Origin of the sequence: Paracidovorax cattleyae (assembly GCF_900104515.1) — a bacterium.
Lineage (GTDB): Bacteria > Pseudomonadota > Gammaproteobacteria > Burkholderiales > Burkholderiaceae_C > Paracidovorax > Paracidovorax cattleyae.
In genome coordinates this window covers 109713-165809 of the sequence record NZ_FNJL01000011.1, presented here as the reverse complement: position 1 = coordinate 165809, position 56097 = coordinate 109713, and the positions used below count along the sequence as shown (strand labels likewise).

Below are 56097 nucleotides of genomic sequence, written 5' to 3'. Positions count from 1 at the left end.
AGGGTGATATGGCGCATACGAAAGATGCAGTTACATATTGGAATAAAGAAGGTCGATATTACGGAGCGAGATCACCCGAGGTTAGAGCGTTTATGAACGATCCTAAAAATTATGTTTTGGATCACTACTCTTTGAACAGGTCTGCTGGCGCGAAGTTACCTGAAAATTATTTGAATCCTTTGAAATAGAGGAGTTTTTATGGACGTTCAGCCCCTTCCTCCTGAAGTGCTGGAAAAGCTGGTTCAAAATGGGAAGATATACAGGGAAGCCAAAGCTGCGGGGGACTATGCTTTGGCTGAAGCGCAGCTCCTAGCGAGCTGGGATGCTTTTCCGGAGCCCAAGCATTCTTGGGATTCTTCCGAAAGTGTAACAAAAACTATCGCAGGCTATTACATAGAGAGGAAAAATTTTTCCGCTGCGGAAACGTGGGTGAAAGAACTTTTCAAATGTGATCCTCTGCCGAGCGATCCCAAACCTTACCTTCTGCTTGGAAAGATATATTACGAATCCGGCAGGCACGAGCTGGCAGCGCAGAATCTTATCAAGGCATATGAGATGGGTGGTAGGAGAGGTTATGCAAGTGAAGATCCGAAATACTTGAAGTTCGCACTGGACCAAATCAAAAAGGCGAGTAAATGATGGCGAGCGACAATCTTGAGGAAGATGGCGGCCTGGAGTTGCCTGACGACATCTACGAGAAGGTGACTGCGCTGTCGGAAAAGGCCAATGACGCATTGGAGAGCGACAGGCCTTCGGCTGCGATCGAGCCGCTGCAGCAGGCCCTCGACCTGTTGCCCGCACCACAGTATGAGTGGGAGGCGTGGACTTGGCTGAACGGCTCGCTGGGCGAGGCGTATTTCAACCTCTCCGATTTCAGGATGGCGCGCATCTCGTTTCTTGACGCCATGAGTGGACCAGGCGGTCAGGGGAACCCTTACCTCTTGCTACGGGTGGGCCAGTCGGCCCTCGAACTGGGGGAGACGACGCAAGCCAAGCAGATGCTGGCACAAGCCCATATGCAGGAGGGCGATGAGTTGTTTTCGGATGAGGATCCAAAGTACCTGGCGTTTTTGCGCTCGAATCGCTGATCGGCCTGATCTTTACGGGAGTTGCTGTATGCCCATCCGATTCGATCCTCTGCCCGACATGCTGCTGCGCAATCTTGGCCGCTACAGTCGCCAGGAACCGCTGCAGAAGGCGTTGATGTCGTTGCAGCCGCCAGTCAGGGATCTTCGCCGAAGCCATGATGCCGACCCATATCCCGTCAGCGTGGATTGCCTGGGGCTGGATCTCATGTTGCAGTGCATGGACCCTACCCTACCCGACCATGAGCAGCTGTGGGGTCTGCACGCCCTGACCTTTCATACTCCCTTGTCCCGGCCAGTCGCGCCATGGAAAGGCGATTGGCCCAAAGGACTCGACGTAGCAACGGCTACCTCGCGGGATGTCGTGGCACTGCTGGCGGAGGAAGGCGATGAAGCACTACTCGCATTGCCGGAGATGGCCTGCTTCCTGGTGCCTGGATTCGACGGTCAGGCCTGGGTAGTGCAGTGCGCTTTCGGCGGCCGGGGCAAGACACTGCAGACCATGAGCCTGGTGCGCTCCGGGGACTGGGTGGGGGCGTCCTGGCTTCCCGGGTTCAAGCCGGCCGAGGCCAGCATCGCAGCCTGATTGCATCGTGGACGCAATGCATACACGTCCAATCGCCACGCCCACTTGTGCAGGAGTGCCAGGTTCCTCGGGACCAGAGAGACCCGAAAAGATCTACGGGCTGACCCCAAGGTACGAAGGCGGAAGGTTGCTACGGTGGTCGGTGTCGATCGCCCGCCGCGGCGAGCGTTTCCACCAGGAGTTCCGAGTTGCCACCTATGGCGACCCGGAGAAAGCCAAGGCCGCGGCGATCGCCTATCGAGACGCCATCCTGAAGAAGATTCCTGCGATGAGCCGGAGCGAGTTCGGAACGATCATCCGGAGCAACAACAAGTCCGGTATCCCGGGCGTGTCGCGCCGCGAGGAAAATGGCTTTGCACGGTGGTGTGCGATGGTGTCTCTGCCGGATGGAACCACGCGCAGGCGAACCTTCGCGGTAGTCAAGTATGGCGAGGAAAAGGCCCGCCAAAAGGCCGTGGAAGCACGGCTCGAATTGCTCAAGTTGCTCGACGGCTGGTTCGTGCACCACCCGGATGCCATGCCGCCCGGCCCGGCGCCAACCGCTGTTGTCGAGCCCACCATGCCTAAGCGAGAGAAGACGCCCGCGGGTGAAAGCAGGCGTCAGCCCTCGGCAGATAAGCGGGTGTACCGCACCCAGATCAAGTGGAGCCTGCGCAGCGGCGCGCAGGTCTGCCGCGACTACTGGGTTGCAGAGTGCGCGTTAGCCACTGGAGGCACCCGACGCAAACAGTTTTCCGTGAACGAACATGGGGAAGACGATGCCAGGCGCCGTGCGTTTGAGCAGCGCGGCGCCTGGTTGGCGCAGCCTCCAGAGCCAGCGCGCAGATGCGCTCAGCAGCGGAGCGCTGGTGCTGATGCCGCTAAACCGCAGCCTGGGATCTGACGCTTGGGCAGCATGCACCAAAACCATCCATGGAGCCGACCGCCTGGGCGCGGGCGATGAACCGGGCCAGCGCTTCTGACGGCACTTTGTCGGGGCGCAACAGATAGGTGGTGAGCAAGGGGGCCGGAGCCGCCAACGGACGCATCACCACCCCAGCCCGGCTGGGCGCAATGTAGGACGCTCCAGCCAGCCCCAGCGCCAATCCCGCAGACACCAAGGCGATCATCAGGTCGAACGAGGCGACGCGCTCCGCTACCAGCGGCTCCACACCCGTTCGCTGAAGGATGCGCTCCACCTGCATTGCCTGGCCTTCGTATGCCTTGGGGTCGCACAGCACGAGTGGATAGCGCATCACCTCTTCGAGCGCCAGATGCTTGTGCGCCAGAAGCGGATGCCGCGATGGCACAGCCACTGCCAGCTCCTCGGCCCAGACGGCCTCGGCCAGGAGGCCATCGCCAACGTCGGCAGACTGCGCGAACCCGATGTCGTACAAGTCGTCTCGCAGTCCAGCGATCTGCTCGGACAGCGTGACCTCGTACAGCTTGATGTCGGTCTCCGGCTCCTCTTCACGGCACCGGGCCAGTAGCGTGGGGAGTCCGGAAGGCGTGACGCCGTCCGACAGCGCGATGCGCAGCTGGCCATTGAACCCGCTGGCCGCGGCCTTTGCGCCATCGCAAGCCTGGTGGAGCGCAGCGAAGATCCGTGGCACGCGCTCCTTGAAGAGCATGCCGGCACGCGTCAGTCGCGTGCTGCGGGTAGTCCGCACGAACAATGGTGTTCCCAGGTCCGCCTCCAGCTCCTTGATGGTGCGGGAGAGCGGCGATTGCTCAATGTGCAGGCGCTCAGCCGCACGCGAAAAGTGAAGTTCTTCGGCTACCACTTGGAAGCACCGAAGATGGCGTAGTTCCATATTGTTTTTCCTTGTTGAACTCCAATCCATCGGTCTTGTCTCCTGCTCATTCCCTCATCGGCTACCTCATTGCATATGGCCTCCTGCTGTTGACGATCTTTCATTCATGTATCCCTACCGCACGAGTGTGAGGCGCATCGAGTTTTGGTGGCGCTATCCCGCAGGCATTTGGCTTCCGTTCAACTTCGCGATCTGGTCAATCTTGGGACACGCCCACGAGTCGCTTGATCGATACCGTTCTGAAAATTTCAGGCGCAAACGTTTTCGTCAGCGTGGTCCTCGCAATCCAATGCTTTTCGAGGCGACCTCAGTGCAGCGTCCCAGCCGTCATCGGTAAGGCCCTTCGGGAGAACCGAGCCAGCGCCTGCAGGCTTCAGGGCCGAGAGACAGGTCGTACCTACTGCAGAGCATGCCCCTGGGAGGGGGCCGATCGTAGAGGGACGGTAGACGCTTCGCTTCCCTACCGAGGGATGGAATTTGTTTCTGCGCATCTCACTTTATGGAGCCAATAAACGCTTCACGGGACAAATGAAATCCCAACCGCCCGCGTCCGCGCAGCAGTCGAATGGATAGGTGCGTCGATGGTTAACAGGAACCATAGCCCTTGCGGCTTTTTATCACCCGATCGACGGCCCGCGCTGCCGCCCCACATCCCACGTCACCGATGCACCGCGCACCGTCGCGGAAAGCTGCTTCCCCAGCCGCGGCTCGATGACGGACCGCCATGGAACCAGGCTGAAGCCCATGCCATCGTCCAGCATCGCGTAGCGCCCACTGGCGAGCATGACGGAGCGCCGGTAGATGCCGGCCACGCGCTGTCCGTCAGCCACCGGACGATGCGCCAGGCCGGTGTCGGCCGCGATGTCCTTCGCGGCCTGCGCGAGTTCCCGGCCGCGCAGCGTGCCCAGCAGATTGCGCGCCAGGAGGATGCGTTGCCCACGCTGCTCCGCCAGCCCCTGTTCCAGCAGGAAGTCGGCGCGCTGCCGCATGGCCAGCTTGGCGTCCGCACCAAAGCCCAGGTCCCCTACTCCGGCGCCACCGCCGATCAATTGCTGGTCCAGCCAAGTCGCCCCGATGACCCGGATCTGGCGCTCGATGGGCAGGTGCGATTTCAGCTCCACGGCGACACCCCCCAGCCTCTGGGCGTCGTGTCGGCGGCCACGCTCGGCCAGGTCGTCCGGCACCTTCCACAGCCCCTCCGACACGCGCTCCACGATGCCTGCCCGGCGCAGCGCTTCCAGCCGGCGGATATGGGCTGCGACGACCTCCCGCGGGTCGCGGTCGGGCGCGGCGCGGCCCTGCTTGATCGCGAGGTGATGGTCTGCGCGATACAGGCCATCGGTGGCCAGCGCGGCGATGTTCCGGTCGGCCATGCGCACCTCCGTGGTACCGCGCACTTCCACGACTGCGCCCACCGGGTAGTTCGCCAGTTCATCGCGCCGGCTCAACGCGACGTAGTGCGCCTTGCCGTCGGCACCATCGACCACCAGATAGCCACGGTCGTGCAGTTCGTCGGCGAGCCCCTTCGCGGCAACGCGACCGACGACGATGCGGCCATCACCACCCGGCTCGAATATCGCCAGTTCGCGCGAGGCACCGGACATGGCTCGCTGCATGGTGCGGATGATGTCGCCCCGTTCACCCAGGGTCCGCAAGGTCTTCTCCGCGTCCGCGTGGATGGTCCATGTTCCGGGCTGCACCTCATCCGCCAGCCCCAGTCGCTGCAGTCGCTGCAGCCGGCCGATGAGCACCAGGCGTTGGCGTTGCAGCTCCGGCCTGTTGAAGCGTTCGATCTGCACCTGGCCACCCTCCCCCAACTCGCGCTGCAGGGTGCGGTCCAGGCTGGTCCAGCGCTCCTGCTCCACCTCGCGCCCCAAGGTCTGCTGGATCTCCAGTTCGGTGCGCGGTCCAAGCCATTCCGTCGCCAGCTCGGCGGCACGGTGGCGGAAGCCATGGGCGATGTAGTCGCTGGCGATCACGAGGTCCTTGCCGGTGTCGTCCCGGCCCCGTACGACGATGTGGGTGTGGGGGTTGTCGGTGTTCCAGTGGTTGACCGCGACCCAATCGAGCCCCGTGCCCAGGTCGGCCTCCATGCGGCCCATGAGGTGCCGCGTATAGGTTCGCAGGTCTTCCAGTTCCGATGCGTCCTCCGGCGAGAGAATGAAGCGGAAATGGTGTCGGTCGTCGGCGCAGCGCTGCTTGAAGGCGTCCAGGTCCGCAGTGTCTGTCTGCGGCCCGTAGGCCTGCCCGGGCTCGCCATCACGGCCCACGCCGTCACGCTCGATGTAACGCAGATGTTTGGCGAGCGACCGGGGGCTGGCCTGGCGCTGGTTGACCAGCAAGGTCTTGATGGTCACGCGTCGCGACATGGGCGTCAGGTTCGCGCCCGCGAAGCGTGCCGCCGTATGGCCGCGGCCGAGGCGAGAGCCTGGCCGCTGGCCGGCGCGCGCGCCGCTGCCGCCAGCCCCGGGGCGTCGCATTGGCGGCTTGCCGCCACTGGCCTTGCCAGCTTGCTTCAGCACCTTGGAAATGAAGCTTTGGCTCTGCCCCTTGCCTCGGTTTTTCGGGGCGCTGGGGCGCACCCGGAAGTCGTCGTCGCGGCCCTGGGTCATGACTGCCCCTCGGGCAAGCTGCAGTGCGCCAGAGCGCGAGAAGCACGCGGACATCCCTGGAGCGGCGAAACTCCAGCACCCCACGCGGCACGGGGGCGAAGCCGCCGCGTGCCGCGCCAACCCCACGTGCAGACTGGCTTTCGACGCGGCCCGGTGCCGCGTCCTTTTGTCTTGCCTTCCGCCTTCGCCTTCTGCTTCCGCTTCAGGCACCGGCAGCCCGACGGCGCAGTGTTGCGCGCGGCCAGACGGCCAGCGAACTCGACGACGGACGCGCTGGGGACCGCAGGCCGGGCGCGTTCGAGGCAAGCACACTGCACAGTGGGCGGCTGCACCGGATGTTTCGCGAAGCGCGGTGCGGATGCGCACGCGCTGCACGCGCGACGACACGGCAGCGACCAGCGCGACGCCATGCGCGATGGCACGGTGAGATGCACGGCAACGTGCAGCGAATCGGGCGCCCTCATGGGCGTGTCTCCAGCCAGACCGGACGCGCAACGCCGACCACGGCGGATGCGCTGACCGGGCCGAAATAGCGGCTGTCGAACGAGGCTGGATTGGTCGCACTGAGCAAGAACAGTTCACCCTGTGCGAGCTGGCGGCACTCCGGCCAGGACAGCAGCGGCCGGCCCATCCGGTCCACTGTCAACGTGCGCGCCACCGGCACACCGTCGATCAGGACATGCCCCGCCACGATGCAGACATGCTGCGGCGCCACGGCGCCGACGCGCTTGAGCAGCGGGATGTGCGCCGGCAGGTAGCCGCGCTGCGACGCAAGCGCGGCGACGCCGACCGGCAAGCGAACCAGCACAGTGCTGCCCACCGACACCCGGGTCGGCGACCGCGATCCAGCGGACGCCATGGGATCGATGCGGTACCAGCCTACCGGCACGCTGTCGGACGGGTTGTAGATAAGCCGCGGATCGGGATGCGCGAAGGAGGCCCAGGCGAGCGCCGCGAGGCCGGCGGCCGACAGAGCCGCGAGCATGGCGCGAGCGCGCCGCCGTGGACGACGTGCGCGCGGCGGCAGCGCCTGCTGCGCAATGCCGGCCACGGGCGCTGCTTCGGAATCGGATGTGATCATGGTCGGGTATCCGTGGAGTTTTCTGGGAATTCACGTTCCAACAGGCCGCGCAGCAGTTCCGCCACGGTCACGCCCCGTGTGAACGCGGACACCTTGATGCGCGCTCGCATGGCGGGCGTGATGTCGAGCGTCAGGCGCGCGGTGTAGAGGTCACCCTTGGTGAGCGCATCGGCGTCGCCCTGGCGAATCCATGCCTCGGCATGCGGATTCGCGGGCGGGCGCGCGCCGATGCCGACGCGCTTGGCGCGAGATGCGGGCTTTGCGGTCATGTCGTCCACCGCAACAGTTCGTCCACCAGTGCGGCGATTTCTCGGGCCGCAGCGCTGTCCGGTGCCGTCTCCCGGACGAGCCGGCCAGCGGCCGCGCTGTCGGCAAAGACGATGCGCTGGCGCACCTCCGCGTGCAGCGCGTGCAGTGGCTGCTCCGCGAGCGCGCTACGTGCCTCCCGACCGATGACGGTGGTGCTCACGCGCCGGTTCAGTGCGAAGGCCGCGCGCAGCGCAGGCCGAAACACCTGCGCCTCGCGGATCAGCGCCACCATCTCGGCGCTGGCCCAGAGGTCATACGGGCTGGGCTGCACGGGGATCAAGGCGCGGTCGGCCGCCAGCAGCGCCGAGCGCGCCAGCGCGGCGATGCGCGGCGGCCCGTCGATCACGACGTGGTCGGCGCGGCGCGCCAGCTCCGGCGCCTCCTGGTGCAAAGTCTCGCGCGCCAAGCCGACCGCGCTGAACAGCCGTGGCAGCCCCTGTTGCGCACGACGCTGCGTCCAGTCCAGCGCCGATCCCTGTGGATCGGCGTCCAGCAGGATGACGTGCCCACCACGCATCGCCAGCTCGCCCGCGATGTGGGTGGCGAGCGTGGTTTTGCCGACGCCGCCTTTCTGGTTGAGCAGCGCGAAGATCATGGCGCGGCCCTCCCGATCGCGGAGAACTGCGCGTGCCGGTTGGTGGTTATCCACCGAATCGCGGCGCTTCTACCACCAATGTTAGAAATAGGGTTAGGTACGTTAAGGGGCTCCCAAACCCGCGCTGGCATTGGCTCTGCGGCCGATTTTGTTGCCCGATAGCACGAGTAATCGTTGCCCGATAGCACGATGCCCGAGTTGCCTGATAGCACGAGGCCGTCCACAGGAATTACCGCGGTTATCCCCGTGCCGTCGGCAGCACGGGCCGGAACGAGAGCAAGGGCGACCGAGTGCCATCGGCAGGCAGGATGCATAGCCGATATCCCGGCAACGCTTGCCGGGCAACCAAGACGCGCAAATCCGCAGCGAAGTCGTAGTAGCGCGCCACGCTGCCCGATTTGCGATAGAGGTGCTGGAAGTCGAACTGCCAGCCTCCAGGCTGCCGCCCGCCGTGCTTGCGCACGAGGCGGTACAGCCAGCGCTCGATGCCCCCCGTGAGCCGGAAATACCCCGGGTCGATGGTCAACACCAGCGCCGAATCCACCACGCCGGAGAAGAACCAGTCCGGCAGGATCAGTTCGATGCCCTGCGGCAAGCCACGGGCATCGGCCAGCTCCTTCCACTCGTTGATCCACGAGAAACGATGCAACCGGCGCCCCGTAGTCTCGCGGATGGACGTGGCCACCGTCGTGGACTGCAGCCGGTCCAGCGCCGCCTTGAGCCGCTGGTAGTCGCGCAGCGACGTGCCGCGGCCGATAAAGCGCAGGATCTCGTACGGCGTGGCGTGCATCAGCCGCGACGGCCGCAGGCCGGCATCGCGCGCCTGCACGATCTGCGAGGCCGCCCAGATCAGGATGTCGGCATCCCAGATTGTCGCGATGCCGTGCTCGTGCGTGCCCTCCACGCGGATCTTCACGTTCCCGGCCTGGAAGTCGATCGGCGCCGTGCGCCGCGACTTCGCGAGCGAGAAGAATGGGTAAGCCATCAGGTCCTGGCTGTCGCGCGGCGCCATGTCGCCAGGCAAGGCGCGGAACAGATCCAGCTGTTCCCGCTCCCGCGATTCCGGCTCGCACGGCGCGGCAGCCCGCCGTGTGGCCCCGGTCACCGCGCACGGCTGTCCGCCGAGTGACGCTCGGCGTATTCGGGATCGGACGTCGCCTCGAAGCTGCGCGCATCCGCCCAGGCATCGAGGTCAGTGACCGCGTACATCACGCGCCGGCCGAACTTGCGGAACTTCGGGCCGCCGCCGATCACGCGCAGCTTTTCGAGCGTTCGCGGGGACAGGCGCAGGTGCGTCGCGGCTTCGTCGTTGGTGAGGTAGCGCGGTGGGTGCGCGGCGGTGGTAGCAGCCTGCGGCGCAGCGCCGGGGGCGGCCTCGGGCCGCAAGGTTGTGGGTCGCATCATGGTGTTCTCCATCGATTCACAGCCCCGACCGCGGAAGCAGGTCGGGTGGGAGCAGTCTCTGGAGGACAGCGCGGCAGTGCATGTCCGTTTCGGTCCGAATCGCTCCGCGTCGGGACTGAAAGCCCACTCAGACGCTTGCCGTCTGCGCTGAGACCGGCGAGCGAAGTAATACGCGTGCGGGTGCCATTGGCGCACGGCAACGGCATGCATGCGTGCTTTCGTGGATATCCACGGAAGCGGCTCCGTGCATGCTTGCACAAGCACGATTGCGCTTTTGCGGATGGCATCGAACGAGCAATTGCACAGATGCGGATTTACGGATTTGTGCTTCCGCGGAGATGCGCTTCTCCGCTTCTGCGCTTCTGTGGCTCTGCGCCTTGCCCCGGCCGCGGCCGGGGCAATCCGGCCCCGCCGACGGGCGGGGCTCGGTGGCCGCCGTCAGGACGCCTGAGGCTTGCTGCGTGACCAGAACAGCTCATGCTTGCCGTCCTCGCCTTCGACCAGGCGGGCGTAGATCGGCGCCGGGAACGAAGGATCGTCCAGGGTCACGGACAGGTAGTCCCGGCCGGCTTCGCTGGTCTTCTTCCATGCCGCGCCAATGTCGTGTCCGGAGACCTGGAGGCGGAAGTCAGGGGCCTTCTCGTTGTCGGCCTTGTCGTTGGGGACCAGCCGGGCCTTCGCGTTGAGCGTGAGGGTGCGCAGCGTGCCGGTGTAGCCGTCGTTCTGGGTGGTGAAGGTGCCGATGTTTGCCATGGTGATTTCTCCTTTCGGGGTGACCCAAGGTCGCGCCAGTGCGTCCTTGTTGTGATCCGCCCGGCGGGGGATGGGCTGACCGCACCGCGCAGCGGTCGCAACGCAGTGGAGAGCCTGGAAGCGAAAAGAATTTGCTGCGCGAGGAAGCCGCGCAGCGGCGGGGAAATTGTTTTCGCTGGAAGGTTGCGGGGATGAAGCCCAAGGCGCAGCCGCGCCCACGCCAGGATTCACGACAAACAAGGACGTACTGGTGCCGGCCCTCCCCGAAAGGTGGCATGGCGGACTCGGTGCCTGCGCACGACGGCTGCACCGGCACGCTGAGCCTCCAACACCCGCGAGGCCATCCCAACGGCAAGGTTGGCAACGAGCATGCGCCCCGCCGCGTACAGCGGCGCAGCGCATGGCAGCTACAGGAAGAAGACCGGCGAAGCCGGCTGGCAGCGGGACACGTTCATGAGCAGTCCTTCATCGCGTCCTGGCATTGAACCGCCGCCGTCGAGGTCGGCAAGCACGAGCGGTTCCGGTCGCGCAGCACGCCATCGCGCGGCATCCGCCGCACACCCCAGGCATGGCGCTGCATGACATGGCAGTCGCGCATCGCGCGGCTGGCATTGCCAGTTGCCATGCATTGAAGGCAACCGCAGCGCCGCAGGTGCGGAGGCATGCGTGGTTGACGCCGAGGCCTGACGCCACCGGCGGCACGGCCTCGGCCAGAAGATTCGCAGCCGCACAGGCTGCTCGAAAGCTGCATTCAACACAGGGCGCGGCCACTGCAGCGCCCGGATTTTTCTCCGCGCCCAGCCCGGAACGGGCTGGGCGCGGCCGATTGCGGCTATTCCTTCGTTTCGATGATCCACGACTCTGCACGCGGCAGAACGCGGCCGGTGATGGGGTGCGTATCGGTCAGGTCCGCCTGGGCCGACCAGCCCGAGGGTGGGCGGTAGCCGCGCACGTCGTCAGCGCCGTCCAACGGCGGGCGCACGGTCCCGGGTGCGTAGATCGCCGCTATGCGCTGGCGGCGGGTGATGTTGCGAGACATGAGATTGCTCCTGCAACGAAACGCCCCGGCCGCGGCCGGGGCACTGTTCCGATTGCGGATCAGGCGGCCATCGCTTGCGTAGCCTCAATCTCCCCGTCTCCGGCATCGTCCGGAGCGTCTTGCGCCGGGTCTTCGGGCTGCACACCCTCCTGCTGCTGCGGGTCGTCCGAACGGAAAATCGTCGGCATCCAGCCCGTGCCATCGGCCAGCCGCTCGGCCTCGCTGGCAACGTCGGCCTTTTTCAGCTTCGCCAGCCGGCTGACGTGTTCCGGTGCGAACTCGGTCACTGCATGCAGGATCGCGGCCTTGGGGATGTGCCGGAAGTAGCCCTCCGCCGTGGGGCGCCACCATGCGGCCATGTCGAGGCCCACCGCCTCGGCCAGCACCGCGCCCGAGTGGCGATGCGCGGCGCGCAACGTCACGACGTCCACGGTGGCCCCCACGCACACCGCCAGCAGCTTGACCAATTCGTCCTGCTCCATCGCCAGCAATGCGGCGAACAGTTCGGCGCTGTCCTCGGGCAGCTTCGCAGCCCAGCCGCACTGCAGTTCGCGCAGCGCCGTGGCCGCTGGCGATTCGGGCAAGTCGGAGGCCACACGCTCCAGCCGATCTTGCGCGGTGGCGGACACGCCCAATGGAAGATCGCGGCGGAAGTGGCCGTCCTGCAAGATGGACTGCACCATGCCATGCACCAGCGCGGCCAGGGCCACTTGCGGATGCCGGGCCACCTCGATTTGGAGTGCCGCCGTGCGGTACGCGCTCAGGCGCTGCGCCAGCCGATCGGACAAGAGGGCGACTTGGGGTGCGCCCTCGGTGTCCTCGCTGTCGTCGTTGCTCGCATCGCCATCGGCAAAGCCTTGCCGCAGCCGCTCCAGCGTCCGCAGTGCCTTGGCCTCGGCTTCGCGCATCAGCCCGCGATGGACGACCGCCTCCCCGTTGCGGTCGATGGTGACGACGGCACCCGCCACGGCAAGCACGTTTGGGGCGTAGCACAGCAAGCCGTCCTCCAGCACCTGCCGGTGGCGGCGCAGATGCTCGCTCTCCTCATGCAAGGCTTCCAAAGCTTCCTCGTCGTCGGCGTCCATCGCGGCCTCGATGGCCTCGTCGATTTCCTGCATCCCGGCCTGCACCTTCTCGATGCGCTGGGCTTCGCGCTTGGTTGGGGTGCGGTGCTCTCGCGGCGCGCGCTGGAAGGCGTGCAGGTCGGCATGGGTCGCGGTCGGCACGGCTTCCACCCAGGCCCAGCCCTCGGCCTTCACCTCGGAGGCAATCCCAGCCAGCTTCTCGTGCGCCAGCCGCTCCAGCAGCGCGGCGTCGCTGAGGTACACGCCCGTATCCGCTTCCGCGAACAGGTCGCGGCGCACACCGCCGCCCGCGGCCTCGTAGGCACCCAAACCCACGAATCGCACCAGCGGATTCCGGTAGGCGTCGATCTCTCGTTCGGTGAGGCGTTCGCGCAGCATTGCCGGCTGGCGCTGCCACGTCGGTGCATCGTAGAACGCGGCCTCCTGCGCAGCGTAGTCATCGGTGATGGCAAGGGCCATCAACTGGTCCAGGTTCACGGCGTCCGCACGGTAGTCGGCCATCAGGCGCGGCGAGACGTTCGCCAGCTTCAAGCGGCGCTGTACCACCAGCGGGGTGACCGAGAAGTCGGCCGCAATGTCTTCGATGGGCCGCCCCTCGGCCACCAGCGCGGCGAAGGCCTCGAACTGGTCGGCGGGGTGCATGGCTTCGCGCTGCACGTTCTCCGTGAGGCTGGCCGTGCGGGCCGTGCCGTCGGCCACCAGCAGGCAAGGCACCTCCCATTCCTTGCTGAGGCGGCGCCGCTTCGCCAGCAGCTTCAACGCGGCCAGCCTGCGCCCACCGGCCACGACTTCGTAATGCTCGCCATCGGCAGCGGCGATCACGATCAGGTTCTGTAGCAGGCCCACGCGCTGGATGCTGGCCGCCAGTTCGGGAATGGACATGCGCGGGGTCTTGCGCACGTTGCGGCCCTTCCCGGATCTGTTCATCAACATCACGCCCGTGGTCGTGATGTTCCTGGCGTGGCTCATCGTCATCCTGTGCTTCTTCGTGCTGGCGGTGCAACTGTTCGTCACGCTGGTGGAGTTCAAGCTCACCACGCTCGCAGGCTTCGTGCTGGTGCCATTTGCCCTCTGGTCCAAGACCGCGTTCCTCGCCGAAAAAGTCCTCGGCAACGTCGTGTCTTCCGGCATCAAGGTGCTGGTGCTGGCGGTGATCGTGGGCATTGGCTCCGGGCTATTCGCAGAGTTCGAGGTGCACCCTGCGCAGCCCTCGATCGACCACGCGCTGGTCATCATGCTGGCCTCGCTCACGCTGCTGGCGCTGGGCATCTTCGGCCCAGGCATCGCCACCGGGCTGGTGTCCGGTGCACCGCAGCTCGGCGCGGGTGCGATGGCAGGCGCGGCGGTGGGCGCGGCCGGCACCGCCGTCGCCATCGGCGCTGCAGCGACCGGCGTGGGCAGTGCCGTCGCGGCCGGAGCGCGCATGGCGCCTGCCGCCGCCCGCGCACTGGATCGCGGGGCCAGCGCAGCGGCCGGTGCAGCGGGCCGGGCTCAGTCCATCTTCCGCGCCGGCTCCGCTGCCGCGGGCGGCGGCCCGGAAGGCGCCGCCGCCGGTCTCGGGCAGGTGGCGCGCGCCGGCATGCGCGCGGCCGGCAGGAGGGCGGCGGCTGGCGTCCAGTCCTTTGAGCGGCGCATGGCTGCAGCGTTTGATACCGGAGCCGCGGGCAACGTCGGAGGCGAGGCCGGTGCCGACGCCCCCGCACGCGGCACCGATCCGCCGCCCCAGCCCGCGTGGGCGAAGCGGCTGCACCGGCGCCAGCAACTCGGCCATGCCGCCGGCACCGCAGCGAACGCGCTGCGCGGCGGCGATGGAGGCGGCTCTTCCCAAGGGCCGCGTCTTGATCCCGATTCATAAGGAGGTTTTCCCATGCGATTCAAACGACCACGGGTGCGCTATAGCGACACCCCGCAGCCCGCGACTGCCTATCAGGCAGCGGCCCAGGCCTGGGACGAGCGCATCGGCTCGGCCCGAGTACAGGCGAAGAACTGGCGGCTGATGGCCTTTGGCTGCCTCGGACTGGCGCTCGCGCTGGCCGGCGACCGCATCTGGCATTCCACGCAGTCGCTCGTTACGCCCTACGTCGTCGAAGTGGACAAGGAGCACGTGCGGGCCGTGGGTGAGGCGGTCACCCCGTACCAGCCCACCGACGCGCAGATCGCCTTCCACCTCGCGCAGTTCATCACCCGTGTGCGCTCGCTGTCCGTCGATCCGGTCGTGGTGCGGCAGAACTGGCTCGATGCCTACAACTACACCACGGACAAGGGGGCCGGCGTGCTCAACGACTTCGCCCGCTCCAACGACCCGTTCGCGCGTGTCGGCAAGGAGTCGGTGACCGTGCAGATCACCAGCGTGGTCCGCGCTAGCGATTCCTCTTTCAACGTGCGCTGGACTGAACAGCGCTTCGCCAACGGATCGCTGGCGGGCACCGAACGCTGGACCGCCGTCATCTCCATCGTCCTGCAGCCTCCGCGGACCGAGCAGAAGCTGCGGAAGAACCCACTGGGTATCTACGTCAACGGCCTTTCGTGGAGCCGCGAACTCGATGCCCCCGAAGGAGCCAAGCCATGAATCCGTGTTTCCGTATTTCCGCTTCCACGTTGGCTGCAGCGATCGCGTTGGTGGTCGCTCTGGGCGGCTGTGCATCGCAAGGCCGGCCCGCGCCGCGTATCCCGCTCGACGAGCCGGTGCAGGCGCAGCCGCTGCCCGAGCCGCCGAAGCCTGTCGAAGTGGTGGAGGTGACGAAGGTGCTGCCCATGCCCGCGCAGTTGAAGCCGTTGCCGGCCACAGACGAGCCCAAGCCCGCGCCGGAGCCGGCGGACGAGGCGGTGCGGGTCTCCCGCGCCAACGCCGAGGCGCGCGTTGCGCCAACGCGGGAAGGCTACGTCAACGCGATTCAGGTGTGGCCCTACACCGATGGCGCCCTGTACCAGGTCTACACGGCAGCAGGGCGCGTCACCGACATCGCGCTGCAGCCCGGAGAGGAGCTGGTCACCGTGGCCGCGGGCGATACCGTGCGCTGGATCGTGGGGGACACCACCAGCGGCAGCGGCGCGGATCAGCGCGTGAGCATCCTGGTCAAGCCGATCCGCGCAGGCCTGCACACCAATCTCGTCATCAAGACCAGCCGCCGGACCTACCTGCTGGAGATGACCTCCACCGAGAAGGCATGGATGGCCTCCGTTTCCTGGGACTATCCCAAGGACCGCATCCTGGCGCTGCAGCGCCAGGCCCAGGCCGCGCAAGCGGCTGCTCCGGTAGATGCCGGCCTCTCGTTGGAGCAGATCCGGTTCCGTTATGCGATCACTGGCAGCAACCCGTCGTGGAAGCCGCTGCGTGCTTTCGACGACGGGCAGAAGGTGTACATCCAGTTCCCGCCCGGCATCGCCCAGGGTGAACTGCCGCCGCTGTTCGTCATCGGCGCCCAGGGTGATGCGCAGTTGGTGAACTACCGCTTCCGGTCGCCGTACTACGTCGTGGATCGCCTGTTCGGCGCGGCCGAACTGCGCCTTGGCGGCGGCAAGAGCGCTGACGGCAAAGCGGGCGAGGGCGAAGTGGTGCGCATCGAACGCACGGATGGTGCCCGGAGGGAATGACCATGGCACAAGACGACATGCCCGTGGGTGCCGCAGCGGCGCAACCCGCCAAGGTGGCACCCGAGACTGTCGCGCTGCGCGCCCAGCCGCGTGCCGTGACCCGGCTCAATCGCCGCACGCTCGCGGTCCTGATCGGCGGCCTCTCGGCCGCCGTGCTCGGCGCGCTGATGTGGTCGCTGCAGCCGCAGCGGCGCGCTGCTAGCGAACAGCGCGAGCTCTACAACGTCGATCGCATCGCGAAATCGGAAGGGCTGGACGCGCTCCCGAAGGACTACTCGCAACTGCCGCCGGCTGCTCCCAAGGTGCCGGAGTTGGGGCCGCCGCTGCCCGGCGACCTGGGGCCGGCCATCCTCAAGGCACAGCAGCAGCCGGCCGTGGCCACCTACGCGCCGCCGGGCCAGGATGCCGCGGCGGCCGAGCGCGACGAGCTGCGCAAGGAAGCCGAAGCTGCCGCGGGATCGTCGGTGTTCTTCCGCACCGGCAACAACCGTCCGGGGACGGCCGCGGCCCCCGCGGCGCCCCCTGCCATGGGCGCTTCGGCGCCGCCGGCATCCGCGCTCGCGGCCTTCGATCCGCTCGCCGCAGGGCCGGCTTCGACCGCGCCGCAGCATGCCGATCCAGCCACCGTGCAGAACCGGCAGGACCAGAAAGAGGCTTTCCTGAAATCCGGAACGCCGGATACCCACAATTCCGGAAAACTGCAGATGCCTGAGTCGCCTTACCAGGTCATGGCCGGATCAGTGATCCCCGCGGCCCTGGTCACCGGCATCCGCTCGGACCTGCCGGGCGACGTCATCGGCACCGTCACCGAGCCCGTGTACGACACTGCCACGGGCCGGCACCTGCTCATCCCGCAAGGCTCACGCATCTTCGGCCGCTACAACAGCCAGGTCAGCTACGGGCAGAGCCGCCTGCAGGTCGTCTGGCATAGGATCATCCTGCCCGACACGTCCTCGCTCACGCTCGACAACCTCGTGGGCACCGATCCGGCCGGCTACGCGGGTCTGGAGGATGGCGTGGAGCGGCACTGGGACCGTCTGCTCGCCGGCGCAGCGCTCACCACGCTGCTGGGAGTGGGAGCCGAACTGGCCGCGCCGGAGAACCGCCAGGACGGCAACCGCATCGTCATCGCCGGCAGGGACGGGCTGCAGGACAGCGTCAACCAGGTCGGGCAGGAACTGACCCGCCGGAACCTCAACGTGCAATCCACCTTGACGGCCCGGCCAGGGCTGCCGGTACGCATCATCGTCAACCGGGACCTGGTGCTGCGGCCGTACCAGCCGATCTTCTTCGCCAATGGCAAACCACAGGGAGCATTGCAATGACCCAAGGCAACGACAGCACTCCGGCCAACGACAGCGGGAAGAGCGAAGTGCGCGGTTGTGGCAGCACTGCCGCGCGTGCGCTGCAGAACCGCCGCAAGCTGCGGTTGGGCCCGCTGCCCAGGACCGACAGCACCAAGATCACCTTCGCGTGTCCAGCCAGCCTGAAAGCCGACCTTGACCGCTACGCCGCGCTGCATGGGCAGACCTACGGCGAGACGGTCGATGCGGCCGCACTGATTCCACATATGCTGGAGGCGTTCATCGCGGGGGATCGAGGTTTCCGGCGGAAGGGATGACCTGGCTCGCGGCGTTAGCGGAACAAGGAAGCCGCCCGTTGGGCGGCTTCTGTTTTATGTCCATGCAAGCGATTCGACGGAACTCCCTGATGCTTCACAAAGAAAGCGGTGATATGGGCGGCCGGCGCATCCGCCCCGCCAGTCCAAGGGTGCGGCGTTCACGTTATCGCCAGTGTTGTTCCAGGTAAAGGTCATAGGTTCTTCGGTACACCTATGGGGCAAGTCTGTCAGACTTTCCCTACTGCATGCGGCAACCTCCACTGGCATCCTATGCTCCTCGACGAAAGGCAGCCGATTAACGCCGCATAGCGTGACCGTTTTGCCAATCTTTCATGGATCTGCTGACGCCTATATGACAACTTCACGTGCGCCACAGAAGGGCGAGTTCTACATCCTGGGGCCGGACCTGCGCGGCGGCGGCCCGGGCCACGGTGTCGAGTTCGATAACGAAAAGGCGCTTCGCCCTCCCGGCCGGGGAATGATTCGGCCGGTACACGGTGGCTTTCCGCCCCTGAGCGAAATCCCGCGGCTGCGCTACGACAGTAGTAAAGGCCTGATGCCGAGGGACCTGGAGGGTGGATTCAGCGGCTATTGGCTGGTCTCTGCGCCATTGAAGCAGGTATTCGAATCCGTGGATGCCGGCGGATTTGCTTTCCAGCCCTGCGAGTACACCCTGGAAGATGGATCGCAAGGTCCGGACTATTTCTTGTGCGATGTGGTGCGGACACTGGATGCGCTCGATGAGGCCGCATCCACCGTCAAGATCCTCACCGAGGGCTACGCGGCCGGGAAGTATTACAGCCTCGCCGGCGGCGCCAGTCTTGCATTCATCAAAGATGTGGTCGGATCAGCGCACATCTTCCGAACTCCGTACAACAGTCAACTGGTCGTTTGCGATCGCATGTTGCGCGACGCCCTGATCGCGGGTGGCTTCGGCAAGCCCCCGAACTCCCGTGGCGTTTGGCTTGAAGATGCTGCGGACTATTGATCCATAGGGAATCTCGGACCTCCGGAGTCGAGGCGCATGGCGGACAACGATCCCATCCTGCAAAGTCACCATGTCATCGAGCAGAGCTTTTTTCGTAATCACCCGTTGATCCGCAAGCTGGTCGAACATGGGCTGATCGACGAGCACGCTTCCGCGAACCGCCTGTATTTGCCGATGGATGGCAAGCTGGCAGAGGAGCTTGAAACCTCCCCGCACCGAGGACGTACTCGCAGCTCGTACACCAAGGGGATCCAGCAAGAACTGAACCGCATCATGGATAGCGCCGATGGTGTGGCCGCGTTGGATGATGATGCTGTCGCCCTCAAGAGAGTGTCGGCCAAAATCGCAGAGATGCAGGACACGCTCAAGGTAGCCTTGGTCAATGGTGACGTGTACGCCACGACGCCGGACAGGTTGACCAATGACGAGGCCAACGCGCAAAACCGCAGGATGTTCTCCGATCTCGATCGGTACCGTGCCGAGCATCCGCAACAGCTGAAGACACTTCGCGCGATGGGTGCCGTGGAGTCTGAATGGGCCGCGATCACGCACTCCGAGCAGCGTATCGTCGCGGTGGTCGAGGCCAAGCAACGCACGTCTGCGAACTTGGTGGCAGCTTCGAGTCTGAAGGACGAGGCCGTGCGAGAGGCCGCCGGGCGTGCAGAGTTCCGCATGGCCATCGAGCAAGCCCAGCAATCCGGACGCCTTCGGCTGAATGAACCGAGCATCTCGCTGGTCGCACAAGTCGTAGGTGACGAGCTCCCGGTCATGGGCCGCGCAGGTAGCGCACTGTCAACCTACAAGCCATTGTCCCAACGCGGCTTCGCCACCACCGAGTTTCTGGCCGGCGAACACTCTGCCAGCCAACTGCTGCGCGGCGCAGGCCTGCTCGCCAGTGCCGCCGACACCGTCATCACTGCGCGCCGTGCCGGCGAACTGTATAGCCAGAGCAATCCTCTTGCCGCCCAGTCGGAATTGACGCACTTCGCGGGCCGTAACCTGGGCGGCTGGGCTGGCGGCACCACCGCCGCCTATGCCTTGGGCACGTCTGGCGCCGGCCCCATGGTGCTGGTCGCGGCCGATGCGTACTTCATGACCAAGGCCGGCGAGAAGCTGGCTGATCTGTACGACAACCGCCAGATCTACCAGCAGACCGACCGCGACGGCACGCATTGGTCCTTCAACGGCTACGCCTGGTCGCGCCAGGGCATGGTCGATGGCACCAACGATGGCGCCAGCGATCCCGTCCCTACGTCCATCGTCGCCAGCTACGACAAGGCGCGCGAGCTGAACTACCTCGCGACCAACGCCGCGGCGGCGCTGGCACTGAAGGACGCACCGAAGCCGGATGATCCCTGCATCCTGCCGGCCAACGACAGTGACCGTCCTAGCCTTTCCCCCGCACCCTGGAAGCGTGACCCCACCGACGGCCAATGGCATCGCCTGGCCAAGATCGGTGTGTCCGGGGAGAACAACCGCGGCATCTACGCCGAGGAGACGGCATTGGCACCGCGCGTGGCGGAACTGGAGGCCGAGGCGGCGGCCGTCGTTGCGCGCAATCTCGCCAACAGCCCTGCGGCCATAGCAGCGCGCTACGAGCTGGCTCACCACCGCAGTGGCTGGGCGGCAGAGGGTTGGCCGATGTCGGAGGCGGTACGGGCGGCATTGCCCAATCCGGATGCATTGACCGCCTCCGATGGCAAACAGTACCGCCGTGATGCCGATGGTCAGTGGACCCACAACGGCGTCCCGGCCGATAGCAATCACGCATTGGAGCTGAACACCGCCCGCGCGTTGCTGCAGCCCGCGCTGGTCGAGCATGCCCAGGACATTGCTGCGTCTCCCCAGTCACGTCCGTCGCCACAGGACCTGCAACGTGAGGAGACGCTCTATCGCTACCGTATCGTCGGAACTGAGTTGAGGCCCGAGTGGCGCGAGGCGATCGAGCTGGCGACCCAGCGCACACGCGAAGCGCAAGGCCTGTCCCGCGCTGGCGCGCTGCAGCTGCAGCGCGGCCCCGGCGGGGTGTTCGGTGCCGACAGCCCGATTGCGCATCTCCAGCGCGGCGCCGACGGGGTGGATCGCATCGTAGCCGTCACCAGCATTGAGGAGATCCGTCAGGCGCTGCAGGAGGTACGGGCACACCAGCCAGCCCAGCCGTCCCCCGACATGCCGACGTCGCGGTTGGCGCCGACTGCGCGCGCCCCAGACGGGTCAGCCGACTCGGACGGCGCGTCCTCCAATCCATCTTCCAGCCCGCAGCATGCGCTGGACATGCAGGCGCAGGCACAGGCGGCCAGCACCGCTCAGCAACGCGAGGCGCGCGAACAGCAGGAGCGCCAAACCGGGGAACAGCAGATCGCGCAGGCGCGCGAGCACGCGCTGGCACAGGCATCCCACGAGGAGCAGGTGCATGCGGTACAGGCGCTGGAGGCGCATGCCACGCTCGATCATCAGAGCCAGGAGCTGCAGCAGCGCGAGCAACAGGAACGCCAGGTCCAAGACCAGCGGGCACAGGAACAGCGCCGGGCACAGGATACGCAGCAGCGCGAGGCGCAAGACGCGCAGCAGCGCGAACGGGAGCAGCGACAGGCCGAGACCGACCGGCAGCGTGAACAGGAACAGCGTCCCACCCAGAATGCCCTGCCGCGCGAGCAGGAACGGCGCCAGGCCGAGGACGCTGTGCCAGCGCGTGAGCAGCGGCAGGCGCGAGAAGCGCCGCCGCTGCCGCACGGGCGAGAAACGGCCCTGGCCGAGAGCGTCGTGAAGCCGGAGCGGGAACAGCGCCAAGCCCAGGAAGTCCCGCAGCGCACCCAGGCGTTACCTGGCGGCCAGGACCGCTACGTCCAGGAGGCCGCCGAGCCACTGGCGCCGTCTCGGCATCCTCAAGGGGCCGAGGCATTTCAGCAGACGATGCACGAACACCAGGCACAGGAAGGCCAGGCACAAGATGCGCATCATCCGGCGGAACCAGCGCCGGCAAACGCGCACGCATCGATCTCGCAACCCACCAATGCGCAAGCGCCGCCCGCTCAACATCTGCCGAGCACGCCAGCGTCTTTCATGCACGAGGATGCGCCACTGCGACGGCGCGAAGCGTCCCTCGACGCGCCAGTACAAGCGCGCCACGCCCAAGTCGCAGACGCGACGGTGGACGAGCCGCCCACCGCGGAGCGCATGGAGGGCCAGCGCGCAGCGACGCCCTCTGCGCCTCTGCCAGTGGCGGAACATGGGCTGGCGCTTGCGTCCTCTTCCGGAACGCGCGGCACTGACCAAGGCGACCGCGGAATCGAAGAGGACGCAACGCCCCGCGAGCAGCACCGCGATGCGCCAGCGGATGGGCAGGATGCCCACACCGCTCCCGCGCCGGAGAGAGCCGAAACTTGGGAGGAGACGCTGCAAACGATGCGCGCACTCCGGATACAGCTGGAAAAAGACCTCGCACACGAAGAACGCCTGGAACAGGAGCGGCACGAGCGACGGGGGCGTGGGGACGATCATCCCCTGGCAGACCTCGATGTCCGCCATCCGCAGGGTGCGCGTGCGTCATCCGAGCAGGCCGCGTTCGAGCGGCAGGCGGCCATGGCGCAGCACGATGCCGCTCCTGCGGCTGCGCGAAGGCCCGGCGAGCCGGGCGACGCACCGCTGCCCCAGCGCAAGGAAGTCTCAGGCGACAGCGACGTCGATGACCTGCTGCATGCCATCTATTCCAAGAACGACGCCGCGATCGAGCAGGCTTTGGATCGGATCTCCAACAGCCCCCTCACCCATGCCCTGTTGCGACAGGGGCACGAACATCTGGAGGCCAAGGCGATGGAAGAAGCGAAACAACAGGCTACCGCCATGCAGTCGCTGGGATTGGATACGCCAACGGAGGTGCAGACCAGCCGTGGCCCGGTGATGGTGATGACCCTACCTCAGTTCGCGAGCGGCCCCATGGCGCAAGGCGGCGGCGGCGCGCCGGGAGCAGCAGGTGGCGGGGGTGGCGATGGAGGGGGCGGCGGAGGTGGAGGCAGTGGCGGCGGCGGTGGAGGCGGCGGGTAGTCGCTGCCGATCCTGCGGTGAGGGAAATTCTCAAGAGGGACATGATGGATATGCCAAGTACGCACGCGCGACCGGCAAGCGACACCCCCAGCGAAGCGCTGCAGGAAACGATCCAGGCCATGGCCGCGCTGATTGCAACCATGCAGAGGCGGGAACAAAGCCTGCAGGACCAGATTTCCCGGCAACTGCAGGCGCTCAACGGCGCAGTGGACAATGCGGATCGGAGCGTCAATCGCGTGGTAGAGAACGCACTACCGCGGCTGACGCAATTGACGCAACAAGCACTTGCGGTGGCGCTGGAGCCGGCGGCCGATCGCTTCGATCGCACGCTGACCGCCGCGAACCAGACGCTGCAGCAAGCCACCCAGCGCTACGCGCAAGCGCAGCAATCCCTGGAATCCAAGGCAATGCGTCGTATGTGGATGGGGGCCATTGCCGTTCTGGTCGCGACCATCATGGGGCTATGTGGTCTGGGATACGCGATGCACAGCGCGAGGGCGACCCTGGCCGAGGCAGAACAGCGCCGGGCAGAGATCGCCTACATGGATCGCGTTGCTCGGGCCGATCTGGTGCCTTGCGGCGAAGACCGGCTCTGCGCTGATTTCGAGAAGAAGGGGCCGCGTTATGGAGACCGTGGCCAGTACCGGGTCATCACACTGCGCCAGTCTGGCGCCCGCTGAACTGGCATCAAGCTGGTCCTTCTTGTCCAGTTTTGTAGACGAGGTGGTAATGCTGGTGCTTGCCGGCGAAGTCGTTCAGGGAGTAGCTTGGCGGCGTCGCAAATGCGAACCTTGAGGAGATGGGCATGGACAGCATTTCGTTCCCTTCTGCAGGTCGCCCTACTGCCTGCAGCGATCGCGAGCGCATCTGTTGCTGCAGCTGAGTCGCCATCTCCCGTTGGACACGTTGTCCAGGGGCTTGGCGAAAGCATCCCTGCGGGCGCCAAGAACGTCAGTCTCTCGCCGCGCTTCAAGGTCTATACCTTCACGCAGGACGGCGTGAAGTATGTGCAGATCAACTCTTTGCAGGATGAAGTGTTGACCGTCCTGGTTGTGACGCCCGGCGCGCAGCAACAGTTACCCATCGGGTCGGCTTCCGGAACACCCGTCGTGTTCGTCGATCCAGCCAAGCAGCCCTGACACCATCACCTCAGACTGAGCACTGCCGGCAGCCCGTGTTGCCCCAATCCCGGCTTCGAGCCGCGCCTGGAGTTGTCAACCGTCGCCTGCTCCGGACCACGTACCTTGAGCCTGCCTGAAATGCAGGCGAAAGCTCCCCTGATGGGGACAAGGACGAGTCATGGAGATGAAGAAGACGAGCATGCTGGCCCGTATCGCGCTGGCGGGTGTTCTGCTGGCTGGCGCCCATGCGGCGCAGGCATGCTGCCCTGATGGTGGGCATGGAGCACCTGCAGCGGCCGCCGGCCTGGGTGAGGCCCTGCCGAAGGCCCGGAACCTGGCGCTGGACCCTGCCTGGCGCATCTATGAGTTCCAGCGCGATGGCGTAACGTACCTGCAGATCAACGATGTGGCGGGCACGGTGCGCGCCGCAGTGGGCAGGGTCAACGACACGCTGTGGGTGCTGCCGATGGGGGCGGACGTGGCCCGCGTGACCTTGCCGGCGAAGGGGGCGAGCACCGTGGGCACTGTGGTGTACCAGACCTCGGGCTTCGTCGTGCGCGTGGTGCCCGGCAGCGGAGGCAACGCCTGGCAGATCAGCGCCGTAGACTGAGCCCTTCGCCCACCGATTCGGACACCAGAAAGCTGAGGCTGTAGGCATGGCGGCGCCGGCAGGTGCCGCCATGCACTTTGAGCCGCGCCGCCAGCTCCCAATCGGCGTCCCGGGCCATGGGGCGCTGTCGATCCAACGGGGATGCGTCGGCGACAACGCAGACCACGATGCCTTGGCGGTTCCCGGCTCGCCATACCCGGGCCTTGAGAAGGTGTCGCTTGGCCGCCGGCAAGGTCTCGACCACGTTGAGCACACAACGGTAGGCTACCAGCTGCAGCCCGAGCGAGAGCCGCATGGGATCTCCGCGCAGACGGCACCGGAATTCCGTGTCGCACAGGTTGCTCATGGCCACGGAGCGGAATGTCTCGAACAGGCCATGCGTCTCGATGCCCAGCGGATACAGCGCCGTGACGTACTCATCCAGCAGTTGCGCCTGGATCACGCCGCTGCGCGTCATCTCCATGGCGGCCGCATGCTGCCCTCGGGCGCGCAGGTGGGCCACGATGTCCTTTCGAAGCTTGTTCATGTGGACGGTGAGGTCGCTGTATTCCACAACGCGGCGTCGCAGGGTGCGCTCCGCCTGCAAATAGCTGGCTTGCGCGAACTGCAAAGCCTCCTGCCGCTCGTGCCGGAAGCGGCCCGCACGCTCGAATGCCATCGACAGGCGAGACCCGAAAACGAACAGGCCCGTGGCGGCCCCCGCGAGTGCGACCTGCACACGGAAGGCCTCGGCATGGTAGGCCGCCAGCGTCATGGCATCGGGAAGCATGATGCCGATGGCGACATTGGCGAGCACGACGCCGACGGCGGCGCCGCGCCAGCCATGCAGTAGCGTCAGCACGATCGCTGGAACGACCATCATCGCCATGAGCATCTGGTGCGAGAGATGGTCATGCGTTGTGCCTGCGACCAAGAACAAGGCCACCACCGCCCCGCAACTGAGGAGCACATCCCTCGGCAATCGTGGCCGAGTGATCCCAGGCTCCTTTCGGCGCAGCCATAGCAGCGACGGCAGGATGAACATCAGCATGCCCAGGTAGTCGCCGAGCCAGTAGCGCGCCAACGCCTCCATGGGAGTGAGCGCCGTGTAGCCCTTCAGGGTGACGTTCATGGCCACATTGCAGAGCGTGCTCCACAGCGCCAATGCCAGGGACAGAGGAAGCAGCAGGTACTCCTGGTCCAGCAGCCGCGGCAAGTGGCGGCGCGCGGCATGCACCGCCAATGCGACGTAGGGCATCAAGAGGAACGGGCTCGCATAGGCCCATAGCGGACTGGCGCCGCGCTCCACCATGGGAACACGGATCGTCAGCAGCGCAGCCGCATCGCCGGCGAGCAGGTAGGGCCAAAGGCGGTACGGCATGAACAGCAGGGTCGCCGCGCGCAGCCCCGCTGGCAGGTACCACTGGTCCATGGAGCAGTGCCACGCCAGCAGGAAGGAGGCGCAGTAGGCCGTACTCATCAGAGCGCCTTTGGCGATGTTTTTCCCCGCGGCCATCCCCAACCATCCGTGGCGTGTCAGGGCTACTGTACAAGCCGGTTCTAGCGTGGGGGTAGACAGCTGGGGAGTCACTGCTATGCCTGGGCGCGGATGCCCAGCTGCTACCGCAAGTTGTCTGCCTTGCAAGCTCTCGCGCAGGCTAATTTGAGACGCTTTTTTAGTGACTTCCGCCGCAACTCGATGGATACACATTGTGTATCCAATGCTATCCTTGCGCCATGTCGCTTAAAGACGCTGGTATGCGGATCCGAGTGGAAAAAAAGCTGCGCGAGGCTTTCGTGCTGGCTTGTCGCGCCCAGGATCGACACGCTTCCGATGTACTGCGCGACTTCATGCGGACGTTTACGGAGAAGGAGCTGCTGGGCCAGGCTGACCTGTTCGCTGCCTCCAAGGAAAAAAAGAGATGAAATTGCAGACGGAGCAAGAACTGGTGGCCCTCTGCCTTGCCCTCATTGGTGGGCAAGGCTGCTTGTCTGCAGCGGAGCGTAAGCTGGCAAAGACAGCCCCTGTATTGGGCCTCAAGTCCAAGGACGTCGAGAACATCCGTAAGGCGATAGCGCAGGGTGCTGATCCTCTCGGAGAGGCTTTCTCATCTATCCGCTCGGCTACCCAGCGCCGTGCAGCGGGGGCTGTTTATACGCCCGCGCCGATTGTCCGCTCAATGATGACTTGGCTGTCTAGCCAGGGCGTACCCGCACGTATCGTCGATCCTGGCGCGGGCTCGGGTCGCTTCATTTTGGCAGCGGGGCTCGCATTTCCTGATGCGCAACTCGTCGCAGTGGAGATGGACCCTCTTGCTGCGCTGATGCTGCGGGCGAACTTGAGTGCCCATGGCTGGGTCGGTCGGGCGACGGTTTTGGTCAAAGACTATCGGCAAGTCACGCTGCCGCGTTGTGCGGGGGTGACGGCATTCATTGGCAATCCGCCTTACGTGCGGCATCACGATATCGACGAAGCTTGGAAAGCGTGGTACGCCACGCATTTCGCTTATCTCGGCATCAAAGCTAGTGCGCTCGCTGGCCTTCATTTGCACTTTTTCCTGAAAACTCGCTTACTTTCTAAGGCGGGCGACATTGGAGCGTTCATCACTTCCGCAGAGTGGATGGATGTGAATTACGGATCGGCGCTACGCCAGCTCCTCCTAGATGAATTGGGTGGGGTGGCTTTGCACGTGCTTGAACCAACCGTCGAGGCCTTCCCTGGTACAGCGACAACGGCTGCAATTACTTGCTTTCGAGTCGGCGAGACGGTCGAGCCTGTTCGTGTACGTGCGGTGGAAGAGTTGAACTGCCTAAACGGATTGACTAGGGGGACTGACATTCCTCGGGAACGGCTGGAAGCCGCATCCCGCTGGTCAATAATCGTCCGTCCATCTGTTGCACCTGCAGATGGAGAGATGGAGCTTGGTGAGCTGTTCCGGGTCCATCGAGGGCAAGTCACAGGTGCAAATGACATCTGGATTGCTGGGGAGCACGCGAAGGGCCTGCCTGATCGCGTCAAGCTTCCTGCAGTCACTAAAGCCAAAGACTTAATAATTGCTGGCGCGCAACTGCAATCCTGCGAGGTCTTGCGTCGTGTAATCGATCTGCCGGCTGAGCTAGATGAGTTCACGAAAGAAGAGAAGAAGCGCATTAGTGCTTTCTTGTCTTGGGCAAAAACTAATGGTGCGGATAGGAGCTATATCGCGCAACACCGTAAGGCTTGGTGGTCCGTAGGCCTAAAGGCGCCGGCCCCAATCCTGTGTACATATATGGCTCGCCGGCCGCCTCAGTTCACATTCAATGCATGTGACGCGCGGCATATCAACATAGCTCACGGGCTCTATCCACGTGAGCCGCTATCCCAGGGAGTGATGGCGCGGTTGGTGGCGTGGCTTAATAGCAACATCAACACAGGGAGTGGTAGAACTTACTCTGGTGGTTTGACAAAGTTCGAGCCTAAAGAGATCGAACGTCTGCATATCCCCAGGCTAGAGGCATTGCCTGCATGACAAGCTCGCCCATTCGATGGACCAAAGCTGAGTTGGCCGCTGATGCCGCCACTTCGGCCGCTCAGTTCCGAGCCGAACGATTGGCTATCTCTGATTCTTGGGAAGGCCATTACAAGCAAGCAAATGGCAAATTCGAGCTGCTGTTCAAAACGTTGAGTGATCTCAATCCTCATGCCATCACCAATGACAAGCTGGCAGAAGCCTATGGACTCGGGCTTGGCGAGGCGCTGCGATACTTGGCTGGCCCGCCAATTTCTGACGATGACCTACGAGTAATCGCCGATGTCGACTCGATCGCACCAGGTATCTTGAGAAAAAAACCTGAGTCGCTATCTAAGGTTTTCAAGGTTATTGAGCAAGTGATTGATCCGCATCGATTCCCGTGGGTGAAAGATGGCGTCAACCCTACCGATGAACAGCGCGACAGGGCTCTGCTTGCCTCTTCGGTGCTTCTGGCTGCGCAGCGCATTGCCACTGAGCGGCGTAACGATGGAAAGAATAACCAAGAGACTACAATAAAAGACTATTTGCGCAGCCTTGGGTTTGCAGAGGTTCCGACAGAAACCATCAGCACTATAGTCAAGGGGCCGCAGGCAATGCAATTCTGTGCTGAATGCAAGTTGGGTGCACGTAAGGCGGATATTGTTGTGCGCCTGCACGACACGCGATTGATGCCGATCGAGTGCAAAGTTTCGAATAGTGCAACAAATAGCGTTAAGCGCCTTAATAATGATGCTGCGGTAAAGGCGGAATACTGGATTAAGCAGTTTGGCGCCGTTCAAGTTGTTCCTGTGGCTGCATTGGCCGGTGTCTTCAAGGTGCTGAATCTTGAGCAAGCTCAGGACCAGGGATTGTCTATCTTCTGGTCTCATGATCTCGGAAAGCTTGGTGCTTTTATAGAATCCACCAAGGCAAAATGATCTATACCCATGCGGACGCGGCAACGGTCGCTAACGCAGCGTGGACGCAATTGGATCGCCACGCTTTAGATATTCTTGCGGCGGTTGCATGTCAACGCGGTGTTTAATGAGCCACGTCGCCCCATAGGTTCTCAATGAGGTACCAAGGCTAGCGAACCCAATCGCGGGGCGGCGATATCCTTGTTTGGCTGCGTTAATTTAGGAGCCTTTTCCAGCTTAAACAGTGCCACCGCTTGGGATAGGCCGAAAGCTTGTTCTTCCATAGACCGCGCCGCGGCGGTGGCTTCCTCGACCAGCGCAGCGTTTTGCTGGGTTGTCTCGTCCATCTGCATCACGGTCTGGTTGACCTGCTCGATGCCGGCAGACTGTTCCTGCGAGGCAGCCGAGATCTCGCCCATGATGTCGGTGACGCGCTGCACCGAGGTCACGATCTCCTGCATGGTGCTGCCGGCGCGGTCGACCAGCGCCGAGCCCTCGGCGACGCGGGTCACCGAGTCGTCGATCAAGGTCTTGATCTCCTTGGCGGCGTTGGCCGAGCGCTGCGCCAGGGTGCGCACTTCGCTGGCGACCACGGCGAAACCACGTCCCTGTTCGCCGGCACGGGCGGCTTCGACCGCGGCGTTCAAGGCCAGGATGTTGGTCTGGAAGGCGATGCCGTCGATGACGCCGATGATGTCGGCGATCTTCTTCGACGAGGCTTCGATGCCGTTCATGGTCGTGACCACCTGACCGACCACGTCGCCGCCTTGCGAGGCCACCGCGGCCGCGCCGCTGGCGAGCTGGTTGGCCTGGCGGGCGTGTTCGGCGTTCTGCTTGACGGTGGAGGTCAACTCCTCCATCGAGGCGGCGGTTTCCTCCAGGCTGGCGGCCTGCTGTTCGGTGCGGCGCGACAGGTCGTCGTTGCCGGCGGCGATCTCGCTGGCGGCGGCATTGATGCTGACCGCGGCGGTCTGGATGCGGCCGACGATGCCGGTCAACTGGTCGGCGGTGGCGTTGGCGTCGTCGCGCATGGTGGCGAACACGCCGTGGAACTCGCCGTCCATGCGCGCGGTCAGGTCGCCGGCGGCGATGGCCTGCAGCAGCGCCGACAGCTTGCCGAGGTTGCGATCGCTGACCTCCATCATTGCGTTGAGGTCCTGCACCATCAGGCGGAAATCGTGCTGGAAGTGCGCGGCATCGCCGCGGGCGCTGAAGTCGCCGGCCGCGGCCGCCGCCAGGCGCTTGATCTCGGTGTTGATCGCCAGCAGGCTGGCCTTGGCCGCGTCCATCGACTCGTGCAGCACCGCACGACTGCCGGGCAGGCGGCGCGCGTCGCGGCGCAGGTCGCCGTTGGCGTATTCGTTGAGCACGCCGATGGCATCGACGATGGCGTCCAGGTGTTCGAACATCATGGTGTTGATGCCCTTGCTCAGCTCGCCGTACACGCCCGGGAAGTCCTGCGGCATGCGGTGGCTGATGTCCTTGTCGGCATGCAGTTCGATCATCAACGTGGTTTCGCTGGAGAAGCGCTGCAACTGGGTCTGCATGCGATCCATCGCGCTCAGCAGGCGGCCGGGTTCGTCGCGGGCGTCGGTGCTCACGTCGTTGTCCAGGCGTCCGTCGGCGATGGCTTCAGCGGCGCGGGTGGCGCGGCCCAGCGGCCCGGTCAGGCTACGGGTGATCGTCCAGCCCAGCAGGCCGCTGACCAGCAGGACGGCGAGGCCGCCGGAGATCAGAACGATGCGGCCACGCGCCATCGCCGCCGAGGACGCCGCATAAGCTTCCTGACTCAGGCGTCGCTGCAGATCGGCATTGGCGCGGATCGCCGCCTGCTGCTTCTCCATCGCCACCGCGGCATCGCCCAGCAGCAATGTCTGCGCCTGGGCGTTTTGATCCTTCTCGCCCAGCGCCAGCACCTGATTGTTGAGCTGCACCGACTTGGCTCGTGCGCTCTCGATCGCGGCCATGGCCTGGCGTTCGGCCGGGTTCGCCGGCAGCGCCGACAGCGCCGACAGCGCATCGTGCGCAGCCTTGTAGCGCGCCCGGTTGCGCTGCACGATGTTCAGCATCCTGGTTGGCCGCATCGCCGTCGACGATGGTGATGGACAGCAGCCCGATCTGCACGTTGGTGTTGGCATCCAGCATCTCGTTGGAGAGGCGCACCTTTTCCATGTTGCCGTTGACGATGCTGTCCAGTTCGCGATGCGCCCTGGCCATGGTCAGCAAGCCCATGGCGACCAGCACGGTGGAGAGCAGAATGAGGATGCCGAACGCCACGCCAAGGCGGCGCCCGACGTTGTAGCGTTGCAAGAGTGCATTCATGGTTGCGTTACCAGTTGGAAAGTGAGGCGCCTGTTGGCGTCTTAGCCATCCACTGGCGGCAGCCACTCCTTCACGGGGTATCGGCGGGAGATGGAGAAACTGTAGCCCGTCACAGTTCTGTCGGGGGCTTGTCTATTGTCACTTCTTAACGAAAAATAAATTTCGAGCGCGAATGCCCGAATTGGCGCGGTCCATCTCTAAGTCCTGGCACCTTTCATCTGCTCTACGAGTTCTCCGGCCAAACGAGTCTACGAACCTAGCGTTCTAGGTTCATCGACTCTTTTGTCAGTTCCAACGACCGACTTGCGTCGGTTGGCCACCAATTCCGCTGCCTGCCGTATCGGATCGTCTTCGGTGTGAACATAGCGCATGAACATCGCCACCGTCTTATGCGCGGTCAGCGCCATGCCGACCTTGACTGGTACGCCGGAGTTGGCAATGTCCGTCGCCGAACGATGGCGGATGCCGTGGGTGCCGACTTTCGGCACGCCTGCGCGTTCGAGGATGCGCCGCCAAGCAGGGTAGTAAGAGTTGGGGCTGAGCGGTTTGCTGTGGTCGAGGATGGCTGGACACACGTAGGGCGAGTCGCCGTACCGAGGCGCGTTCGACAGCAACCTTCGGGCCTCCTGGCTCAAGGGCTTGGACATGCCGCCTGTCTTGCTGTCCGGCCAAACGACTCGGCCGTTCGGTAGGTCGAGCCAGTCCCACTGCAGCAGCAAGATTTCCGACATGCGGGCTGCGAACTCGAAATGCAGCCGGATTGCTAACAGTATGGTCGGATGTTCCAGTGCCTCTGCCTCTGCCTTCTCCAGATAGGCGAACAGGCGGACCATCTGCTCGTCGGTGATGAGGCGGGTCGAGCCTTTCTCCGGGTACTTGGGCACATGGCGGCAAGGGTTGGAGCCGTCCGGCCGGTATCCCCACAGTTCGGCCAGGTTGAACATCTTGCGGAGGAGCGAGAGGACGCGGTTAGCCTGCGTGGGGGACTTCTCCATCCGCTTCATAAGCGCCGTGATGTCGTTGCGGTCCACCTCGTGGACCTTCTTGGAACCAAAGGTCGGGATGACAAAGGAGTCGATCTGGTACTGGTAACCCCTGCGCGTGCTGGGCTTGTTGCGCACCTTGGAATGGTCTTCTATGAACCGGGTGCACAATTCCTTGACTGTTGGCGCCCTGCGAGCTTCTCCCTTGTCGTGGCCGGGGTCGCCGCCGCGCCGCACTTCGGCCAGCCAGTCCTGCGCCAGCGATCGCGCCTGCTCGACGGTGAGTTCGCCGAACTGGCCCAGTGATGGCTTGCGCCGCACGCCCGAGTTCGTCCGGTACTGGAGCATGAAGACCTTCCGGCCGGTTGGTGTAACCTTGCATAAGAAGCCTGGGACAATCGTGTCCCTGAGCTCAACGTCACATGCCTGTGCCTGAGCCGCGTCCACAACGCTTTTGGTCAGCTTGATTTTTGCCATTTGGCTCTCCTTGGAGTCCCCCGATTCCAGGAGCCGGCTAGGAGCCAAGCGAAAGAGAACCGGGGCGGTTTGCATCGCGCACCGGCATATGATTCAAGGCCTTGGCTATACGGAAAACCTGCCACAGCAAGCTGTATCCAAGCACGGCGCAACTCCGGTGCGGAACATATGCTCTGGCTTAAAATCCGCCGCTTCCTGCGAAGGGGCGTGCCGGTTCGATCCCGGCTCGGGGCACCACTACGATTCGATCATGTCAAGTTACAACGCTCCTTTTGAAATCCATGTCCACGGCCAGGTGCAGATGCGTGCCGACACCACGTTCGAGCAGCTGCAGGACGCGCTGAAGCCGCTCTGGAAGTATGCGGGCGCCCGTTCGCTGGCCGACGGCGCGGCCAGCGCCTACGAGGAAGAGCCCGGCATCGAGTTCGACGCCAAGGAGCATGTGCTGAACATCTGCTGGACGGTGCACGGCGACGAGGATTTCCGCCAGTCGCTCGACGAGATGTGCATGAGCCTCAACGAGCTGTCCGAGCAGGGGGCGGCCCTCGAGGTCACCTTCTACGACACCGAGTTCGACGAGGACGAGGAAGACGACGGCACCGAGGCGCGCGATGATTTCGTCATGCTCTTCGTGGGCCCGACGCCCGCGGCCATCATGCAGGTGCAGCGCGACCTGCTGGTGCAGGACGTGGTCCACATGATGGAGCGCCACTTCGACGGCGCCGAACTGGGCGGCGTGGTGGCCGAGATCGACAAGCTGTTCTCGCAGCGCTTCGATGCCCTGGTGAATTCGCTGGAGATCGGCAAGCCCCCGCGCGGTTCTGGCGGCCCCGGCGGCGGGGGACACGGTGGCGGTGGCGGCCGCAGGCCCCGCCATCTGCACTGATCGCGCGGCGCTTCCCGTTTCGCGCCTGCTTTCGCCGCCCGGCGAGGTGCCGCGTCCCCGGTGCCGCGGCGGCCCCGGGACGTGATTTCCGCATGCCCGCTCCCTCCCTTCCTCCCCGCCATCCCATGCCCTACCTGCAGGGCTATCCCGAGGCATTGCGCGCGCAGGTGGCCGCGCTGGCCGAGGCTTCTGAACTGGGAAGCGTGCTGCTGCGCAGGTATCCGCACCCGCATGCGGTGCGCGACGACAAATCCCTCTACCGCTATGCCGCCGACCTCCGGGCGCGCCACCTGCGCCACGCGGCGCCGGTCAACAAGGTGGTGTTCGACAGCAAGATCCACGTCATGCGCCATGCCCTGGGCCTGCACACGGCCTCGGCGCGCGTGCAGGGCGGCCGCCTGGCGGCCCGCCACGAGATCCGCGTGGCGTCCATGTTCAAGCAGGTGCCGGACGAGTTCCTGCGCATGATCGTCGTGCATGAGCTGGCCCACCTGCGCGAGCGGGACCATGGCAAGGCCTTCTACCAGCTGTGCATGTCCATGGAGCCGCAGTACCACCAGTACGAGTTCGACACCCGCCTGTACCTGACGTACCTGGAAGGGGGCGGCGAGCCGCTCTGGAGGGACTGAACGCGGTACGGCAACGCCTCGTCGCCCGTCGCGGTGCCGGCCCCGCAGGACCGCACAGGGGCCGGGCCGGGCTCAGCCCGCCGTGCGCGGAAGACCTGCGATCAGTTTGTCCAGCGTGACGGGATAGTCCCGCACGCGCACGCCGGTCGCGTTGTAGATGGCGTTGGCGATGGCCGCGCTCACGCCGCAGATGCCCAGCTCGCCCACGCCCTTGGCCTTCATGGGCGAAGCGCGGGGATCGGGCTCGTCCAGGAACACGACATCCTGGTGCGGAATATCAGCATGCACCGGCACCTCGTAGCCGGCCAGGTCGTGGTTCACGAAGAAGCCCAGGCGTTTGTCCACCGCGAGTTCCTCCATCAGCGCGCCGCCCACGCCCATGGTCATGGCGCCGATCACCTGGCTGCGTGCCGACAGGGGGTTGAGGATGCGGCCCGCCGCGCACACTGCCAGCATGCGGCGCACGCGCACCTCGGCAGTGAACGCATCCACGGCGACCTCGACGAAATGGGCGCCGAAGGTGGACTGCTGGGTTTCCTTCTCCAGCACGCCGAATTCGATGCCGTCCTCGGCCGTCGGTTCACCATCGCGAGCGGCATCGGCCAGCGCCGCGCTGCGGTCTCCAGCCGACACCTGCCCTCCGGCGAACCGGGCGGTGGCCGGGTCCAGGCCCAGCTTCCGGGCGACGGTCTCACGCAGCTTCACGCAGGCGGCATAGACGCCCGAGGTGGCGCTGGCCGCGCCCCACTGGCCACCCGAGCCGGCCGAGACGGGAAAGTCTGAATCGCCCAGCCGCACGGCCACGCGCGAGATCGGCACGCCCATCATCTCGGCCGCGGTCTGCGCGATGATGGTGTAGCTGCCGGTACCGATGTCGGTCATGTCGGTTTCCACCAGGATGCGGCCCAGTCCGTCCAGCCGCACGCGGGCGGCGGATTTCATGACGGGCGCGCCGCGGTAGGCTGCTGCCACGCCCAGCCCCACCCACCAGGGGCCTTCGCGGCGCCGGGCCGGATGGCCGACCCCACGACGACGCCGTAGGCCGCGTTGGGCGCGACGTCGTGCCGTTCATGGGCGTAGGGCGCGGTGCCGGTGGTCTTGAGCAGGCCGTCGATGCGGTGCACGGGCTGGCCCACGACCTGGAGCTGGTCGATGGGGTTGGCTGCGGCGGGAGTGTCGAACTTCATGGCGGTCAGCTCCGGGCCCGGGAAAGGGCTGCGGCCAGCGTGCGCTCGGCCAGTGACAGTTTGAAAGCGTTTTCCTGCGTGGGACGGGCGCCGGCCAGCAACTGGCTCGCCACCGCCTGCGCGCCCTGGGGCATGGCGGCTTCGGCCGCCTCCACCCGCCAGGGCTTGTGCGCCACGCCGCCCAGCGCCACGCGGCCCGTGCCATCCCGCTGCACGATGGCGGCGACCGAGACCAGCGCGAAGGCGTAGGAGGCCCGGTCGCGCACCTTGCGGTAGATGTGCGTGCCTCCCACGGGCGCGGGTAGCGTCACCGAGGTGATGAGCTCGCCTGGCTGCAGGGTGGTCTCGATGTGCGGGGTGCTGCCCGGCAGCCGGTGGAAGTCTGCAATGGGGATGACGCGGGTTGCGCCGTCGGCGCGCACGGTTTCCACCGTGGCGTCGAGCACGCGCAATGCCACGGCCATGTCGCTCGGGTGGGTGGCGATGCAGTCGTCGCTTCCGCCGATCACCGCGAGCTGGCGGCTGAAGCCGCCGATGGCCGAGCAGCCGCTGCCCGGCTGGCGCTTGTTGCAGGGCATGTGGGTGTCGTAGAAATAGGGGCAGCGCGTGCGCTGCAGCAGGTTGCCGCCCGTGGTGGCCATATTCCGCAACTGGCCCGATGCGCCCGCCACCAGCGCCCGCGTGAGCACGCCGTAGTCGCGCCGTACGCGCGGATGGGCGGCCAGGTCGCTGTTGCGCACCAGCGCGCCGATGCGCAGCCCGTCCTGCGGCGTGGGCTCCACCGTGTCCAGGCCGATGCCGTTGACGTCCACCAGGTGGGCCGGCGCCTCGATCTGCAGCTTCATCAGGTCCAGCAGGTTGGTGCCGCCGGCGATGAATTTGGCGCCCGGCCGCGCAGCGATGGCAGCGGCGGCCTGCGCGGGCGAGGCCGCGCGCTCGTAGCTGAAGGGCTTCATGGGCGGGCCTGCGCGACTTCGGTGATGGCATCCACGATGTTGGAATACGCGCCGCAGCGGCAGAGGTTGCCGCTCATGCGCTCGCGCAGCTCCTCGGCCGACAGCACCGGCCGGGCCACGATGTCGGCACTGGCATGGCTCGGCGCACCCTTGCGCAACTCGTCGATCGCACCCACCGCCGAGCAGATCTGCCCCGGCGTGCAGTAGCCGCACTGGTAGCCGTCATGCCTGACGAAGGCCGCCTGCAGCGGGTGTGGTGCAGCGGGCGTGCCCAGGCCTTCGATGGTGGTCACGCTCGCGTCCGGATGCATCACCGCCAGGCCCAGGCACGACACTACACGCCGGCCGTCCACCAGCACCGTGCAGGCCCCGCACTGCCCATGGTCGCAGCCCTTCTTGGTGCCCGTCAGGCGCAGATGCTCGCGCAACGCGTCCAGCAAGGTGGTGCGGGTATCCAGGGTGAGTTCGTGCGCCGTACCGTTGACGCTGAGGCGGACGGCGGCACGGACGGGCGCCTGGCCGCATCCGTCGGGGCCGCCGCGGAGGCCGGCACCGCGGATGCGGCAGCCGATGAAGCGCCGGCGGGGAACTGGGTGTTGTTTTCCATCGGGGTTCCGTGGGGGCTGTCGCAAGGCCGGGAAAGCGCTGCGTGCGTGCGGCACGCGCAGATTCCACAGCCTCGTACAGTCCCCGGCCGGGCCATGTAGGCCACGCACTGAAACCGCCGTGGGCGCAGAGGGCGCAGGGGACAGCCATTGTGCCCCCCGGGAAAGGCCTATTGCCGAGTCAGGTCCCGGTATCCAGCCATTCGCCGGCCGTTTCCTGGGGCACTTCCACCAGGGCGCAAGCCGATGCGGGCAGCTGCAGCCAGCGGCGGGCGGCCGCCTGCAGCAGGGGCAGGGCTCCGGTCGTGAGGAGGCTTGCCGTGCCCGCGGCCGGTGCGGTGGCCGCGGCCAGGGTGCCGGCCGCCTCGAGCAGGCGCCGTGTCTGGCGCGCCACGGGTTCGCCGGTCTCCACCAGGCGCACCTGCGGGCCGGTGTGCGTGCGCAGCGCGTCCGCGGCGAAGATGTAGTGGGTGCAGCCGAGCACGAGCGTGTCGATCTCGCCGGGAGCGGTGCCGAAGGATCCGAGCTCTGCGGTGTACCGGGCGCAGAGCGCGCGGATCTCGGCGGTGGCCGGGTCGTCGGGATGGGTGTCGGCCGTGCTGCGCTCGATGGCGTGGGCCAGCCCGTCGCAGGGCTGCACCACGAATTCGACGGCGCCCTGCAGCGACGCCTGCAGGCGCTGGAACTTGGCGCTGGCCAGCGTCCCGCGCGTTGCGATCACGCCCACGCGGCCGGTGCGCGTGAGGGACAGCGCGGGCTTGAGGGCCGGTTCCACGCCGACCAGCGGCAGGCCGGCGTGCCGGGCGCGGACGTCGTGGATCGCGGCCGCGGTCGCGGTGTTGCACGCCACGACCAGGGCCTTGATGCCATGCATGCGCTGCAGGTACCCGGCGATGGCATGGGTGCGTGCCGCCACGTAGGCATCGCCGCGCTCGCCGTAGGGCGCATGCGCGCTGTCGGCCAGATAGACGAAGCGCTCGTGCGGCAGTTCGGCGCGCAGCGCGCGCAGCACGCTCAGGCCGCCGATGCCGCTGTCGAAGACACCGATGGGCCGTTGCGTGGCAGAGGTCATGGCGGGGCCTTGGCAGGGCCGGTCAGGCCGCCACGAGGTCGATGGACTTGAATTCGCCCGTGGCGATGCGCTTTTGCCACTCGGCCGGGCCGGTGATGTGGGCGCTGGTGCCGCCGGCATCGACGGCCACGGTCACGGGCATGTCCACCACGTCGAATTCGTAGATGGCTTCCATGCCCAGGTCCGCGAAGCCGACCACCCTGGCCTGCCTGATGGCCTTGCTGACGAGGTAGGCGGCTCCGCCCACGGCCATCAGGTAGGCGCTCTTGTGGTTCCTGATGGCCTCGATGGCGACCGGGCCGCGCTCGGACTTGCCGACCATGGCGATCAGGCCGGTCTGCGCCAGCATCATGTCGGTGAACTTGTCCATGCGCGTGGCGGTGGTCGGGCCTGCGGGGCCCACGACCTCGTCGCGCACCGGATCGACCGGGCCGACGTAGTAGATCACGCGGTTGGTGAAGTCCACGGGCAGCGGCTCGCCCTTGGCCAGCATGTCCTGGATGCGCTTGTGCGCGGCATCGCGGCCGGTGAGCATCTTGCCGTTGAGCAGCAGCGTGTCGCCCGGCTTCCAGCTGGCGACCTCTTCCCTGGTCAGCGTGTTCAGGTCCACGCGCCTGGACTTGTTGTAGTCCGGCGCCCAGTCGATCCTGGGCCACAGGTCCAGCGACGGGGCCTCCAGGTACACGGGGCCGGAGCCGTCCAGCACGAAGTGCGCGTGGCGCGTGGCAGCGCAGTTGGGGATCATGGCCACGGGCTTGGAGGCCGCGTGCGTGGGGTACATCTTGATCTTGATGTCCAGCACGGTGGTGAGGCCGCCCAGGCCCTGCGCGCCGATGCCCAGGGCGTTGACCTTCTCGAACAGCTCCAGGCGCAGCTCCTCGACCTGGTCGAGCTTCTCGCCACGCGCGGCCTTGGCCTGCAGCTCGTACATGTTCAGGTCGTCCATCAGGCTTTCCTTGGCCAGCAACACGGCCTTTTCCGCCGTGCCGCCGATGCCGATGCCCAGCATGCCCGGCGGGCACCAGCCGGCGCCCATGGTGGGCACGGTCTTGAGCACCCAGTCCACCAGGTTGTCGCTGGGGTTCATCATGACCATCTTGGACTTGTTCTCGCTGCCGCCGCCCTTGGCCGCGACGGTGATGTCCACGGTGTTGCCGGGCACGATCTGCGTGAAGATGACGGCAGGCGTGTTGTCCTTCGTGTTCTTGCGCAGGAACTGCGGGTCGGCCACGACGCTCGCGCGCAGCGTGTTGTCGGGGTGGTTGTAGCCGCGGCGCACACCTTCGTTGACGGCGTCCTCCAGGCCCTGGCCGGCGGGGAAGCCCTCCCAGCGCACGTCCATGCCGATCTTCAGGAACACGTTGACGATGCCGGTGTCCTGGCAGATGGGGCGCTGGCCGGTGGCGCTCATCTTGCTGTTGGTGAGGATCTGCGCCATCGCGTCCCTGGCCGCCGGGCTCTGCTCGCGCTCGTAGGCGCGGGCCAGGTGGGCGATGAAGTCGGCGGGGTGGTAGTAGCTGATGTACTGCAGGGACGCGGCGACGGATTCCACGAGGTCGTGGTACCGGATGGTGGTGCTCATGGTGGGGATGCGTTGTAGGTAGGACTGACGGCCGTGATTATCGCGCCGCGCCCCGGCGGGGGGCGTGCAGGCCGCGGAACCTCAGGCCGGAGCGCTCGCTGCCGGGTCCAGCACCTGCATGTCGATGATGGAGGGGCTGAAGTCCGCCGCGCCCTCGGGCTTGTCGCCCACCGCCCAGGCGAGCAGGGTGTCGGCCGGCATGGGCCGGGCAAAGTAGAAGCCCTGCAATTCGTCGCAGTGCATGGCCGCGAGGATGTCGCGCTGGCCTTCCGTTTCCACGCCCTCGGCCACCACGCGCAGGCCCAGGGCATGCGCCAGCCGCACCACCGCATCCACCACGGCGCGGGCGTCTTCCTGCTCCTCCAGGTCGCGCACGAAGCTGCGGTCGATCTTGAGCTGGCGCGCCGGCAGGCTGCGCAGGTAGTGGAGGCTGGAGTAGCCGGTGCCGAAGTCGTCGATGGACAGGTACACGCCGATGCGCCCCAGCTCCTCGATGGCCCGCTGGGTGGCGCGCGTGTCTTCCATCGCGACCGACTCGGTGATCTCGCACAGCAGGTGCGAGGCCGGCACGCCATGCCGCTGCAGGGCATCGCGGATGCGGTCGGCGAGCCCGCTTTCACGCAACTGGTAGGCCGAAAGGTTGATGGCCACGCGCATGCGCAGCCCGTCCCAGGTCCAGGCGGCCATCTGCCGGCAGGCTTCCTCGATCACCCAGTTGCCGAGTTGCGCGATCAGGCCGAAGCGTTCTGCGATCGGAATGAACTCCACCGGGCTGACGTTGCCCCGTTCCGGATGCCGCCAGCGCAGCAGGGCTTCCACGCCATTGATGCGGCCGCGCCGGGCATCGATCTTGGGCTGGTAGTGCAGCGACAGCTCGCCGCGGGAGATCGCCTGCCGCAGGTCGTGCTGGAGCGACAGCTGGGCCGTGGCGTCGGAATCCATGTGCGATTCGAACATCGCGTAGCCATTGCCGCCGGCCCGCTTGGCCGCGTACATGGCGGCGTCGGCGTTCGCCACGAGCTTGTCGCGCTCGCCGTGGTCCGGATACACGACGATGCCGATGGAGCAGGCGATCTGCACGGTCTTTCCGGCCACCTCGAACGGCTGGCCCAGGGAATTGAGCAGCCGGTGCGCCACCGCGAGGCAGTCGGCCGGGCCGTCCACGTTTTCCAGCAGGAGCAGGAACTCGTCGCCGCCCACGCGGGCCACGGTGTCGCTTTCGCGGGCCTGCAGCCGCAGGCGTTCCGCGGCGCTGCGAAGGATGGCGTCCCCCGCCGCATGGCCGAAGGAGTCGTTGATGGGCTTGAAGCCGTCCAGGTCCACGAACATCACGCCCAGGCGCTGGCCTGCATCGCGGCGCCGCAGACGGTCCAGGCGCAGCAGGGCGTGGGACAGCCGGTCCTCGAACAGCAGCCGGTTGGGCAGCAGGGTGAGGGGGTCCGCGAAGGCCTGCTTCTGCAACTGGGCATTGGCCTCGGTGAGGCGGGCATTGCTCTCCTGCAGGGACGCGTTGAGCTGCCGGGCGGTGGTCTGCATGCGCGCGTCCAGCACGGAGGTGAACAGAGTGCTCAGCAGGAGCATGCCGGACGACAGCACCACCATGGCCGTGAGGCCGGGCCCGCCGAGGCCGTCGGCGCTCAGGCAGATCGAGCCTTCGGGGAACGATGCGGCGGCCATGCCGGTGTAGTGCATGCCGCAGATGGCGATGCCCATCACCAGCGCCGCGGCCGCCTGGTACCACGCCCTGCGCCGGTCCTGCCGGATGTGGATCAGCCACCGGAAGATGTACAGCGCGGTGGCCGACGCGAAGAACGCCACCGCGATCGATAGCGCGACCAGCACCGGGTCCCACACGATGTCGATGGACATCTTCATGGCTTCCATGCCGATGTAGTGCATGCCGCTGATGCCCGTGCCCATGAAGGCCGCGCCGACGAGGATCTGCCACCGGCCGAACCGCGGCAGGCTGGCCAGTCCCAGCGCCAGGGCCGACGCCAGCACCGCGGCGAGCCAGGACAGCAGCGTGAGGCCGCCGGAAAAGCCCAGCACGATGGGCAGCTGGAATGCCTGCATTCCCAGGAAGTGCATGGCCCAGATGCCCGTGCCCATCACCACCGAGCCCGCGGCCCACCAGACCACGCCGATGTGCCGCTGCGAAGCGTGCACCCTGCGTGCCAGGTCCAGTGTGACGTAGCTGGCCAGCACCGCGATGGCGAACGAGGCCGCCACCACCAGCGGGTCGTAGCGCGACGGCATGAAGGCGGTGACGGCGAAACTGGAAAGGGCGGACATGGTGGGGCGGGCCGCAGCATGCATGCGGCCCATTATTGTATCGATTGGTTACAGGCCTTGCCGGCCAGCGGGGCTTGGCCGGACGGGCAGGGATGAGAATCGTTCCGTTGATTTATGCTGCGGCACGAGGCTTCCTCGCCAGCGCGTTCCCGACGAGAACGCGCCAGCCTTTGCCGGGGTGCACCCCCACGCAGCGTGGCTGCACCGGTCTTCACACCTTCCATTCAGCGGAAAACCATCCAAATGTCCACCCGTACGGAACGCGATACCTTTGGCCCCATCGAGGTGCCGGCCCACCGGCTCTGGGGCGCGCAGACGCAGCGCTCGCTGCAGAACTTCGACATCTCCGGCGAGCGCCAGCCGCGCGAGATCCTCCATGCCCTGGCCCTGGTCAAGCGCGCTTCGGCCAGCGTGAACCATGCCCTGGGCCTGCAGGACGCGAAGAAGACCGAGGCCATCATCGCCGCGGCCGACGAGGTGGTCGCGGGCCGGCATCCGGACGAATTCCCGCTCGTGGTCTGGCAGACCGGCTCGGGCACGCAGACCAACATGAACATGAACGAGGTGCTGGCCAACCGCGCGAGCGAAATCCTCGGCGGCGAGCGCGGCGAAGGCCGGGCGGTCCATCCCAACGACGACGTGAACCGCAGCCAGTCCAGCAACGACGTGTTCCCCACGGCCATGCATGTGGCGGCCGTCGAGGCGCTCACCCACCGCCTGCTGCCCGCCATCGCGAAGCTGCGCGCCACACTGGAGAAGAAGGCGGCGGATTTCGACGGCATCGTGAAGATCGGCCGCACGCACCTGCAGGATGCGACCCCCCTCACGCTCGGCCAGGAGATCTCCGGCTGGGTGGCCCAGCTGGCGCATGGCGAAAGGCACGTGCGCGACGCGCTGCCCCACCTCTGCGAACTGGCGCTGGGCGGCACCGCCGTGGGCACGGGGCTGAACGCGCCCAAGGGCTACGCCGAGGGCGTGGCGAAGGAGCTGGCCCGGCTGACGGGGCTGCCCTTCGTCACCTCGCCCAACAAGTTCGAGTCGCTCGCCTCCTGCGACGCGCTGGTGCATGCGCACGGTGCGCTCAAGACGCTGGCGGCCAGCATGATGAAGATCGCCAACGACGTGCGCTGGCTGGCCAGCGGCCCGCGCAGCGGCATCGGGGAGATCACGATCCCCGAGAACGAGCCGGGCTCCTCGATCATGCCGGGCAAGGTGAACCCCACGCAGAGCGAGGCCGTGACCATGCTGGCGGCGCAGGTCTTCGGCAACGACGTGGCGATCAACATCGGCGGCGCCTCCGGCAATTTCGAGCTGAACGTGTTCCGCCCGATGGTGGCCCACAACTTCCTGCAGAGCGTGCGCCTGCTCGCCGACGGCATGGTGAGCTTCAACGACCACTGCGCCGTGGGCATAGAGCCGAACCGCGAACGCATCGGCGAGCTGGTGGAGCGTTCCCTGATGCTGGTGACGGCGCTCAACACCCATATCGGCTACGACAAGGCCGCCTTCATCGCCAAGAAGGCCCACAAGGAAGGCACGTCGCTGCGCGAGGCGGCCGTGGCTTCGGGCCACGTGACGGGCGAGCAGTTCGACCAGTGGGTGGTGCCCGGCAACATGGTGGGCCGCTGACGCGGCTGCCGCTCAGGCTGCCGTCTTGCGGCCGGTGCGCCGGGCCGGGGCGGCAGGCTTGGCGGCGCGGCCTTTTCTGCCGGCGCGCGCCCGGGCCCGGGCCGTGTCCTGCAGGAAGGCCATCAGCCGGCGCTCCACGGCACTAAGACCCCGGGCCCCCGCAGCGCGCTCGCCGATGCGCTGCCACACCGCCTGCATGCCGGGCCCCGCGTCCGACGCGAGTTGCGAACCGAGTTCCAGCACGGCGGGGTGGATGTAGGACTTCTTGCAGACCGCCGGCGTGTTGCCCAGCTGGCGCGCCACTTCCGCCAGGATGTGCTTGGCAGTCGCGACCGGTGCACCCTCGGGCTGGGTACAGGCGATGCGCGTGAGCTCCAGGGCCTGCGCCGTGCCGTGCCAGGTCCGGAAATCCTTGGCGGTGAATCGCATACCGCCCCCCGGCGCGCTGTCGTCCGTGCCCGCGATCTCGTGCAGGTAGTCGTTCACGTCGCCGGAGCCCACGGTGTGCCGCGTGCCGTCTTCGTCCTCGTACTGGAACAACTCCTGCCCCGGCAACTGCTGGCACCGGCGCACCACGCGGGCCACGCGCGGGTCGTCCACGGTCGCCTGTTGCTCCACGCCACTCTTGCCGCGAAAGCGCAGGGTCAGGGTGCTGCCGCGCACGCCCGCATGCCGGTTGCGCAGGGTGGTGAGGCCATAGGAGCGGTTGGCAGCCGCGTACTCCTCGTTGCCCACACGCAGGAAGGTGGTGTCCAGCAGCCGGACGATGGTCGCCAGCACCACCGCGCGCGAGAGCGCAGGCTCGCCGCGCCGGGGCTGGAGGTCGCGCGCCACGCGTGCGCGGATGCGGGGCAGGGCCCGGCCGAAGGCCTGCATGCGCTCGAACTTGGCCTCGTCGCGCTGCAGGCGCCATTCGGGGTGGTAACGGTACTGCCGGCGCCCGCGCGCATCCAGCCCGGTGGCCTGCAGATGGCCTTCGGGCAGCGGGCAGATCCAGACATTCGAGTAGGCCGGGGGAATCGCCAGCTTGCGGATGCGGGCGATCTCCCCCTCGTCCGTCACCCACTGCCCGTCGGGCGTGCGGAATTTGAAGTGCTTGCCGCGCAGCACGCGGGTGAGCCCTGGCAGCGTGTCGGGGTGCACGTAGCGCAGGCCGCCGGGCAGGCGCTCCGGCGGAGCGGGGCGGGGCCCGGCGTCGCGGGAATGGGCGGGGCGGTCGGCTGGGAGGTACATGGACGGGCCTGTGTGCGGATCTGGAGCCATCACACACGGTTTCGCGCCGCGGCGCTGTAGGAAGCGCCAGAGCCCGCCAGTGGGAAAGGAGCGCGATGCGCGGGCCGTCACTCCGTGGGCGGTTCCAGCGAGAAGCCCACGCCGTACACCGACCGGATCCACTCGTGGTCGCTGCCGTCGGCGGTGCGCAGCTTGCGGCGCAGGTTCTTGATGTGGCTGTCGATCGCACGTTCGTTCACGTCGAGCGTGTCGTCGTACGCCATGTCGAGCAACTGGGCGCGCGAGAAGATCCGGCCGCTGTGGCTCGCCAGGGCCTGCAACAGGCGGAATTCACGCGGCGTGAGCGAAACGGGGGTGCCACGCAGATGCACCTGCCAGAACGCCTCGTCCAGTACCAGGGGCGCGTCCGGCGCGGCCGGCGAGGGATGGGCCGTGCTGCGTCGCAGCACCGTGCGCACCCGCGCGACGACCTCGCGGGGCGAAAAAGGCTTGCAGATGTAGTCGTCGGCGCCCAGTTCCAGGCCGATCAGCCGGTCCACCTCCTCCACCCGCGCGGTGAGCATGATGATGGGGCGGTCGGTGCGCCGGCGCGCCTGGCGGAGCACTTCCAGCCCATCCATGCCGGGCAGCATGATGTCGAGCAGGGTGAGGTCGGGCGGCGTGGGGCCGGTGAGGCGGGCGATCGCGGCATGGCCGTCGGCCACGTGTTCGGCCTCGAAGCCGGAATGCCGCAGGTAGTCCAGGACGACGTCCGCGATATCGGGCTCGTCCTCGACCACCAGAATGCGTTGGGGGGCATCGGTCATGGATGGGGGGTCTCCAGCAAGGGCAGGGTGAGAAGAATGCGCAGGCCGCCCAGCGGCGAGGCCTCGGCCGTGATCCGTCCACCGTGCGCCTGCACGATGGCCCGGCAGATGGCCAGCCCGAGGCCGGAGCCGCCGGTGTCGCCCGCGGCGCGGGTGCGGGAGGCTTCGGCGCGGTAGAGCCGGTCGAACACGCGTGGCAGCTCGGGGGCGGGCACGCCGGGGGCGGTGTCGTCCCATTGCAGCACGAGCCAGGCGCCATCGCCCACCTTGCGTTCGGTGCGCGCGGCGATGCAGAGCCGGCCGCCGGTTTCGGTATAGCGCAGGCTGTTTTCCAGCAGGTTGAGGTACACGCGGTGCAGTTGCGTCGGGTCGCCGCGCACCACCGGCGGTGGATGGCTGCCCGCGCAGGCCTCCACGGCCGACGTGTCCAGGGCGATGCCGGCGTTGTCGAAGCGCGCCTGCATCGAGGCGACCGCCTCCGCCAGCAGCGGCAGGGGCTCCACGGGCTCCGGGGCCGAGGGCGTGGCATCGCCCGCGGCATCGAGGCTCGACCGCAGGTCGCCCACCAGCTGGATCAACCGCATCACCTGCCGGTGCAGGCGCAGTGCCGTCCGGTCGTCGAAGGTGCGCACGCCGTCCTGCACGGTCTCGATTTCCGCGCGCATGGCCGCCAGGGGCGTGCGCAGTTCGTGCGCCACGTCGCCGATCCACTGGCGGCGCGAGGCCTCCATGTTCGCGAGCTGCTCCGCCATGTCGTTGAACGTGGAGGCGAGCCGGGCCAGTTCGTCGTCGCCCTGCACCGGCACGCGCGTGTCCAGCCGTCCGCCGGCCACCCGGCGTGCCCCGTGGACCAGCGCACCGATGGGGGCGAGCCAGCGCCGGGCCAGCCACCAGGACAGCCAGAGTGCGAGCACCAGGCCGGCGGCGCCCGTCCACGCGACGAACACCAGTTGCTGGCGCAGGAAGGCCTGGTCCGTCTCGGTTTCCACGTCCAGCGGCGGAAGCAGCACGAGCTGGCCGATGGACTCGCCGCGGGGGCCGTGCAATACGCGGCGGGCCGTGCCCGGCACCGGCCTGACGCCGGCGACCAGTTGGCGATCGCTGTCGATGAGGCCCAGGCGCACCGACAGCGCGTGTTCCGGGGGCTCGCCGGGTGGGGGGGCTCCACCACCGGGGCCCGGCCCGGGCGGTGGCTGCAGGCTGCCGTCGCCGGAGGCATAGGCGTCGCCATCGCAGGTGGCCTGCGCATTCCGCGCGCTCTGCCGTCCCGAGGGCATGCCCGGATCGCCAGGTCTGGGGGGCGGGGCGGGGCCGAAGACCGCCCGGGGCAGCGCATCGCCGGGCTTGTGCATCTGGCGCCACAGCTCGGGCTGGGTGCGCAGCGTCTGCCACCCGCCGTGCAGGACGTACACGCGTTCCAGCCGCCCTGCGAGCCAGTCCAGGCGGCCGAGTTCGATCTCGGCGACATAGGGGCCGAGCCCCCGCTGCAGGCCCAGGCGCGAGAAGCCCATGAACAATGCCAGCAGCACGACCAGCAGGATGCTGAGCGCGAGGAAGGCTTTGCTTTGCAGCGTGAGGCGGGGCATCTGCGACTGGCGGATCAACGGGTGGGGATCAACGGGCAGGCGGCGGGCCTCCGGCGCCCGGCGGGCCGCCGGCGGGCATGGCCACCAGGGTGCCGTTCATTGTGCGGCATGTCCCCTGCAGCTTGCGGCCATCGGGCATCGACAGGGTGACGGAGGCCCCCTCGGCCTGGTCCTTGCAGGCCGCGTAGGCTTCGGGCGGGGGAGGCGGCGGTTCGCGTCCGTCGTGCGGAGGCTGCTGAGCTGCAGCGGGTCCGGCGAACAGGAGGGCCGCTAGGGCCGTGGCTGCCCAGGAAAGAGTGCGTGGCAGGCCGAAAGGCGCCGGAGTGGTGGTGGTCATGGTGTGGCGGCAGGTGCCGGAGGAGGGCGCGGCAAGCGCGCGGAAGTCGCAGGGCTTTCGCCCCGCGGGCGAAAGGCTCAGGCCGCGATGGAAATCGCGGCGGTGGCGGTGTAGCCACCGCTGCCGTCGCTGGCCATCGTGGTCATCTGCAGTTCGGTGCCGTCGCTGAAGACGTTGTCCGTGGCGAAGCTCATGGAGGCCAGGTTCCGCACGCTGGCGCTGTAGCCCGGTTGGGCCGCGTAGATGGCGGCGAGGGTATCGGTGGGAAACGCGAGCTGCGTGGTCTTGACGCTGTTGGACGCCGTGGTCGCGAGGGCCAGGCTGGGGTAGATCTCCAGGTGCATGTGGGGCATGCGACCCGCGTAGCATCCGGGCACCACCGTGGTGAAGGTCACCGTGCCGGCGGCATCCGTCACCTGCACGCCCCGCAGGTAGTTCGCGGCGATGCTGCGCTCCGTATAGACCGAATAGTTGCCTTCCTGGGAACAGTGCCACAGGTACACCGCATAGCCTGCCAGCGCGGCGCAACCCGAGCGCGTGCCGGTGAGGGTGATGGAGATCGATAGCGGAACACCGTCCACGTTGCCGGAGGCGCCGATGCTCTTGCGGATGTCTTCCCGCACGATGCCGCTCAGGGCCAGCACGTTGTAGCTCGCATTGCTGGCGCTGGAGCCGTCCGCGGGGTAGGGGCCCGCCGTTTCCTCGGGCACGACGGAGCAGGTCTGCGATGTGCCCGTCCCGGTGCCCGAACCGCCCGACGTATCCGTTCCCCCTCCGGAGTCCATGGTGCCGGAGCTGCCGTCCGATCCTCCTCCGCAGCCCAGCAGGCCGGCGAGTCCCAGGGCTCCGAACGATCCCAGCGTACCGAGGGCGATGCGCCGCCGGGCGATCGCGGCGTCCGCGGGGGCTGCGACATAGCGTGTCAGGGGTCGTGTCATGGTTTTCCTCCTTCGTTGTGGAATGGCCCGCACTGTGCGGGCGAATCCGGGAGGAAAAATGGCATCCGGGCCGCATGCCACGGCCCCGGCGCTGGCGGAGACGCCCCAGGTCAGTGCCCGGCGGCCGTTGCCTGGGCGATCCAGCCGTCGAAGGTCTTCTGGTGCGCCCGGATCCAGCCGTCCACGTGGCGCTCGATGTCGGCCTGCCGGTTCTGGCCCTGCTGCATCGCGAGGTTCTGCGCGTTGATGTCGGCCACCGGCAGCTGCATCACTTCGAAGAGCTTCGCCGCTGCCGGGTTCTTCCCGGTGAAGGCCTTGTTGGCCACGATCTTCTGCATGTTCGGCACGAAGCCGTAGTTCTTGCCGTCCGGCAGCTTCGTGTCGATGCCGGCCTGCTCGCCCGGAAGCGAGGAGCGGGGTACCTGCAGCCATACCACGTCCCGGCCGGGGCGCAGGACGCCGCTCACCCAGTAAGGCGTCCAGGTGTAGTAGAGGACTGGCTTGCCCTGCTTGTAGCGCGCGATGGTGTCGGCCATCAGCGCCGCGTAGCTGCCCTGCACGTGCGTGACCGTGCCCGACAGGCCGAAGTCCTTGAGCTGGTGCTCGATGACCGCTTCGCAGCCCCAGCCCGGATTGCAGCCCGTGAGGTCGGCGCGCCCGTCGCCGTTGGCGTCGAACAGCTTCGCGAGCTTCGGATCCTTGAGCTGGTCGATGTGGGTGATCTTGTACTGCTCCGCCGTCTTGCGGTCGATCAGGTAGCCCTGCACCGCGTTGGGCGAGTAGGCCCCCTTGCGCCAGAGCTTCGCGTCGCCGCCGGCGTTCCTGTAGAAGCCGGCATGCAGCGGATCCCAGTGGTCGGCGATGAAGGTGGCGTCGCCGTTGGCGACCGCGAGATGGGCCGTGGCGTACTCGATCTCCCTGATGGGCTGCACCTCGTAGCCGAGCTTCTGCAGCGCGCGGGACACCAGCAGGGTCTGAAAGTTTTCCTCGGCATTGGAGCTTTGCAGCGGCTGCACGGGGATGCCCTTGCCGGGCAGGGACTGCGCGCCGGCCGGCAGCACGGCCAGCGCCAGGGCAGCGGCGCGGGCCAGGGCCGGCATGCCCGCCGCGGTGGGAAAGGAGCGATGGATGGCAATGTGCATGGGTGGATGGTTCCTGGATGGGGTTCAGCGGGCGGCGCCTGCCAGAGCGGGCTCTTCCGCGGCGGACAGGGCTGGAGGGGGCTCCGCGGCAGCGGTGCGGCCGCGGGCGGGCTGCGCGTTGGCCGGGCGTAGCGCGGCGACGGCGGCCACCGCCAGGCCTGCGGGGCCCGTCTGCCACCAGTGGCGTGCACCGCGGCGCGGCTGGCCCACCGCCTGCGTCAGGCGGTCCAGCGTGATCGCGAGCAGCACGATGCCCAGGCCGCCCACGGTGGCCAGGCCCATGTCCAGCCGGCCGATGCCGCGCAGTACCATCTGGCCCAGGCCGCCCACCGCGATCATCGAGGCGATCACCACCATCGAGAGCGACAGCATCAGGGCCTGGTTGATGCCGGCCATGATCGACGGCATGGCCAGCGGCAGTTGCACCTTCCAGAGCATCTGCAGCGGCGAGGCGCCGTAGGCGCGGGCGGCTTCCACCAGGTCGGGGCGCACCTGCCGCAGTCCCAGGTTGGTGAGGCGCACCAGCGGCGGCAGCGCGAACACGATGGTCACCACCACCCCCGGCACGTTGCCGATGCCGAAGAGCATCACCACCGGCACGAGGTACACGAAGGCCGGTGTGGTCTGCATGGCATCGAGCGCCGGGCGCAGCAGGCGCTGTGCCCGGTCGCTGCTGGCCAGCAGGATGCCCAGCGGCAGGCCCAGCACCAGGCAGAACGCCAGCGAGGTGAGCACCAGCGACAGCGTCACCATCGCCTCCTGCCAGATGCCGAGCATCGCCACCAGCAGCAGCGATACCACGGCGCCGAGGGCCAGCGCACGTCCCGCGAACTGCCATGCCAGCAGGCCCACGACGGCGACCATGCCCAGCGTGGGCAGGCCGGTGAGCACCGACTGCACGCCGGCGAGCGTGGCGTCCACGGGAGCGCGCACGGTCTGGAACGCCGGCCGGAAGTGCTCCACCGTCCAGGTGAGGCCCTGGTTGATCCCGTGTTCCACCGGAAGCGAACCATCCCAGAGCTGGGACAGGTGCAGACCGCCCGCCGCCTGCGACGGATCGCCCGCGCCGCCCAGGGCGTCGTGGGGCAGCGTGCCGCTGCCGGTGGCCGCGTCGGGCGCGGCGTTCAGCCAGTCCGCGCCGCCGGCATCGGGCCCGGTGGCCGACGAGGCGGCCCAGGGGTCCGCATCGGGTGTGGCGGGGGGCGTGCCGGTGGCGGAGTCCACCGGCGCGTTGAACGGAGCCACGGCGGCGGGGCCGTCGCCCGCGGCCGCCCAGGGGTTGGTGTCGGGTGCCGGGGCGGGATGGGCCTGGGCCACCTGGGTGGCCTGCAGGGCGTCTTTGCCCGTGGAGGTGGAAGAAGGAAGCGTCGGGGTGGCGTTCATGCGTGGCTCCTTGCGGGTTCGGATGCGGCGGGGTGGGTCGCGAGCCCGGGGGACGGTGCCGTCGGCGGCACGGGCGGGGTATCGCGGTCCAGGAAGCGCAGCAGCGTGGTCTTGCTGACCACGCCCCGGAACCGGCCTTCGGGTTCCACCACCGGCAGGGCGCAGGGGGCCTGCGCGACCTGGCCGAACAGGTCGGCCACGGGCGCATCGGCGGGGATCGTGCCCACCTCCGGGATGAAGGCATGCTGCAGCCCCAGCGGACCCGAGTGGCCCTGCAGCGCGGCGCGCAGCGAATCGGCGGAGACGGTGCCCAGGTACCGCTGCGCGGGCGTGACCACATAGGCGAAGTTGTCGTCATGCCCTTCGATGAGCTGCAGCGCCGGGCGGCAGCCCCGGTCGGTGTGCTCGCGCACCACGGTGAGCCGTTTGCGCGCGATGTCGCCCGCCTTGAACACGGCGGCCGCGTCCACGCCGCGCACGAAATTGCGCACGTAGTCGTTGGCGGGGTTGCGCAGGATCTCGTCGGGCGTGCCGACCTGCACCACGTGGCCGTCCTTCATGATGGCGATGCGGTCGCCGATGCGCATGGCCTCGTCGAGATCGTGCGAAATGAAGACGATGGTGCGGCGGCGGATCTGCTGCAGCCGCAGCAGCTTGCTCTGCATCTCGGTGCGGATGATGGGGTCGAGCGCCGAGAAGGCCTCGTCCATCAGCAGGATGGACGGGTCCGACGCCAGCGCGCGGGCCAGGCCCACGCGCTGCTGCATGCCGCCGGAAAGTTCCTCCGGATAGCTGTGGGCCCAGGCGGCCAGCCCCACCTGGTCGAGCGCGGCGGCGGCCTGGCGCTCGCGCTCCGCCCGGGCCACGCCGGCCAGCTCGAGGCCGAACGCGGTGTTGTCGAGCACCGTCATGTGGGGCATCAGGGCGAACGACTGGAACACCATGCTGATGTCCTTGCGGCGCAGCGCGCGCAGTGCGCGGTCCGGCAATACGTTGATGTCGGAGCCTTCGACCAGGATGCGGCCCGCGGCGGGCTCGATAAGGCGGTTGAGCATGCGCACCAGGGTCGATTTGCCGGAACCCGACAGACCCATGACGACGAAGATCTCGCCGGCCTCGATGGTGAAGGTGGCGTCGAAGACGCCGATGGATTGGCCGGTGCGCTCCAGGATCTCCTGCTTGCTGCAGCCCTGGCGCACGAGTTCGAGCGCGGTATCGGGCGCGTCGCCGAATACCTTGAACACATGGTCGATGGTGATTTGCTTGGCCACGTCGTGGGTCCTCCCTCGGTTGAACGGGTTGAACGAACACGCCCGGTGGCGATCCTGGGCGCAGGAACGCCTTCCGGGCACGGGGCCGGTCGATCGGCTGCAACATGATGCGGCGGCTGCGCGCGGCGCCGCGAAAAAAGCATGCGCCGGCGTTGCCGGAAAGGGGGTGGGCTCGGTGGACCGGCCCGGAGTTTGGCCCGCATGGCACGCTGGAACGGTGCGCAAGGGCGAGGGGCGCGCGGCGGAGAGGTCGGGGCTGCGAGGACTCCACCGGTGCCCCGTGGGGCATCAGGGCCGGGAACCGGCCGTGGTGCCGGCGGGCCGCAGGCGAGGCTGCGGCGGCGCCGACTCAATGATCCGGGCCCTGCTGCACTCCGCAATGGGAGGATGGGGCCGGATTACCTGCACTGCAGGTGGTAAAACACCCACAAATTGTAAGCATTCGGTGTTTTTGAGTCAAAACACCGGTTTTTACGGATGTGTTACGCGCGGGGCTTCAATGCTTCTCGTGCGACACGTGCAGCAGGCGATCGGTATAGGCGATGGCGATCGCGCTGGCCAGGAAGGCCACGTGGATGATCGTCTGCCACATGAGCACCTTGGTGTCGTAGTTGGCCGCGTTGATGAAGGTCTTGAGCAGGTGGATGGAGCTGATGCCGATGATGGACAGGCCCAGCTTCACCTTCAGCACCGACGCGTTGACGTGGCCCAGCCATTCCGGCTGGTCGGGATGGGTGTGCAGGTTGAGCCGGCTCACGAAGGTCTCGTAGCCGCCCACGATCACCATGATGAGCAGGTTCGAGATCATCACCACGTCGATGAGCGCCAGCACCACCAGCATGATCACGGTCTCGTTGAGCGCGACGACCTCTACGCCCGGCTTGTAGCCGATGCTCGTGACCAGCGCCTGCAGCGCCGGCTGGTGGCCGAAGGCGGCCTCCACGAGGTGCCAGAGCTCCACCAGGAAGTGCCATACGTACACGCCCTGGGCGACGATGAGCCCCAGGTACAGGGGCAGCTGCAGCCACCGGCTCGCGAAGATGAGCGAGGCGAGCGGGCTCAGGGCAGGGCCCTGCGGGCGCGGGGCGGAGTCTTGGGGGAAGGCCATATCGGTGGGGAAGAGGATGGTGGAAACCGGGCAGCGGGAGGGTCGCGGCGGGATTCTAGGGCCTGCCGTCGGGCCGGCGGTCCGTGGGGCTGCTGCCTCGTCCGGAGGCCCGGAAGAGCCGGCCGCGGCGCCGCGCCGGGAGTAGCATGTGGGCCGGGCCGTCGGCGGGCTGCGGCCGCATGCGGGCGTGCGTCAGTGGCATGTAAGTGGGCCCCCTGAAAGTACCGGCGAAAACCTGTTCCAACGACTCCCAGGAGACAAAGCAAATGAGTGCGTCATCGTCCACGATCGAATCCGTGCTGGTGGAAAACCGCGTCTTTCCCCCGCCCGCCGCCTGCGAGAAGGGTGCCCGCATCTCCGGCATGGCGGGCTACGAGGCCCTGTGGGCCGAGGCGGAGCGCGATTTCGAAGGCTTCTGGGCGCGCCTGGCACGCGAGAATGTGCAGTGGACCCGGCCCTTCACCCGCACGCTGGACGAGTCCAACGCCCCGTTCTTCCAGTGGTTCGCCGATGGCGAGCTGAACGCCAGCGCCAACTGCCTGGACCGCCACATCGGCACGCCGGTCGAGAACAAGACAGCCATCATCTTCGAAGCCGACGACGGTGCCGTGACGAAGGTCACCTACAGGGAACTGCTGGAGCGCGTGGGCCGTTTCGCCAACGCCCTGCAGGCCGAGGGCGTGAAGAAGGGCGACCGCGTGCTGATCTACATGCCCATGACCATCGAAGGCGTGGTCGCCATGCAGGCCTGCGCGCGCATCGGCGCCACGCACAGCGTGGTGTTCGGCGGCTTCTCGGCCAAGGCGCTGCAGGAGCGCATCATCGATGCGGGCGCGGTGGCCGTGATCACCTCCAACTACCAGATGCGCGGCGGCAAGGAACTGCCGCTCAAGGCCATCGTCGACGAAGGCATCGCCATGGGCGGCTGCGAATCGATCCGCAGCATCCTCGTCTTCCAGCGCACCGCCACGGCCTGCAACATGGTGGCGGGCCGCGACAAGACCTTCGATGAAGCGCTGGCCGGCCGGAGTGCCGAGTGCGCTCCCGTGCCCGTGGGTGCGGAGCACCCGCTCTTCATCCTCTACACCAGCGGTTCGACCGGCAAGCCCAAGGGCGTGCAGCATTCCACCGGCGGCTACCTGCTGTGGGCCAGGCTGACGATGGACTGGACCTTCGACCTCAAGCCCGAGGACGTGTTCTGGTGCACGGCCGACATCGGCTGGATCACCGGCCACACCTACGTGGCCTATGGCCCGCTCGCCGCCGGCGCCACGCAGGTGGTGTTCGAGGGCGTGCCCACTTACCCGAACGCCGGCCGCTTCTGGCAGATGATCGAGCGCCACAAGGTGTCGATCTTCTACACCGCGCCCACGGCCATCCGCTCGCTCATCAAGGCGGCCGAGGCCGACAAGGCGGTGCACCCGTCCAGTTCCGATCTGTCCAGCCTGCGCATCCTGGGCAGCGTGGGCGAGCCCATCAACCCCGAGGCCTGGATGTGGTACCACAAGAACGTGGGCGGCGAGCGCTGCCCCATCGTGGATACCTTCTGGCAGACCGAGACCGGCGGCCACGTCATCACCCCGCTGCCGGGCGCCACGCCGCTGGTGCCGGGATCATGCACGCTGCCGCTGCCCGGCATCACCGCCGCCATCGTCGATGAATCCGGCAACGACATTCCCAACGGCACGGGCGGGATCCTGGTCATCAAGCGCCCCTGGCCCAGCATGATCCGCACCATCTGGAACGACCCGGAGCGCTTCAAGAAGAGCTACTTCCCCGAAGAGCTCAAGGGCTATTACCTCGCTGGCGATGGCGCGGTGCGCAGCGCCGACCGCGGCTACTTCCGCATCACCGGCCGCATCGACGACGTGCTGAACGTCTCGGGCCACCGCATGGGCACGATGGAAATCGAGTCCGCCCTGGTCTCCAAGACCGACCTGGTGGCCGAGGCCGCCGTGGTGGGCCGCCCCGACGACCTGACCGGCGAGGCCATCTGCGCCTTCGTGGTCCTGAAGCGCCCGCGGCCCAGCGGCGACGAGGCCAGGGCCATCGCCAAGGAACTGCGCGACTGGGTGGCCAGGGAGATCGGCCCGATCGCCAAGCCGAAGGACATCCGCTTCGGCGACAACCTGCCCAAGACCCGCAGCGGCAAGATCATGCGCCGCCTGCTGCGCTCCATCGCCAAGGGCGAGGCCATCACGCAGGACACGAGTACGCTGGAGAATCCCGCCATCCTGGATCAGTTGGCCCAGGCCAACTGATCCGGAGACTGGCGCATCCTGTAGGACGGAATCTGTTTCGCCGGCCCCGCGCCGGCGGGACGGCCATGGCCGGGGTACAACCGGGTGCCAACGCCGCCGCGTCCCTCGCGGCGCGGCGCCCGTCACCCTCCCCGGAGAACAACCATGGCCTTCCGATCCATCGTCATCCTGCTCATCGTCGCGGCCATCGCCGTGCTCGCCGCGCTCAACTGGAGCACCCTGGCCACGCCCTCGGCCATTTCGCTCGGGTTCACGTCGTTCCAGGCGCCCCTCGGCCTGCTGATGCTGGGTCTCACCGTGCTGCTGGGCGTTTTCTTCATCGCCTACGTGCTGTCGCTGCAGGGCTCCGTGCTGCTGGAAACGCGCCGCCATGCCAAGGAAATGCAGGCGCAGCGCGAGCTGGCCGACCGCGCGGAAGCCTCGCGCTTCACCGAACTGCGGACCTTCCTCGAATCGCAGCACCAGCAGGGCCAGGCCGCGCTGCTGGCGCGCATCGATGTGCTGGAGTCGCGTGTCGCGGCCCGCGCGCAGGAGTCCGACAACGCCACGGCGGCATATGTGGGCCAGCTCGAAGACCAGTTGCGCACGCGCCGCGATCCGGTGCTGTGAGCTGTCCGGCAGGGCGTTCGTCCCGCTGCCGCACGACAGCAAAAAAAGCCGCCCGGTCCGGGCGGCTTTTTCATTCGCGCCGGGCGGGCGCGGCTG

At 67.0% G+C, this 56097-nt stretch carries 51 protein-coding genes and 3 pseudogenes (1 of these 54 cut by a window edge); 24 read left to right on the top strand and 30 right to left on the bottom strand.

All coding sequences use genetic code 11. The features are described from left to right. From BLR05_RS11450 to BLR05_RS11435, 5 genes are all read left to right on the top strand, one after another. On the top strand, window positions 1-188 hold the final stretch of the coding sequence (locus tag BLR05_RS11450) for a PAAR-like domain-containing protein (RefSeq protein WP_092834596.1). It extends 1384 nt beyond the left edge of the window; 188 of the gene's 1572 nt are visible here — the last part of the coding sequence; the start codon falls outside the window, past its left edge; the stop codon is at window positions 186-188. A 10-nt stretch (window positions 189-198) separates the two neighbouring features. Then, a complete protein-coding gene (locus BLR05_RS25845; protein ID WP_143015897.1) occupies window positions 199-639 on the top strand; it encodes a tetratricopeptide repeat protein in 441 nt (146 codons plus the stop codon). Next, window positions 636-1088 (top strand): tol-pal system YbgF family protein, encoded by a 453-nt coding sequence (locus tag BLR05_RS11445; RefSeq protein ID WP_230681051.1) that lies wholly within the window; start codon window positions 636-638, stop codon window positions 1086-1088. The genes BLR05_RS25845 and BLR05_RS11445 overlap by 4 nt, the downstream gene beginning before the upstream one ends. Before the next feature lie 28 nt (window positions 1089-1116). Beyond that, window positions 1117-1671, top strand: a complete 555-nt coding sequence (locus BLR05_RS11440) for a hypothetical protein (RefSeq protein WP_092834595.1) — start codon at window positions 1117-1119, stop codon at window positions 1669-1671. 142 nt (window positions 1672-1813) lie between these two features. Continuing rightward, window positions 1814-2554 (top strand): AP2/ERF family transcription factor, encoded by a 741-nt coding sequence (locus BLR05_RS11435; protein ID WP_244160088.1) that lies wholly within the window; start codon window positions 1814-1816, stop codon window positions 2552-2554. On the opposite strand, the gene BLR05_RS11430 is transcribed toward BLR05_RS11435, so the two are convergent. From BLR05_RS11430 to BLR05_RS11375, 11 genes are all read right to left on the bottom strand, one after another. Continuing rightward, window positions 2532-3464: a LysR substrate-binding domain-containing protein gene (locus tag BLR05_RS11430; RefSeq protein ID WP_092834593.1), complete on the bottom strand. Its 933-nt coding sequence runs from the start codon at window positions 3462-3464 to the stop codon at window positions 2532-2534. The two genes, BLR05_RS11435 and BLR05_RS11430, sit on opposite strands and share 23 nt — an antisense overlap. 617 nt (window positions 3465-4081) lie before the next feature. After that, window positions 4082-6076: a relaxase/mobilization nuclease domain-containing protein gene (locus tag BLR05_RS11425; protein WP_092834592.1), complete on the bottom strand. Its 1995-nt coding sequence runs from the start codon at window positions 6074-6076 to the stop codon at window positions 4082-4084. Between the two features lie 460 nt (window positions 6077-6536). Beyond that, entirely contained in the window at window positions 6537-7157 is a 621-nt protein-coding gene (locus BLR05_RS11415) for a S26 family signal peptidase (protein ID WP_092834590.1), read from the bottom strand. After that, entirely contained in the window at window positions 7154-7426 is a 273-nt protein-coding gene (locus BLR05_RS11410; protein WP_092834589.1) for a chromosome partitioning protein ParB, read from the bottom strand. Before BLR05_RS11410 ends, BLR05_RS11415 begins: the two co-directional genes overlap by 4 nt. Continuing rightward, complete coding sequence (parA, locus tag BLR05_RS11405; RefSeq protein WP_092834588.1) at window positions 7423-8061, bottom strand: ParA family partition ATPase; 639 nt, start codon at window positions 8059-8061, stop codon at window positions 7423-7425. The genes BLR05_RS11410 and parA overlap by 4 nt, the downstream gene beginning before the upstream one ends. Window positions 8062-8299: 238 nt before the next feature. Further along, window positions 8300-9073, bottom strand: coding sequence for a replication initiator protein A (locus BLR05_RS11395; protein ID WP_092834586.1), 774 nt, complete (start codon window positions 9071-9073; stop codon window positions 8300-8302). An 89-nt stretch (window positions 9074-9162) separates the two neighbouring features. Continuing rightward, window positions 9163-9462: a helix-turn-helix transcriptional regulator gene (locus BLR05_RS11390; RefSeq protein WP_208606007.1), complete on the bottom strand. Its 300-nt coding sequence runs from the start codon at window positions 9460-9462 to the stop codon at window positions 9163-9165. 441 nt (window positions 9463-9903) lie between these two features. Continuing rightward, window positions 9904-10218 (bottom strand): DUF736 domain-containing protein, encoded by a 315-nt coding sequence (locus tag BLR05_RS11385; RefSeq protein ID WP_092834585.1) that lies wholly within the window; start codon window positions 10216-10218, stop codon window positions 9904-9906. Between the two features lie 451 nt (window positions 10219-10669). Next, window positions 10670-10843: a hypothetical protein gene (locus BLR05_RS26545; protein ID WP_167361242.1), complete on the bottom strand. Its 174-nt coding sequence runs from the start codon at window positions 10841-10843 to the stop codon at window positions 10670-10672. A 207-nt stretch (window positions 10844-11050) separates the two neighbouring features. Further along, on the bottom strand, window positions 11051-11257 hold the full coding sequence (locus BLR05_RS11380) for a hypothetical protein (protein WP_092834584.1): 207 nt from the start codon (window positions 11255-11257) through the stop codon (window positions 11051-11053). A 59-nt stretch (window positions 11258-11316) separates the two neighbouring features. Then, window positions 11317-13311, bottom strand: a complete 1995-nt coding sequence (locus BLR05_RS11375) for a ParB/RepB/Spo0J family partition protein (protein WP_143015899.1) — start codon at window positions 13309-13311, stop codon at window positions 11317-11319. On the opposite strand from BLR05_RS11375, the pseudogene BLR05_RS11370 reads away from it, so the two are divergent. The 10 genes and pseudogenes from BLR05_RS11370 to BLR05_RS11325 all read left to right on the top strand — a co-directional run. Beyond that, window positions 13271-14197 (top strand): annotated as a pseudogene (locus BLR05_RS11370) (type IV secretion system protein); the annotation flags it as partial. The gene BLR05_RS11375 and the pseudogene BLR05_RS11370 sit on opposite strands and share 41 nt — an antisense overlap. 12 nt (window positions 14198-14209) lie before the next feature. Next, complete coding sequence (gene trbF / locus BLR05_RS11365; protein WP_092834581.1) at window positions 14210-14911, top strand: conjugal transfer protein TrbF; 702 nt, start codon at window positions 14210-14212, stop codon at window positions 14909-14911. Then, complete coding sequence (gene trbG / locus BLR05_RS11360) at window positions 14908-15936, top strand: P-type conjugative transfer protein TrbG (protein ID WP_092834580.1); 1029 nt, start codon at window positions 14908-14910, stop codon at window positions 15934-15936. The genes trbF and trbG overlap by 4 nt, the downstream gene beginning before the upstream one ends. Before the next feature lie 2 nt (window positions 15937-15938). Further along, window positions 15939-17261 carry a TraB/TrbI/VirB10 family type IV secretion system protein gene (locus tag BLR05_RS11355; protein WP_092834614.1) on the top strand — a complete coding sequence of 441 codons (1323 nt, stop codon included), beginning with the start codon at window positions 15939-15941 and terminating at the stop codon, window positions 17259-17261. Window positions 17262-17341: 80 nt separating this feature from the next. Continuing rightward, window positions 17342-17557: a DUF2274 domain-containing protein gene (locus BLR05_RS11350; RefSeq protein WP_092834613.1), complete on the top strand. Its 216-nt coding sequence runs from the start codon at window positions 17342-17344 to the stop codon at window positions 17555-17557. Window positions 17558-17909: 352 nt separating this feature from the next. Next, a complete protein-coding gene (locus BLR05_RS11345; RefSeq protein WP_092834579.1) occupies window positions 17910-18545 on the top strand; it encodes a DUF1629 domain-containing protein in 636 nt (211 codons plus the stop codon). A gap of 36 nt (window positions 18546-18581) precedes the next feature. Next, entirely contained in the window at window positions 18582-22589 is a 4008-nt protein-coding gene (locus BLR05_RS11340) for an AHH domain-containing protein (protein ID WP_092834578.1), read from the top strand. A 41-nt stretch (window positions 22590-22630) separates the two neighbouring features. After that, on the top strand, window positions 22631-23269 hold the full coding sequence (locus BLR05_RS11335) for a hypothetical protein (protein ID WP_244160087.1): 639 nt from the start codon (window positions 22631-22633) through the stop codon (window positions 23267-23269). Between the two features lie 102 nt (window positions 23270-23371). After that, a complete protein-coding gene (locus BLR05_RS26770) occupies window positions 23372-23728 on the top strand; it encodes a hypothetical protein (RefSeq protein WP_208606006.1) in 357 nt (118 codons plus the stop codon). A 166-nt stretch (window positions 23729-23894) separates the two neighbouring features. Further along, window positions 23895-24320: a hypothetical protein gene (locus tag BLR05_RS11325; RefSeq protein ID WP_208606005.1), complete on the top strand. Its 426-nt coding sequence runs from the start codon at window positions 23895-23897 to the stop codon at window positions 24318-24320. On the opposite strand, the gene BLR05_RS11320 is transcribed toward BLR05_RS11325, so the two are convergent. Then, complete coding sequence (locus BLR05_RS11320; protein ID WP_092834576.1) at window positions 24304-25815, bottom strand: MASE1 domain-containing protein; 1512 nt, start codon at window positions 25813-25815, stop codon at window positions 24304-24306. The genes BLR05_RS11325 and BLR05_RS11320 overlap by 17 nt on opposite strands. Before the next feature lie 221 nt (window positions 25816-26036). On the opposite strand from BLR05_RS11320, the gene BLR05_RS11315 reads away from it, so the two are divergent. The 3 genes from BLR05_RS11315 to BLR05_RS11305 are packed head-to-tail and all read left to right on the top strand — an operon-like array spanning window position 26037 to window position 28728. Next, window positions 26037-26225, top strand: a complete 189-nt coding sequence (locus BLR05_RS11315) for a plasmid-related protein (RefSeq protein WP_092834575.1) — start codon at window positions 26037-26039, stop codon at window positions 26223-26225. After that, entirely contained in the window at window positions 26222-27808 is a 1587-nt protein-coding gene (locus tag BLR05_RS11310) for an Eco57I restriction-modification methylase domain-containing protein (RefSeq protein WP_092834574.1), read from the top strand. The genes BLR05_RS11315 and BLR05_RS11310 overlap by 4 nt, the downstream gene beginning before the upstream one ends. Further along, window positions 27805-28728, top strand: coding sequence for a XamI family restriction endonuclease (locus tag BLR05_RS11305; RefSeq protein WP_092834573.1), 924 nt, complete (start codon window positions 27805-27807; stop codon window positions 28726-28728). Before BLR05_RS11310 ends, BLR05_RS11305 begins: the two co-directional genes overlap by 4 nt. Before the next feature lie 131 nt (window positions 28729-28859). Here the strand turns inward: BLR05_RS11305 and BLR05_RS11300 are convergent, their stop codons facing one another. After that, window positions 28860-30776 (bottom strand): methyl-accepting chemotaxis protein, encoded by a 1917-nt coding sequence (locus BLR05_RS11300; RefSeq protein WP_092834572.1) that lies wholly within the window; start codon window positions 30774-30776, stop codon window positions 28860-28862. On the opposite strand from BLR05_RS11300, the gene BLR05_RS11295 reads away from it, so the two are divergent. Then, on the top strand, window positions 30766-31074 hold the full coding sequence (locus BLR05_RS11295) for a hypothetical protein (RefSeq protein ID WP_143015895.1): 309 nt from the start codon (window positions 30766-30768) through the stop codon (window positions 31072-31074). The two genes, BLR05_RS11300 and BLR05_RS11295, sit on opposite strands and share 11 nt — an antisense overlap. A gap of 203 nt (window positions 31075-31277) precedes the next feature. On the opposite strand, the gene BLR05_RS11290 is transcribed toward BLR05_RS11295, so the two are convergent. Beyond that, a complete protein-coding gene (locus BLR05_RS11290; RefSeq protein WP_092834611.1) occupies window positions 31278-32489 on the bottom strand; it encodes a tyrosine-type recombinase/integrase in 1212 nt (403 codons plus the stop codon). A gap of 250 nt (window positions 32490-32739) precedes the next feature. Between BLR05_RS11290 and BLR05_RS11285 the strand changes: the two genes are divergently transcribed. Together BLR05_RS11285 and BLR05_RS11280 are read left to right on the top strand one after the other, a co-directional pair. Further along, entirely contained in the window at window positions 32740-33375 is a 636-nt protein-coding gene (locus BLR05_RS11285; RefSeq protein ID WP_092834570.1) for a DUF6806 family protein, read from the top strand. Between the two features lie 92 nt (window positions 33376-33467). Further along, window positions 33468-34004, top strand: coding sequence for a M48 metallopeptidase family protein (locus BLR05_RS11280; protein WP_244160086.1), 537 nt, complete (start codon window positions 33468-33470; stop codon window positions 34002-34004). 72 nt (window positions 34005-34076) lie between these two features. Here the strand turns inward: BLR05_RS11280 and BLR05_RS11275 are convergent. From BLR05_RS11275 to BLR05_RS11245, 7 genes and pseudogenes are all read right to left on the bottom strand, one after another. After that, window positions 34077-35018 (bottom strand): annotated as a pseudogene (locus BLR05_RS11275) (molybdopterin cofactor-binding domain-containing protein); the annotation flags it as partial. Next, window positions 34943-35191, bottom strand: a complete 249-nt coding sequence (locus tag BLR05_RS27495; protein ID WP_092834568.1) for a hypothetical protein — start codon at window positions 35189-35191, stop codon at window positions 34943-34945. The pseudogene BLR05_RS11275 and the gene BLR05_RS27495, both read right to left, overlap by 76 nt. Before the next feature lie 5 nt (window positions 35192-35196). Next, window positions 35197-36147 carry an FAD binding domain-containing protein gene (locus tag BLR05_RS11265; protein ID WP_092834567.1) on the bottom strand — a complete coding sequence of 317 codons (951 nt, stop codon included), beginning with the start codon at window positions 36145-36147 and terminating at the stop codon, window positions 35197-35199. Further along, window positions 36144-36754, bottom strand: a pseudogene (locus tag BLR05_RS11260) (2Fe-2S iron-sulfur cluster-binding protein). Before BLR05_RS11260 ends, BLR05_RS11265 begins: the two are co-directional and overlap by 4 nt. A 179-nt stretch (window positions 36755-36933) precedes the next feature. After that, complete coding sequence (murI, locus tag BLR05_RS11255) at window positions 36934-37824, bottom strand: glutamate racemase (protein WP_092834566.1); 891 nt, start codon at window positions 37822-37824, stop codon at window positions 36934-36936. Window positions 37825-37846: 22 nt separating this feature from the next. Next, the gene (locus tag BLR05_RS11250) at window positions 37847-39406 is read right to left on the bottom strand and encodes a fumarate hydratase (RefSeq protein ID WP_092834565.1); all 1560 of its coding nucleotides are present in this window, start codon (window positions 39404-39406) and stop codon (window positions 37847-37849) included. An 81-nt stretch (window positions 39407-39487) separates the two neighbouring features. Further along, complete coding sequence (locus BLR05_RS11245; RefSeq protein WP_230681214.1) at window positions 39488-41698, bottom strand: putative bifunctional diguanylate cyclase/phosphodiesterase; 2211 nt, start codon at window positions 41696-41698, stop codon at window positions 39488-39490. A 243-nt stretch (window positions 41699-41941) separates the two neighbouring features. Between BLR05_RS11245 and fumC the strand changes: the two genes are divergently transcribed. Next, complete coding sequence (gene fumC, locus BLR05_RS11240) at window positions 41942-43327, top strand: class II fumarate hydratase (RefSeq protein ID WP_092834564.1); 1386 nt, start codon at window positions 41942-41944, stop codon at window positions 43325-43327. Between the two features lie 12 nt (window positions 43328-43339). Here fumC and BLR05_RS11235 read toward each other — a convergent pair whose 3' ends face one another. The 9 genes from BLR05_RS11235 to BLR05_RS11195 all read right to left on the bottom strand — a co-directional run bounded on the left by BLR05_RS11235 (window position 43340) and on the right by BLR05_RS11195 (window position 53131). Next, a complete protein-coding gene (locus tag BLR05_RS11235; protein WP_092834563.1) occupies window positions 43340-44560 on the bottom strand; it encodes a DNA topoisomerase IB in 1221 nt (406 codons plus the stop codon). A gap of 107 nt (window positions 44561-44667) precedes the next feature. After that, entirely contained in the window at window positions 44668-45366 is a 699-nt protein-coding gene (locus BLR05_RS11230) for a response regulator (RefSeq protein ID WP_092834562.1), read from the bottom strand. Next, window positions 45363-46952 carry an ATP-binding protein gene (locus BLR05_RS11225; protein WP_092834609.1) on the bottom strand — a complete coding sequence of 530 codons (1590 nt, stop codon included), beginning with the start codon at window positions 46950-46952 and terminating at the stop codon, window positions 45363-45365. The genes BLR05_RS11230 and BLR05_RS11225 overlap by 4 nt, the downstream gene beginning before the upstream one ends. A 28-nt stretch (window positions 46953-46980) precedes the next feature. Next, window positions 46981-47289 (bottom strand): hypothetical protein, encoded by a 309-nt coding sequence (locus BLR05_RS11220; protein ID WP_092834561.1) that lies wholly within the window; start codon window positions 47287-47289, stop codon window positions 46981-46983. Between the two features lie 77 nt (window positions 47290-47366). After that, the gene (locus tag BLR05_RS11215) at window positions 47367-48227 is read right to left on the bottom strand and encodes a dioxygenase family protein (protein ID WP_092834560.1); all 861 of its coding nucleotides are present in this window, start codon (window positions 48225-48227) and stop codon (window positions 47367-47369) included. A gap of 110 nt (window positions 48228-48337) precedes the next feature. Beyond that, window positions 48338-49369: a glycine betaine/L-proline ABC transporter substrate-binding protein ProX gene (proX, locus tag BLR05_RS11210; protein WP_092834559.1), complete on the bottom strand. Its 1032-nt coding sequence runs from the start codon at window positions 49367-49369 to the stop codon at window positions 48338-48340. A 24-nt stretch (window positions 49370-49393) separates the two neighbouring features. Continuing rightward, window positions 49394-50752 carry a glycine betaine/L-proline ABC transporter permease ProW gene (gene proW / locus BLR05_RS11205; RefSeq protein WP_092834558.1) on the bottom strand — a complete coding sequence of 453 codons (1359 nt, stop codon included), beginning with the start codon at window positions 50750-50752 and terminating at the stop codon, window positions 49394-49396. Continuing rightward, window positions 50749-52023, bottom strand: a complete 1275-nt coding sequence (gene proV / locus BLR05_RS11200) for a glycine betaine/L-proline ABC transporter ATP-binding protein ProV (protein ID WP_092834557.1) — start codon at window positions 52021-52023, stop codon at window positions 50749-50751. The genes proW and proV overlap by 4 nt, the downstream gene beginning before the upstream one ends. Window positions 52024-52519: 496 nt before the next feature. Beyond that, window positions 52520-53131 carry a TIGR00645 family protein gene (locus BLR05_RS11195; protein WP_013593980.1) on the bottom strand — a complete coding sequence of 204 codons (612 nt, stop codon included), beginning with the start codon at window positions 53129-53131 and terminating at the stop codon, window positions 52520-52522. A gap of 266 nt (window positions 53132-53397) precedes the next feature. Between BLR05_RS11195 and acs the strand changes: the two genes are divergently transcribed. Further along, window positions 53398-55392 carry an acetate--CoA ligase gene (gene acs, locus BLR05_RS11190; RefSeq protein ID WP_092834556.1) on the top strand — a complete coding sequence of 665 codons (1995 nt, stop codon included), beginning with the start codon at window positions 53398-53400 and terminating at the stop codon, window positions 55390-55392. A gap of 144 nt (window positions 55393-55536) precedes the next feature. Further along, a complete protein-coding gene (locus BLR05_RS11185) occupies window positions 55537-56001 on the top strand; it encodes a Signal transduction histidine kinase (protein WP_092834555.1) in 465 nt (154 codons plus the stop codon). Window positions 56002-56097 lie beyond the last annotated feature (96 nt).

What these genes read in the sequence shown, in the direction of transcription:
- BLR05_RS11445 (WP_230681051.1), top strand. Translation starts at nt 636, where the DNA reads ATGATGGCGAGCGACAATCTTGAGGAAGATGGCGGCCTGGAGTTGCCT.
- parA (WP_092834588.1), bottom strand. Translation starts at nt 8,061, where the DNA reads ATGATCTTCGCGCTGCTCAACCAGAAAGGCGGCGTCGGCAAAACCACG.
- BLR05_RS11395 (WP_092834586.1), bottom strand. Translation starts at nt 9,073, where the DNA reads ATGGCGCCGCGCGACAGCCAGGACCTGATGGCTTACCCATTCTTCTCG.
- BLR05_RS11410 (WP_092834589.1), bottom strand. Translation starts at nt 7,426, where the DNA reads ATGACCGCAAAGCCCGCATCTCGCGCCAAGCGCGTCGGCATCGGCGCG.
- BLR05_RS11315 (WP_092834575.1), top strand. Translation starts at nt 26,037, where the DNA reads ATGTCGCTTAAAGACGCTGGTATGCGGATCCGAGTGGAAAAAAAGCTG.
- BLR05_RS11185 (WP_092834555.1), top strand. Translation starts at nt 55,537, where the DNA reads ATGGCCTTCCGATCCATCGTCATCCTGCTCATCGTCGCGGCCATCGCC.
- trbF (WP_092834581.1), top strand. Translation starts at nt 14,210, where the DNA reads ATGCGATTCAAACGACCACGGGTGCGCTATAGCGACACCCCGCAGCCC.
- BLR05_RS11345 (WP_092834579.1), top strand. Translation starts at nt 17,910, where the DNA reads ATGACAACTTCACGTGCGCCACAGAAGGGCGAGTTCTACATCCTGGGG.
- BLR05_RS11220 (WP_092834561.1), bottom strand. Translation starts at nt 47,289, where the DNA reads ATGACCACCACCACTCCGGCGCCTTTCGGCCTGCCACGCACTCTTTCC.
- BLR05_RS11385 (WP_092834585.1), bottom strand. Translation starts at nt 10,218, where the DNA reads ATGGCAAACATCGGCACCTTCACCACCCAGAACGACGGCTACACCGGC.
- BLR05_RS11320 (WP_092834576.1), bottom strand. Translation starts at nt 25,815, where the DNA reads ATGGCCGCGGGGAAAAACATCGCCAAAGGCGCTCTGATGAGTACGGCC.
- BLR05_RS11440 (WP_092834595.1), top strand. Translation starts at nt 1,117, where the DNA reads ATGCCCATCCGATTCGATCCTCTGCCCGACATGCTGCTGCGCAATCTT.
- BLR05_RS26545 (WP_167361242.1), bottom strand. Translation starts at nt 10,843, where the DNA reads ATGGCAACTGGCAATGCCAGCCGCGCGATGCGCGACTGCCATGTCATG.
- BLR05_RS11225 (WP_092834609.1), bottom strand. Translation starts at nt 46,952, where the DNA reads ATGCCCCGCCTCACGCTGCAAAGCAAAGCCTTCCTCGCGCTCAGCATC.
- BLR05_RS11415 (WP_092834590.1), bottom strand. Translation starts at nt 7,157, where the DNA reads ATGATCACATCCGATTCCGAAGCAGCGCCCGTGGCCGGCATTGCGCAG.
- BLR05_RS11250 (WP_092834565.1), bottom strand. Translation starts at nt 39,406, where the DNA reads ATGAGCACCACCATCCGGTACCACGACCTCGTGGAATCCGTCGCCGCG.
- BLR05_RS11295 (WP_143015895.1), top strand. Translation starts at nt 30,766, where the DNA reads ATGTTCAGCATCCTGGTTGGCCGCATCGCCGTCGACGATGGTGATGGA.
- BLR05_RS11430 (WP_092834593.1), bottom strand. Translation starts at nt 3,464, where the DNA reads ATGGAACTACGCCATCTTCGGTGCTTCCAAGTGGTAGCCGAAGAACTT.
- proW (WP_092834558.1), bottom strand. Translation starts at nt 50,752, where the DNA reads ATGAACGCCACCCCGACGCTTCCTTCTTCCACCTCCACGGGCAAAGAC.
- BLR05_RS11215 (WP_092834560.1), bottom strand. Translation starts at nt 48,227, where the DNA reads ATGACACGACCCCTGACACGCTATGTCGCAGCCCCCGCGGACGCCGCG.
- fumC (WP_092834564.1), top strand. Translation starts at nt 41,942, where the DNA reads ATGTCCACCCGTACGGAACGCGATACCTTTGGCCCCATCGAGGTGCCG.
- murI (WP_092834566.1), bottom strand. Translation starts at nt 37,824, where the DNA reads ATGACCTCTGCCACGCAACGGCCCATCGGTGTCTTCGACAGCGGCATC.
- BLR05_RS11305 (WP_092834573.1), top strand. Translation starts at nt 27,805, where the DNA reads ATGACAAGCTCGCCCATTCGATGGACCAAAGCTGAGTTGGCCGCTGAT.
- BLR05_RS11310 (WP_092834574.1), top strand. Translation starts at nt 26,222, where the DNA reads ATGAAATTGCAGACGGAGCAAGAACTGGTGGCCCTCTGCCTTGCCCTC.
- BLR05_RS11390 (WP_208606007.1), bottom strand. Translation starts at nt 9,462, where the DNA reads ATGCGACCCACAACCTTGCGGCCCGAGGCCGCCCCCGGCGCTGCGCCG.
- BLR05_RS11265 (WP_092834567.1), bottom strand. Translation starts at nt 36,147, where the DNA reads ATGAAGCCCTTCAGCTACGAGCGCGCGGCCTCGCCCGCGCAGGCCGCC.
- BLR05_RS11325 (WP_208606005.1), top strand. Translation starts at nt 23,895, where the DNA reads ATGAAGAAGACGAGCATGCTGGCCCGTATCGCGCTGGCGGGTGTTCTG.
- BLR05_RS25845 (WP_143015897.1), top strand. Translation starts at nt 199, where the DNA reads ATGGACGTTCAGCCCCTTCCTCCTGAAGTGCTGGAAAAGCTGGTTCAA.
- BLR05_RS11340 (WP_092834578.1), top strand. Translation starts at nt 18,582, where the DNA reads ATGGCGGACAACGATCCCATCCTGCAAAGTCACCATGTCATCGAGCAG.
- BLR05_RS11280 (WP_244160086.1), top strand. Translation starts at nt 33,468, where the DNA reads ATGCCCGCTCCCTCCCTTCCTCCCCGCCATCCCATGCCCTACCTGCAG.
- BLR05_RS11335 (WP_244160087.1), top strand. Translation starts at nt 22,631, where the DNA reads ATGATGGATATGCCAAGTACGCACGCGCGACCGGCAAGCGACACCCCC.
- proX (WP_092834559.1), bottom strand. Translation starts at nt 49,369, where the DNA reads ATGCACATTGCCATCCATCGCTCCTTTCCCACCGCGGCGGGCATGCCG.
- BLR05_RS11355 (WP_092834614.1), top strand. Translation starts at nt 15,939, where the DNA reads ATGGCACAAGACGACATGCCCGTGGGTGCCGCAGCGGCGCAACCCGCC.
- BLR05_RS27495 (WP_092834568.1), bottom strand. Translation starts at nt 35,191, where the DNA reads ATGAAGTTCGACACTCCCGCCGCAGCCAACCCCATCGACCAGCTCCAG.
- BLR05_RS11230 (WP_092834562.1), bottom strand. Translation starts at nt 45,366, where the DNA reads ATGACCGATGCCCCCCAACGCATTCTGGTGGTCGAGGACGAGCCCGAT.
- BLR05_RS11425 (WP_092834592.1), bottom strand. Translation starts at nt 6,076, where the DNA reads ATGACCCAGGGCCGCGACGACGACTTCCGGGTGCGCCCCAGCGCCCCG.
- BLR05_RS11245 (WP_230681214.1), bottom strand. Translation starts at nt 41,698, where the DNA reads ATGTCCGCCCTTTCCAGTTTCGCCGTCACCGCCTTCATGCCGTCGCGC.
- BLR05_RS11300 (WP_092834572.1), bottom strand. Translation starts at nt 30,776, where the DNA reads ATGCTGAACATCGTGCAGCGCAACCGGGCGCGCTACAAGGCTGCGCAC.
- BLR05_RS11285 (WP_092834570.1), top strand. Translation starts at nt 32,740, where the DNA reads ATGTCAAGTTACAACGCTCCTTTTGAAATCCATGTCCACGGCCAGGTG.
- BLR05_RS26770 (WP_208606006.1), top strand. Translation starts at nt 23,372, where the DNA reads ATGCGAACCTTGAGGAGATGGGCATGGACAGCATTTCGTTCCCTTCTG.
- BLR05_RS11375 (WP_143015899.1), bottom strand. Translation starts at nt 13,311, where the DNA reads ATGAGCCACGCCAGGAACATCACGACCACGGGCGTGATGTTGATGAAC.
- trbG (WP_092834580.1), top strand. Translation starts at nt 14,908, where the DNA reads ATGAATCCGTGTTTCCGTATTTCCGCTTCCACGTTGGCTGCAGCGATC.
- acs (WP_092834556.1), top strand. Translation starts at nt 53,398, where the DNA reads ATGAGTGCGTCATCGTCCACGATCGAATCCGTGCTGGTGGAAAACCGC.
- BLR05_RS11290 (WP_092834611.1), bottom strand. Translation starts at nt 32,489, where the DNA reads ATGGCAAAAATCAAGCTGACCAAAAGCGTTGTGGACGCGGCTCAGGCA.
- BLR05_RS11195 (WP_013593980.1), bottom strand. Translation starts at nt 53,131, where the DNA reads ATGGCCTTCCCCCAAGACTCCGCCCCGCGCCCGCAGGGCCCTGCCCTG.
- BLR05_RS11235 (WP_092834563.1), bottom strand. Translation starts at nt 44,560, where the DNA reads ATGTACCTCCCAGCCGACCGCCCCGCCCATTCCCGCGACGCCGGGCCC.
- BLR05_RS11380 (WP_092834584.1), bottom strand. Translation starts at nt 11,257, where the DNA reads ATGTCTCGCAACATCACCCGCCGCCAGCGCATAGCGGCGATCTACGCA.